The sequence below is a fragment of the Nocardia sp. NPDC003482 genome, from assembly GCF_053588115.1.
The window spans coordinates 1-41,759 of record NZ_JBSFPI010000038.1 but is presented as its reverse complement, the minus strand read 5'-3'; the positions used below and the strand labels follow the sequence as shown (position 1 = coordinate 41,759).

38 protein-coding genes and 1 pseudogene are annotated in these 41,759 nt (G+C 66.1%); 10 read left to right on the top strand and 29 right to left on the bottom strand.

Features of this window, described 5'->3' with window-relative positions:
- The 8 genes and pseudogenes from ACWDSJ_RS35695 to ACWDSJ_RS35660 form a co-directional block, all read right to left on the bottom strand.
- Positions 1–317: pseudogene (locus ACWDSJ_RS35695) on the bottom strand (AAA family ATPase); the annotation flags it as partial.
- A gap of 762 nt (positions 318–1,079) precedes the next feature.
- Entirely contained in the window at positions 1,080–2,861 is a 1,782-nt protein-coding gene (locus ACWDSJ_RS35690; RefSeq protein ID WP_064909922.1) for an AfsR/SARP family transcriptional regulator, read from the bottom strand.
- Positions 2,862–3,126: 265 nt separating this feature from the next.
- The gene (locus ACWDSJ_RS35685; protein ID WP_064909921.1) at positions 3,127–3,843 is read right to left on the bottom strand and encodes a hypothetical protein; all 717 of its coding nucleotides are present in this window, start codon (positions 3,841–3,843) and stop codon (positions 3,127–3,129) included.
- 97 nt (positions 3,844–3,940) lie between these two features.
- A complete protein-coding gene (locus ACWDSJ_RS35680) occupies positions 3,941–5,080 on the bottom strand; it encodes a lipase family protein (RefSeq protein WP_064909920.1) in 1,140 nt (379 codons plus the stop codon).
- Between the two features lie 132 nt (positions 5,081–5,212).
- The gene (locus ACWDSJ_RS35675; protein WP_064909919.1) at positions 5,213–6,313 is read right to left on the bottom strand and encodes a lipase family protein; all 1,101 of its coding nucleotides are present in this window, start codon (positions 6,311–6,313) and stop codon (positions 5,213–5,215) included.
- Positions 6,310–7,554: a cutinase family protein gene (locus ACWDSJ_RS35670; protein WP_082976732.1), complete on the bottom strand. Its 1,245-nt coding sequence runs from the start codon at positions 7,552–7,554 to the stop codon at positions 6,310–6,312. The genes ACWDSJ_RS35675 and ACWDSJ_RS35670 overlap by 4 nt, the downstream gene beginning before the upstream one ends.
- Entirely contained in the window at positions 7,551–8,462 is a 912-nt protein-coding gene (locus tag ACWDSJ_RS35665; RefSeq protein WP_143860464.1) for a hypothetical protein, read from the bottom strand. The genes ACWDSJ_RS35670 and ACWDSJ_RS35665 overlap by 4 nt, the downstream gene beginning before the upstream one ends.
- A 134-nt stretch (positions 8,463–8,596) precedes the next feature.
- A complete protein-coding gene (locus tag ACWDSJ_RS35660) occupies positions 8,597–8,743 on the bottom strand; it encodes a hypothetical protein (RefSeq protein WP_387368478.1) in 147 nt (48 codons plus the stop codon).
- A 380-nt stretch (positions 8,744–9,123) separates the two neighbouring features.
- On the opposite strand from ACWDSJ_RS35660, the gene ACWDSJ_RS35655 reads away from it, so the two are divergent.
- Positions 9,124–10,689 (top strand): flavin-containing monooxygenase, encoded by a 1,566-nt coding sequence (locus tag ACWDSJ_RS35655; protein WP_369829552.1) that lies wholly within the window; start codon positions 9,124–9,126, stop codon positions 10,687–10,689.
- 46 nt (positions 10,690–10,735) lie between these two features.
- Here ACWDSJ_RS35655 and ACWDSJ_RS35650 read toward each other — a convergent pair whose 3' ends face one another.
- On the bottom strand, positions 10,736–11,422 hold the full coding sequence (locus tag ACWDSJ_RS35650) for an ArsR/SmtB family transcription factor (RefSeq protein WP_064909916.1): 687 nt from the start codon (positions 11,420–11,422) through the stop codon (positions 10,736–10,738).
- Between the two features lie 126 nt (positions 11,423–11,548).
- Here ACWDSJ_RS35650 and ACWDSJ_RS35645 point away from each other — a divergent pair, with 126 nt between their 5' ends.
- From ACWDSJ_RS35645 to ACWDSJ_RS35635, 3 genes are all read left to right on the top strand, one after another.
- A complete protein-coding gene (locus tag ACWDSJ_RS35645; RefSeq protein ID WP_064909915.1) occupies positions 11,549–11,896 on the top strand; it encodes a DsrE/DsrF/TusD sulfur relay family protein in 348 nt (115 codons plus the stop codon).
- A gap of 31 nt (positions 11,897–11,927) precedes the next feature.
- On the top strand, positions 11,928–13,103 hold the full coding sequence (locus ACWDSJ_RS35640; RefSeq protein ID WP_064909914.1) for an NAD(P)/FAD-dependent oxidoreductase: 1,176 nt from the start codon (positions 11,928–11,930) through the stop codon (positions 13,101–13,103).
- 72 nt (positions 13,104–13,175) lie between these two features.
- Positions 13,176–14,435 carry an MFS transporter gene (locus tag ACWDSJ_RS35635; protein WP_064909913.1) on the top strand — a complete coding sequence of 420 codons (1,260 nt, stop codon included), beginning with the start codon at positions 13,176–13,178 and terminating at the stop codon, positions 14,433–14,435.
- Here ACWDSJ_RS35635 and ACWDSJ_RS35630 read toward each other — a convergent pair whose 3' ends face one another.
- The 4 genes from ACWDSJ_RS35630 to ACWDSJ_RS35615 form a co-directional block, all read right to left on the bottom strand.
- Complete coding sequence (locus ACWDSJ_RS35630; RefSeq protein ID WP_064909912.1) at positions 14,436–14,921, bottom strand: SRPBCC family protein; 486 nt, start codon at positions 14,919–14,921, stop codon at positions 14,436–14,438.
- A complete protein-coding gene (locus ACWDSJ_RS35625) occupies positions 14,918–15,253 on the bottom strand; it encodes an ArsR/SmtB family transcription factor (RefSeq protein ID WP_082976731.1) in 336 nt (111 codons plus the stop codon). The genes ACWDSJ_RS35630 and ACWDSJ_RS35625 overlap by 4 nt, the downstream gene beginning before the upstream one ends.
- 498 nt (positions 15,254–15,751) lie before the next feature.
- On the bottom strand, positions 15,752–16,576 hold the full coding sequence (locus ACWDSJ_RS35620; protein WP_064909911.1) for a class I SAM-dependent methyltransferase: 825 nt from the start codon (positions 16,574–16,576) through the stop codon (positions 15,752–15,754).
- A 6-nt stretch (positions 16,577–16,582) separates the two neighbouring features.
- Positions 16,583–17,812 (bottom strand): cytochrome P450 family protein, encoded by a 1,230-nt coding sequence (locus ACWDSJ_RS35615; protein WP_064909910.1) that lies wholly within the window; start codon positions 17,810–17,812, stop codon positions 16,583–16,585.
- Positions 17,813–18,294: 482 nt separating this feature from the next.
- Between ACWDSJ_RS35615 and ACWDSJ_RS35610 the strand changes: the two genes are divergently transcribed.
- The 4 genes from ACWDSJ_RS35610 (at position 18,295) to ACWDSJ_RS35595 (ending at position 24,697) form a co-directional block, all read left to right on the top strand.
- Positions 18,295–20,832: a helix-turn-helix transcriptional regulator gene (locus ACWDSJ_RS35610; RefSeq protein ID WP_082976730.1), complete on the top strand. Its 2,538-nt coding sequence runs from the start codon at positions 18,295–18,297 to the stop codon at positions 20,830–20,832.
- Between the two features lie 380 nt (positions 20,833–21,212).
- Complete coding sequence (locus tag ACWDSJ_RS35605) at positions 21,213–22,817, top strand: FAD-dependent monooxygenase (protein ID WP_064909908.1); 1,605 nt, start codon at positions 21,213–21,215, stop codon at positions 22,815–22,817.
- Positions 22,814–23,311, top strand: a complete 498-nt coding sequence (locus ACWDSJ_RS35600; RefSeq protein WP_064909907.1) for a hypothetical protein — start codon at positions 22,814–22,816, stop codon at positions 23,309–23,311. The genes ACWDSJ_RS35605 and ACWDSJ_RS35600 overlap by 4 nt, the downstream gene beginning before the upstream one ends.
- Positions 23,312–23,989: 678 nt before the next feature.
- Entirely contained in the window at positions 23,990–24,697 is a 708-nt protein-coding gene (locus ACWDSJ_RS35595; protein WP_450037190.1) for a helix-turn-helix domain-containing protein, read from the top strand.
- 144 nt (positions 24,698–24,841) lie between these two features.
- Here the strand turns inward: ACWDSJ_RS35595 and ACWDSJ_RS35590 are convergent, their stop codons facing one another.
- The 16 genes from ACWDSJ_RS35590 to ACWDSJ_RS35515 all read right to left on the bottom strand — a co-directional run bounded on the left by ACWDSJ_RS35590 (position 24,842) and on the right by ACWDSJ_RS35515 (position 37,537).
- Positions 24,842–25,144 (bottom strand): hypothetical protein, encoded by a 303-nt coding sequence (locus tag ACWDSJ_RS35590; protein WP_143860466.1) that lies wholly within the window; start codon positions 25,142–25,144, stop codon positions 24,842–24,844.
- Between the two features lie 278 nt (positions 25,145–25,422).
- Entirely contained in the window at positions 25,423–25,821 is a 399-nt protein-coding gene (locus tag ACWDSJ_RS35585) for a hypothetical protein (RefSeq protein WP_143860468.1), read from the bottom strand.
- Between the two features lie 324 nt (positions 25,822–26,145).
- Positions 26,146–26,460 (bottom strand): DUF6968 family protein, encoded by a 315-nt coding sequence (locus ACWDSJ_RS35580; RefSeq protein ID WP_064909904.1) that lies wholly within the window; start codon positions 26,458–26,460, stop codon positions 26,146–26,148.
- A 346-nt stretch (positions 26,461–26,806) separates the two neighbouring features.
- Positions 26,807–27,664: a nucleoside hydrolase gene (locus ACWDSJ_RS35575; protein ID WP_064909903.1), complete on the bottom strand. Its 858-nt coding sequence runs from the start codon at positions 27,662–27,664 to the stop codon at positions 26,807–26,809.
- A 43-nt stretch (positions 27,665–27,707) separates the two neighbouring features.
- Positions 27,708–28,028, bottom strand: a complete 321-nt coding sequence (locus ACWDSJ_RS35570; protein ID WP_143860470.1) for a hypothetical protein — start codon at positions 28,026–28,028, stop codon at positions 27,708–27,710.
- A gap of 300 nt (positions 28,029–28,328) precedes the next feature.
- Positions 28,329–28,499, bottom strand: a complete 171-nt coding sequence (locus tag ACWDSJ_RS35565; RefSeq protein WP_181064885.1) for a hypothetical protein — start codon at positions 28,497–28,499, stop codon at positions 28,329–28,331.
- 249 nt (positions 28,500–28,748) lie between these two features.
- A complete protein-coding gene (locus tag ACWDSJ_RS35560) occupies positions 28,749–29,642 on the bottom strand; it encodes an aminoglycoside phosphotransferase family protein (RefSeq protein WP_082976728.1) in 894 nt (297 codons plus the stop codon).
- Between the two features lie 42 nt (positions 29,643–29,684).
- Positions 29,685–31,076: a helix-turn-helix domain-containing protein gene (locus tag ACWDSJ_RS35555; RefSeq protein ID WP_143860473.1), complete on the bottom strand. Its 1,392-nt coding sequence runs from the start codon at positions 31,074–31,076 to the stop codon at positions 29,685–29,687.
- A 17-nt stretch (positions 31,077–31,093) separates the two neighbouring features.
- Entirely contained in the window at positions 31,094–31,894 is an 801-nt protein-coding gene (locus tag ACWDSJ_RS35550; protein ID WP_143860475.1) for an aKG-HExxH-type peptide beta-hydroxylase, read from the bottom strand.
- 203 nt (positions 31,895–32,097) lie between these two features.
- Entirely contained in the window at positions 32,098–32,235 is a 138-nt protein-coding gene (locus ACWDSJ_RS35545) for a hypothetical protein (RefSeq protein ID WP_156769660.1), read from the bottom strand.
- A gap of 87 nt (positions 32,236–32,322) precedes the next feature.
- Positions 32,323–33,195: a protein kinase domain-containing protein gene (locus tag ACWDSJ_RS35540; protein ID WP_064909899.1), complete on the bottom strand. Its 873-nt coding sequence runs from the start codon at positions 33,193–33,195 to the stop codon at positions 32,323–32,325.
- The gene (locus tag ACWDSJ_RS35535) at positions 33,192–33,815 is read right to left on the bottom strand and encodes a nucleoside/nucleotide kinase family protein (RefSeq protein ID WP_064909898.1); all 624 of its coding nucleotides are present in this window, start codon (positions 33,813–33,815) and stop codon (positions 33,192–33,194) included. The genes ACWDSJ_RS35540 and ACWDSJ_RS35535 overlap by 4 nt, the downstream gene beginning before the upstream one ends.
- A gap of 22 nt (positions 33,816–33,837) precedes the next feature.
- On the bottom strand, positions 33,838–34,587 hold the full coding sequence (locus ACWDSJ_RS35530) for a hypothetical protein (RefSeq protein ID WP_064909897.1): 750 nt from the start codon (positions 34,585–34,587) through the stop codon (positions 33,838–33,840).
- Positions 34,584–35,198 (bottom strand): hypothetical protein, encoded by a 615-nt coding sequence (locus ACWDSJ_RS35525; RefSeq protein WP_143860477.1) that lies wholly within the window; start codon positions 35,196–35,198, stop codon positions 34,584–34,586. Before ACWDSJ_RS35525 ends, ACWDSJ_RS35530 begins: the two co-directional genes overlap by 4 nt.
- The gene (locus ACWDSJ_RS35520; protein WP_064909896.1) at positions 35,182–37,068 is read right to left on the bottom strand and encodes a radical SAM/SPASM domain-containing protein; all 1,887 of its coding nucleotides are present in this window, start codon (positions 37,066–37,068) and stop codon (positions 35,182–35,184) included. The genes ACWDSJ_RS35525 and ACWDSJ_RS35520 overlap by 17 nt, the downstream gene beginning before the upstream one ends.
- A 34-nt stretch (positions 37,069–37,102) precedes the next feature.
- Positions 37,103–37,537, bottom strand: a complete 435-nt coding sequence (locus tag ACWDSJ_RS35515; RefSeq protein ID WP_064909895.1) for an NUDIX hydrolase — start codon at positions 37,535–37,537, stop codon at positions 37,103–37,105.
- A 536-nt stretch (positions 37,538–38,073) separates the two neighbouring features.
- Between ACWDSJ_RS35515 and ACWDSJ_RS35510 the strand changes: the two genes are divergently transcribed.
- Together ACWDSJ_RS35510 and ACWDSJ_RS35505 are read left to right on the top strand one after the other, a co-directional pair.
- Positions 38,074–41,130 carry an orotidine 5'-phosphate decarboxylase / HUMPS family protein gene (locus ACWDSJ_RS35510; RefSeq protein ID WP_064909926.1) on the top strand — a complete coding sequence of 1,019 codons (3,057 nt, stop codon included), beginning with the start codon at positions 38,074–38,076 and terminating at the stop codon, positions 41,128–41,130.
- On the top strand, positions 41,127–41,606 hold the full coding sequence (locus ACWDSJ_RS35505; protein ID WP_064909894.1) for a GNAT family N-acetyltransferase: 480 nt from the start codon (positions 41,127–41,129) through the stop codon (positions 41,604–41,606). Before ACWDSJ_RS35510 ends, ACWDSJ_RS35505 begins: the two co-directional genes overlap by 4 nt.
- The last annotated feature ends 153 nt before the right edge of the window (positions 41,607–41,759 follow it).

Genomic DNA, 41,759 nt, shown 5'->3' with positions numbered 1-41,759 from the left:
GCGGGCCGGGGTCGGCGCGGGGTCCGGTCGGGGCGCGGGGTCCGGGCGGGGGCCGCGCCGATGGCGGCGGTGGCTGTGGTGCGGGTGGCGCGGTAGCGGCGGGGCTGGGTGTTGGTTTGTTCGGCCTGTCCGGCACCGGTCAGCCTGTCCAGGGCGTTGCCGATGGCACCGGACGACCGGCCCAGCACGAGCGAGATCTGGCGCGGCCCGAATTCGGTGCCGGGGTTGTCAGCCAGCACCCGCGCGACCATCGCGCGCAATTCACCGTTCGCCAGCCGGGCCGCGCCGGTCGCCGTTGCGGGGGTATAGGTGGTCATGTCGGTAACTCCTGTCGGAAATTGGTTGCGTCATCCTGTCGGCGAATTGCCGAATTCGACGCGGGGGTCCGGGAATCGGAATTCTGTTGTTCCTGCCCGGTCGGTACCGGTCGAAAGTAGCTCGCGAAATGGTGCGAATTCAAGACAACCACCGGAAAAATATTGGAAAATTCCGGCCGCGACACCGGACTCGCGGCAATTGTCGACACAGCAAGCGGCGCGGAGTTTCATTTCCCGGAAATGAATTCGGTCCGCCGCGCGGCCCGGCAGCAGCGCGGCCCGGCAGCGAGGTCGCCGGTCGTCCGACCGGAGCGACACGAAGCGGGAACCGAAGCCGGGAGGGGGCCGGGACTGTCGTTCCGGTGGGGTGAGGGGCCACCCCCGACGTGTTGACCCTGTTGTATCTCCATACAGCCTGGACGTGTGGCTCGGCGCGAAATAGGCCGTGACCTGTGTGTATGCGGTCGATGGGGTGGGCCGATCTCAAGCGGCCCACCTAAAGGCCCGTCTATCGGCCCACCTATCGGCCCCCGTATCGGCACCCACCGAGCCGGCAAGATCACCTCGATAGAGGGTGAGCACCGTCAGGCGACTCGACAGCGCCTGACACGCATCGAGCCCGATGCATCGCCGGAGTCTGTTCGATAATCAATTCTCGGCGATGAGATATCGGGTCCGCTATTCCATCGCGAGTACCGGGCCGTTGGTGACGCTATTATTTCTCCGGGGTTAGTAATTGTCGATATCGGGACTCTTAGGTGTTTATTGACCGGGGCCGGGTCCGGTGTCGTGGTGGCCGGGTTGTTGGTCGCGGAGTCGTTCGGCGATATCGAGGGTGCGTTGTGTGGGGGTGTCGCCGATGGATTCGAGGCGGCGTTTCAGCAGGGCAAGGGTGGGGTTGATGACGGTGCGTTCGCCGAGGCGGGCGTGCAGGCGGAGAATGTCTTGGTAAATCGGTTCGTTGGTGGGGTCGAGCGCGAGTGCGGTTTCCAGCATGGCCATGGTTTGATCGGGGTCGGTGTCGACCAGCATGGCGGCGAGCTTCCCGAGGGCTTTGAGGCGGTCGCGGCGGGCGTGCTCGCGGATCGGCGCGATCCAGTCGGCGGTCAGCTCTTCGGCGAGCACGCCGTCGGCCGCGGACAGCACCGCCCGGCACGCCCGTTCACGCTCGACCGGGTCGGTGGCGGCGCGCAGCGCGGTCACGGCGGAGTCGAAGACGCGGTAGTCCACGTCCCAGAGGCCGGGGTCCAGCCGGTAGCGGGAGTGGTCGTTGTCGATGAAGGTGCTGGCGGTGTCGCCGGTGGCGGTGGCCAGGGCGGTGCGCAGGCGGGACACGACGGTGTTGAGGGTGTTGGTCGGGCGGGGCGAGTTGTGCTCTGGCCACAGCGCTTCGATTACCGTCTCGCGGGTCGCGCCGGCCGGGTGGACCGCGAGCAGGATCAATAGCTCGCGCTCGCGAGGCCGCAAGTTCCGGGTGATCTCGACCGGGGCGTCGTGGCCGCTCGGCCGCCACAGCACCCGCAACGGCCCGAACACCGTGACCGACAACACCGGCGCTGGTTCCCTCGGCACCGCCGCGTCTGCCTCGGGCATACCAGTGCAGACCGTGGCAGAGGCCCCGGGGCCGTCGCGGGTCGGGGCCGGACCCGCGCTCGGTGATCTCGGCTCGGACCGGGCGTCGCGTCCGGCCGCGCCGGAGGGGGGCAGGGATGCGGTGGGCCGCTGCGGCACCTCGGTTCTGGCGTTGTCCGCGTCGTGGCGGTTGCGGTGACCGGTACCCGCGCGGCCGGTGCCCGTGTTGGCGGGTGCCTCGGGTGGTGACCGGCGAGAGGCCGGGCTGGTCCTGGTATCCGGTGCCGGTCGCCCGGCCGGTGGCGGGCGGTCAGGCAGGTCGATCCGGTAGACCGTCGGCCGTGCCGCCGGGCGGGCGAAGAGGTGGCGCCCCGTCGCTGGGCTGGTGCGCGGGGTTCTGGTGGTTCGGGGTGTCGGTCGGGACGGGCGGAGTTGGGTGTCGATGGCGGTGGCGATGACGCGGGCGGCGGGCAGCAGATGGTTGCGGCGAGCCCAGGGGCGGGGTCGGCGAAGCAGCGTGGCAGCGGACGCTGAGTCGGCGGGCAGGCGCGCCATGACCGGGATCCCGAGAGCGGTCGCGTAGTCGCTGCCGGGGTGGGGGTCGATGAGCAGGACCGCCCGGCGGCGGCCGTGGGCGGTCAGCGCGAGGATCCGGTGCCGGGCATGGACCGGGTCGTCGCGGTCGGCGTGCACGACGAGCAGGCGAGCGTCGGCGTGGGTGAGGATCGAGGCGGTGACCGAGCCCGGCTCGGGGGCTCCGCAGTCGGCGAACACAGTGACACCGCTGGGGTTCCAGTCCCGGGGGTGGCTGTTGTCGTCAGCGGTGAGTAGCGCGGTGGTCCATGCGGCGCGGGGGCCCGAGTCGGGTCCGGGCGGCGAAGCGAGGAACGCGACCCCGCCGGGGAGGAGCTGGGCGTGCTCGGTGAGCTCCAGGGCTTTGGCCGGTGCGCCGGCAGAGGCGGCGCGGGCCATGCTTGCCAGACCCCGGTATGGGTCTGCTCCGGTTAGGGCGGCCAGTTGTCCGCCTGTCGGGTCGGCTTCGACGATCACCGCCTGCTCGGGTCCGGGCCAGGTCCGTGCGAGCGCGACCGTGGTGGTCGTGACACCTGAGCCCGGCCCTACTCCGGCCACCGCGATGAGCAGCCCACGACCCGCACTACGGCGGAAAAGTGGTGCGCCCGAAGCCATCACAACCGCGGGCGAGCAGCGTCCGGGTCGCGCACCTGGGCGGGCGGCTTCATCCCTGCTCCTGAACGTGGCTGATCAGCAGGCCGCCACCGGGGGCGGGAGCTGAGACGGTGTTGATGACCTGGAGGTAGTCGACGCGGCGGCCGTCGGGGTGTAGCTCGGCGATGTGGGCGTTGGCGGTGTTGGTGGTGACAGGGGTGATCGCGACACAGTGCGTGGCGCCCAGCGGGATCGTGGCAATGCCTTCGGCCAGTCCCTGCTGGGTCATTCCGGCGTCCGGCGAAACGAGCGCCATGGCCTTCTCGGCATCCCGCGCGACGTAGTAGTCGAATTCGAAGGTGGCGATCACGCCCGCGATGGTGTCGGGTCTACCGGCACGACGGGTCACCACTGTTCCTGACAATCCCGCGCACGGGTCGCTGCTCGCCGCCGTGGTGGTGGTGGCTGGTGGGTGCGCGGTCGCCGAGATCCCGCTGGTACGCGGGCTGTTCTCGTGGCTGGTGTGGGTGGTGGCTGGCACGCCGACGGAGACCGCGGCGAGGGCCGCGAGGGCGGCCCACCCGCGCAGAGCACGTCCGCGCCGCCGGGCTGGTGGTTGTTCGAGGTCGACATCGGGGGACGGTGGGGTGAACCAGGCGGGTTGGGCTGTGGGAGCCGACTGTGCTGACGGGGTCGCAGCCTCGGCGGCGTCGAGGTCGAGTTCCGCCTCAGGCGCGGTGGCCGGTCGGTTCCATTCCTCGCCGGGGCTGTTGTCGTTGCGAGGCACCGTGTTTCACACCCCTTTCGGTCGGGTTCGGCTTCGGTGGCCTGCCCGCACTCGGCGGCAGGGGTGGCCGGGTGCGGGCAGGTGTCCCCGGTGGGGGTCAGGCGCGTGCCGCGTCGGTGCGACGCGCGGGCTGTTGGCGGTCGCCGGTGGGGTCGGTCAGGGTGTTGGCGAGGTAGGTGAAGGCGTCGCCGCAAGCCTGGCTGGCGGTGGCGAGGTGGCCGGTGTCGTACTCGCGCCAGCTCACGTCCGCGCCGCGCTGGAGGTAGGCGATCATCGCGTCCCGCCCAGCAGTTACGGGAACGACTTGATCTTCGACACCGTGGTAGAGCCGTATCGGTACGCCGGGTGCGGTGTGGCCCAGGGTTTCTCCGGCCAGCACCCACCGCCACACCGGGTCGTTCCACGGGTCGGGGCGGCGGCACCAGTGCGACAGCGGCTGGCGATACCAATCGAGTAGGTGCTCGACGGTCAGGGAGTCCGCGTGTGCGGCGAGCTGTTGTCCCTCGGCGTTGAGCACGTCCAGCAGCGGCAGATGCGGGTAGGCGCGTGCCAATCCGATCAGCCCGGCCACCGCGAGCGCCGAGTAGGCGCCGGTGCCGATGGTGTGGGCCACCGCGGCGAGATCGGAGACCACCGCGCCCGCGCACAGTCCTCGCAAGTCCAGGTCCGGTGCGTAGTCGGCGTGTAGTTCGCCTGCTTTGGCGACTGCGCGGCCTCCATCGGCGTATCCCCATGCCAGCACCGGCAGCTGGGCTGCCTCGCCGTCGTCGGCTTCGAGGTCGGGAACCAGGCGCGCGGCGCGAGCCAGATCGAGCACGATCTGCCCGCCGGCGCGAGCGGCGAGGAAGCTGTGCGGGCCCGCGCCGGTCACACCGAGCCCTTCGCCGTCGGGCACCGCGACCACCCATCCCCGCGCCAGCGCCTCGGCGAGCACCGCGATGTCGGGGGTGTCGGGGCCGGACCCGACAACCAGCGACCGCGACGGCGCGCACGGCCCACCCAGCCCTCGAAATGCCGGGTAGTACACCAGCATTGCCTCCGGGCTGGTGGCGGTGTCGGGGAGGATGACGATTCCCGAGGCGGGTGTCAGCGCGCCGTGGGAATCGCGCGAGACGAACAGGATCTGCCAGGCCGCCGCCGCGCCGGGCAGCTGGGGAACGAACGCGGGGCGCATTCGCACGAATTCACCGGGGGAATGGTCGCCGTGGAGGATCGGGGCAGCGTAGAACTCGGACATGGACACCTCTATCGGTCAGTGGATTGTCATGTGGCGCAAGGGAGTTGGAATACCCGGTGCCACCTGCCTCGCCCCGTCGAGAGGGCACCCGACAGGGCAGGGCATCTCAGGCAGGTGTGCCCGGTGTGCGGGTCACGAGCGTGTCGGGCGGGTCAGGTACTCGGTGAGCTGGTCGAACACGTCGTCGATGGCGGTGCGGGCGGTGCGGCAGTGATCGCCGTCGTATTCGCGCCAGCCGACCGGCGCACCGCGAGTACGGAACTCGTGCGCGAGGCGGCGGCCGAAAGTGACCGGCACGATGCCATCGGTCGAGCCGTGATACAGGTATATCGGCGCCGCCGGGAGCAGGCTCGCGTTGATCAGCTCGAGAGCGAATACGTGCTGCCAGAGCGGGTCGTTCCAGACGTCGGTCCGCTCGCACCAGACCCCGACCGGGTGCCGATACCGCTCGAAGAACCGCCCCCGGTTCGACACTTCCGCCTCGCCCACCACGCTCTGGCGCGATTCCTCGGTGAAGATGTGGCGCAGCGGCAGACGCCGATGCGCGTGGGAGAGCCCGATCAGCGCCGCGAGCCCGAGACCCGCCCACGCGCCCCGATTCACGCTGCGCAGGGCCTGTCCCGGATCGGTGACCACCGCCCCGGCAGCGATCCCGCGCACATCCAGCTCCGGCGCACAGACCAGCTGCAGGCCCCCTGCCCACACCGCCGACCTGCCGCCATCGCCGTAACCCCAGAACACCACCGGGGACTCCGCAGCGTTCAGAGCGGGAACACGGGTCGCGGCGCGGGCCAGGTCGAGCATCACCTGCCCGCCCGCACGACCGGCGAGAAAAGTGTGCGGACCATAACCGATCACCCCGAGCCCCTCCCCATCGGCCACCGCGACCACGAATCCGCGTGCCAGCGCCGCCCGGATCTGGGCGCCGTCGGGCTCGGCCCCCATGGCCAACAGCTGAGAGGCCGAAGGCCCACCGAGGCCATGGAAGCTGGGGTAGTAGACCAGCACCGCGCCACCGAGATCGGGTGCGGAGGCATCGGGGGTGATCACGGTTGCCGACACCGGGATCGGCTGATCACACGAATCGCGAGACACATACAGGATCTGCCACGCCTGATCCGCGCCGGACAACGCCGGTGCCGGACGCAGCCGCAGAATGTCTCCGGGCCGGTGCAGCCCGTCCAGAGCGGGCGGGGTGTAGAAATCGACGTCGGGCCTTGTCATGTCGGTCATCGCGACCCCTTGTCGGCGAGGTCATGGGCCACCGCGACAAGCCACGCGATCCCGGACGCAAGCTGACCGGCCACCGCGTACCCCTCGTGGATCGGTGCTGTGCCGAGGATGCGAACCCACACCTCGGGATTCGCCAGATCGCCGTTGTCGGCGGCCACCTGGCCGACCGCACCCGCCAACTGTCCGGCCAGCCTCGGCAATTCGCCCGGATGAGAGACGACGGTGGCAGTCACCTGGTTCCAGCGATCGGCCGCCGCACGCACCCGGTCCCGGCCCGGGGCGGGGACTCGTGGATCAGCGGCATCGATGAGCCGCTGCGACAACGACTTTTGCGGACGATAATCCACGGTGTCCGCATCGACGACGACGTCGTCGAGCACCACGGTCGTCCACGCCGACCCCAACGCCTGCGACATCGCTGCTTGCAGGCTGTCGGTGGCGGCGATCGGGTTGGACAGATCGGCTTGCGCAGCGAGCAGCGCACCGAACCGCAACGCCGCCGCGTGCTGGGGCGCCGAACACGCCAGGTCCCCGTCGGCACAGACGTCGAGAACCCGGCCGGTGAGCGACCCGTATTCGGCTCCGTCGTCAGCGATCCCGCCCCCGGACGCCGACGGCGCGGCCAGGTGCACGGTGGACACGGCCGCGCCGCTGGTCCCCGGAGCGGGATCCGGTGTGCTCTGTCCGGGCCGCCCCGCCAATACCGGCCCGCCCGCCCTGCGTTCGGGGTTGGCGTAGAGCGCGACCGCCGCGACCTTGTCCGGCGCCACCGGCCCGTTCCCGGCGCCGATCGCGCGCGCGACCTGCGAGACAGCTTGCGCCCCTTGAGAAAACCCGACCAGCGCCAGCTCGGTGTCGGGGCATTGGTCCACGATGCGCTGAGCCTCGACACCGAGATCTGTAATCACGTCGGTGACCGAGTCGGCGTAGGGTTCCTCGCCTCCTCCGGCACCGACGACGCCGCCGAATCCCGCCGCGTACGGGATGTAGGTGTGTTGCACCGATGTACCGGCCGCCGCAGTGACCGGCCCGAGCAGTGCGCCGAGCATCCCGGTGTCGTCGGTGCGGCTCGCGTCCGGCGACGACTGGCCGGTGCCTTGGACTCCGAGCACCCACAAGACCGGACATCCGGGGCCGGCCGGGTCGGGTGCGGCCCCGGCCGGTCCCGGTACCGCGAGGACGGTGGCTGCCACCGGGGCCAGCAGAGCGGCGATACGAGTTCGCGTCTGCACGGTTCTCATCGTTGGTCCACCCCGACCGCGGCACCGAATCCCGCGCCGACGGTGCCACCAACCAGCGCACCGGCCACAGCAGCGGGCGCTCCGGCGATGATGGCTCCGGCCGCCGCTCCGGCGGCCGCTCCGATGGCGGTACCGGCGACGCCGGAGGTGACGGTCCCGATGACCGGCACCGTGACCAGCGTGCCCACCGCAGCCCCGGCGATCCCGCCGATCGTCCCGCCCACCAGGCCACCGACCACCGCTCCGGCCGCTGCGGCCGGGGCGGCGGTGATCGTGGCACCGATCGCGCCGCCGATCCCCGCACCGGCGAGGGTGGCCCCGCTGACCCGGTCCGAGCGGCCCGGCGGGATCCCGATCGAGTCCAAAGCCGTGGCGACCTGAGCCTCTGCTGTCGCCGCGGTGTCGTTGATCGCGTCGCGGACCTCGCCGGGAACCCACGGCGGCGACGGCACCGCGAATTGGCCCACCCTGATCTCGTCCACCGGCGGCGCGATAGGCGCGACCGGTGCGACTGGGACGGGGGGATGCAACTCCTCCACTTTCACCGGCTCGACCGGATCCGGGGATGGCGCGGGCCGGGGCACGGGTCCGTTGCGTACCGCAGCCGGTTGCTCGGTATACGACGGCGCGACCGGTGGCGCAGGAGGCGGTGGCGGCGGCGGTGGTGTGGCCGTTCCGGGCTGTACCGGAGTGGTCACGCCGGGCTGGTCGACGATCGGCGCGATCGTCGCGGCGGCGGCGTCCGGCGTGGTCAGCAGGACCAGCGCGTGCACCGCGCCGACGACCAACGCCTGACTACCCAGCGCGACACCTCGTCGGCGGACGGCTCGATGCACGAACCCGCCGAGTCGAGCATTGCGCTCGGAGCAGGCCGTGATGTCGGCGGGATTGCTTCTGTTTCTGGGCATGACGAATAACCCCTTATGAGGAAGGAAGAACGAGGAGAACCGATTCGACAATTGCGCTCGACAGCGCATGCGCGGTGTGGGCGCTCCCGGTGGCGTCGATGCGACCGGGAGCGCCCATCACCGCATGTCGAGGGTCAGAGGAAAAACAGGACGAAGCTCAATGCCTGGGCGGCGACAGACAGCAGGTTCGATGCGAGAATCGCACCGGAATTGAGCAGGTTGAGGACATCGTTCGGATCCATATTTATTCCTTTCTCGAGCAGGATGAGGAGTTGCGTCACGATCACAGCTCCCCGGAATGAAGGCGCACGCGATGCCGAAAAATGGTGAGAGAGTTCGGATTCGGCATCGCTGTTTGCCTTCTATTACTTCACTCGAAGGTCAGGTCGGTGTCAAAGGGTTGCGGGTGCCCAGTTCAGGCACCTTTTGCGGAATTAATTGCCCAGTCTGGGCAATTACCAGTCCATCGCGCACAAATTGGGCAATTTACGGTTGTTGACTCGGCTGACACGAGCCTGAATTCTGGGCATCACGCAGAGCGGTTCCCGGGAAGCCCGCATAGGCGGAGTGACCGAATAGTCCGCCCCGGCTGAATCTGACCGATCGTCACGGCACTATGCGCAGGCTCCTTGTGCTGCCGTTATTTGATTCGAGGTTTCTGATGACAAGCACAAAGCCACCCGCAAGGATGCGGTCGGCTGTTTCAGGTCCCGGGCGGACCGTCGAGGTCGTCATTGTCGGCGCAGGGTTCGGTGGGCTCACCATGGCTGCGGAACTGCGTTCGTCGGGTATCGACAACTTCGTCGTGCTGGAGGGCGGCGAGGATGTCGGCGGGGTCTGGCGCGAGAACACCTACCCGGGTTGTGCCTGCGATGTGCCCTCGCATCTGTATTCATTCGCTTTCGACCCGTACCGAGGCACCGACATCCGGTTTCCGGGGCAGGCAGACATCCTCGACTACATGCGGCAGGTGGCCGACCGTCACGGCTTGCGCACGCATCTACAGTGCGGCACAACCGTCCTCGGCGCGGACTTCGACTCTGCGACAAGCACATGGACGCTGACCACCACCGCCGGCCAGAAGATCCGAGCGAGGTCAGTGGTATGGGCGGTCGGGCAACTGCACCGCCCCGCCTACCCGACCCTTCCCGGCGCGCACAGCTTCCGAGGCCGCGCCTTCCACTCCGCGCGCTGGGACCACGAGGCCGACCTGACCGGGCACATCGCAGTCATCGGCACCGGATCATCTGCGGCGCAGATGATCCCGGAGCTGGCACGCACCGCCGCATCCGTGACGGTGTACCAACGCTCGTCGGCATGGATCTTGCCCAAACCCGGAAAACGATTCGGGCCGGTGTCTCGCTGGGTTCTGGGGCGTGTCCCGGGAGCACACCAGCTCTACCGTGCGGGTCTGTATCACGGGGCCGACGCGGTTCTGGCCCCGATCATGCGCGGCGGCTGGTCGGCGCGGCCCGCGACCTGGATCGCTCACGCGCACCTGCGGCGCCAGGTCCCCGATCCTGCACTGCGGCAGGCACTCACACCGCGATACCGGATCGGCGAGAAGAGAATTCTGCTCGACAACATGTTTTATCCCACGCTGATGCGGCCAAACGTCGAGCTGGTGACCGATCGGATCGACCGCATCGTCGCCGACGGCATCTACTCGGCGGACAGCACTCACCGGCGCGCCGACGTGATCGTCTACGCCACCGGGTACCGGGCAACAGAACTGCTGGGCGGGATCAGAATTCGAGGCCGCGGTGGCGTGGACTTGCACGACCGATGGAACTCCGCACGACCCGAGGCGTTCCTCGGGCTCGCGGTACCGGGCTTCCCCAACATGTACCTCATCGCCGGACCCAACAGCTTCACCGCGGCCAACAGCAATCCATCCCTCAAAGCCGATCAAGCACGCTACATCGCCCGCTGTATCGCGCTCTCCGACCGATGGGATGCCCCGATCGAGGTCACCACGGCAGCGATGTCGCAATACCGGGTCTGGCTCGACGCGCAGCTGGCGCGCACCGTATGGCCCACGGGCGTGCGGGCCTGGTTCAAACGCCCGTCCGGCGAGGTCACCAACGCATGGCCCACCACCGCGCGCGCCTTCCGCCAGATGACCCGCACCGACGCCGCACGGGCCTTCTACCCGGTCCCCGGAACCTCAGCAGCTTCTGCCGCCACCTCATCGAGCAAGACCACCACGGCCCACACCGGGAGGTAGTGGTTGTTCTGGTGAATGTTGTCGTCGGTATCGGCGAATTCGACCGTCACTCAGTGACAGATCGGGCCCGGCTCCATCGGCGGTCCACCGGCAGCCCGGCCAGGGCCCATTCGAGCATGCCTTCGTCGAGGCGTTTGACCTGCCGCCCCGAGGACTGCGCGATGCGGACCGCGTCCGGTGCCATGACGCAGTAGGTCCCGCGGCAGTAGGCGACTATGTCGCGATCGGTGGGCAGTTCGGCCAGGCGCGCCGCCAGCTCGGCGAGGGGGACGCTGATCGCCCCGGGGATATGACCGGCGTCGTATTCCTCGTGGGGACGCACGTCGATCAGGGTGATCTCACCGGCGTCGTGGCGGCGGAGGAGTTCCTCGCGGGTGATCGCGTCCTCAGGAGAGCCGAGCACCGCGGCGGCGGCAACGGCGACATCGGCCAGGTGTGCCTCGGCCACGGTCTGCACCAGGGCGAACAGGCGGGCGACATCGGTGCCGGCGAGGCGGTAGATCTGGCGGGTGCCCTCGCGGCGGGCTTCGACCAGGCCGCCGGACTTGAGCGATTGCAGGTTCGCCGAGGCGGTGGTCACGTTCTGGCCGGTGGCGTGCGCGATGGCCTCGACGGTGCGCTCGCCTTGGGCGAGCAGGTCCAGGATCTGCAGGCGGCGGCCGTTGCCCAGGGCTTTGCCGACGCGGGCGATCTCGTCGAACAGGGCGGCTTTGCGGCCGGTGGGCTCACTCACGCTTGCTTCTCCAATACTCTTTGGAATAGCTTATTCCATAGTTCTTTGGAACAACATCAGACATGGCGATTGTATTCGCACCCCCGCCACCCTTTCGGGTGGGAGCCACCTGACCTGGGAGAACACGTGAACTACCTCTTCGTGCTGCACGACCCGCCCTACGGCACCGAACGCACCTACAACGGCATCCGCTGGGCCCGGCAGATGCTCGACGCCGGACACCAGGTGCGGGTGTTCAACTTCGCTGACGCGGTCATCTCGGTCACTGCCGGGCAGAAGGTTCCCAACGGGTTCTACAACCTGGCCAAGATGACCAGCGCCTTCACCGGCAAGGGCGGACAGATCGGCAACTGCGGTGCCTGCATGGACGCGCGCGGCATGGGCGAGGACCAGCTCGTCGACGGCGCGCACCGTTCCTCGATGGCCGAGCTGGCCGACTGGACGGCCTGGGCCGACCAGGTCATCAACGTCTGACATCCCTTCCGCTGCAAAGGAACCCGAAGCCATGAGCAAAACCGTTGTCGTGCTCGGTGCGGGCGTGGGCGGACTGACCGCCGCGACCGAACTCCGCAAAACCCTGCCCGCCCAGGACCGAATCGTGCTGATCGACCGCGGCTTCGACGGCACCCTGGGCCTGTCGCTGCTGTGGGTGCTGCGCGGCTGGCGCAGCACCGAGCAGGTCGCGGTGCGCCCGAGCGCCGCCGCGCTGCCGGGGGTCGACCGGGTGACCGGACAGATCGAGCGCATCGACCTGGACTCGCGGACCATCGACTGCGGCCCGGCCGGGACGATCGGCTACGACGCGCTGGTCATCGCGCTGGGCGCGAGCCTGGACCTCGATCGCCTGACCGGATTGTCGGCTGCGCTCGAGGCCGGGGTCGCGGGCCAGTTCTACACCGCCGACGGCGCCGCGGACCTGCACAACAAGGTCGAAGCGCTGGAGACGGGCCGGGTGATGGTGCTCGTTGCCTCGACGCCGTTCAAATGCCCCGCGGCCCCGTTCGAGGCCGCGTTCCTGCTCGCTGATCAGCTCGGCGAGAAATTCACCAGCACCCAGGTTCGGGTGGACGTGTTCACCCCGGATCCGCTGCCGATGCCGGTCGCCGGGCCCGCGGTCGGCAACGCGCTGGTGGACATGATGGCCGCCAAGGGCATCGGCTTCCACGGCGGCACCTCGGCCACCCGCGTCGACCCGTCCACGCGCAGTGTCGAGTTCGCCGACGGCAGCACCGAAACCTTCGACCTGCTCGCTGTCGTTCCCCCGCACGCGCCCGGCGCGGCGGTCGCCTCCACCGGACTGGGCCCCAACGGCTGGATCCCGGTCGATGCGGGCACCCTGGCCACCGCCACGGCGGGGGTGTACGCGGTCGGTGACAGCACCGCGCTGCTACTGCCCAACGGCAAGCCCCTGCCCAAAGCCGCGATCTTCGCCGAGGCCCAAGCCCTGGTCGCCGCCCACCAGGTCGCCCGGCATCTGGGTTATGACGCCCCCGATACCCGGTTCACCGGGAAAGGAGCCTGCTACGTCGAGCTCGGAGACGGCCTGGCGGCCAAGGGCGAAGGCGAGTTCCTGGCCTCGCCCGCTCCGCAGGTGAGTCTGCGTGAACCGTCAGCGGCCTACCATCACGAGAAGGAGCAGCAGGAGCGAGACTGGCTGGCGCGCTGGAACATTCGCGCCTGACCTCGAACCGGGCCACCGCCGGCGAACAGCGGTGGCCCGGGCCTGCCTGCACCTTCGGCGAAAGAACCTCTCGTGTCCCTCCCCGCCACCACCGCCGGTACTCCTGTCCCCGAGACCGCGCGAGCGCAACGTCGCGTGCTGAACGTTCTGGTCGCCGCGCAGATCCTCAGCGGTGCCGGGCTGGCCGCCGGCATCACCGTCGGCGCCCTCCTAGCTCAGGACATGCTCGGCTCCACCGGACTGGCCGGACTGCCCAGCGCCCTGTTCACCGCGGGCTCGGCCCTCGCGGCGATCGCCGTCGGACGACTCTCCCAAGCCTGCGGCCGACGTCCCGGACTGGCCGCCGGATACCTCACCGGCGCGCTCGGCAGCCTCGGCGTCATCGCCGCAGCCGTGCTCGACAACCCGGTCGTGCTGTTCGTGGCGTTGTTCGTCTACGGCGCGGGCACCGCCACCAACCTGCAAGCCCGCTACGCCGGAGCCGATCTCGCCGAGCCCGCCCACCGCGGACGCGCGGTATCGACGGTGCTGGTGGCGACCACCCTCGGTGGTGTGGTCGGCCCGAATCTCGCCGCCCCGACCGGGGATCTGGCCGACACCCTCGGCATTCCCTATCTGGCCGGGCCGTTCCTGCTCGCCGCCCTCGCGTACAGCCTGGCCGCGCTCGTGCTGGGGCTGTGGCTGCGTCCGGACCCGCTGCTGCTGGCACGTGAACTCGGTGCCGCGCACCCCGTCGACACCGCGCAAGCCGCGAATACGGTGTCGGCCCGCGGTATCGAGAGAGGCATCGCGACAGGCGGTTTCGTGATGGCGGTGACCCAGTTGGTGATGGTCGCGATCATGACCATGACCCCGGTCCACATGCTCGCCCACGGCCACGGAACCGCCGCAGCCGGAGTGGTGATCGCCGTCCACGTCGGCGCGATGTACCTACCCTCACCGGTAACCGGCTGGCTGGTCGACCGCTACGGCCGCCTGCCCGTCGCCGCCGCCTCCGGCATCACCCTGCTGGGTGCCGGACTGCTGGCCGCCCTCGCCCCCGGAGATTCGATCGTGCTGCTCGCTCTGGCCCTGGCGCTGCTCGGATTGGGTTGGAACCTGGGCCTGGTCGCGGGGACCGCCATCATCACCGACACGGTGCCGCTGGCGACCCGCGCCAAAACCCAAGGCACGGTCGATGTCTCGATCGCCATCGCGGGAGCCACCGGCGGCATGGGATCGGGACTGATGGTCGCCGCCACCAGCTACCCCGCCCTGGCACTGGCCGGTGGCGTCCTCGCCTTGGCGGTGGTGCCGGTCGCCGCGTTCAGCGGCAACCGGCGACCGGCATAGTCAGGCTTGGGCTTCGGCGGTCTTGGCGAAGGCTTCCAGCACCGAATTCCAGCCCCCGCCGCCCTCGACGATGGTCTTGGCCATCGCCGCGCCCTCGACCAGCCGGTCGATATGGCGATGTTCGAGAGTGACCGTGGTCTGCGCCGGGCCCTCGGCGGTGAAACGCACCTCGATCTCACTCGCACGCTCGGGATCCGGGTCGTACTGCCAGTGCCCGGTGATCTGCCAGGTCACCACCAGCCGGTGCGGGGGCTCCCACACCAGCACCCGCCCCCAATCGCATTCGCTGCCATCGACCCCGCGCTCGTACCAGCGCCCGCCCACCTGAGGCTCCAGGATCGCATCGGCCATCTCCGACGCACCGATGTGGTAGGCCGACGGCCACCAACTACCGAAGGACTCGGTGAAGAACGCGAACGCCCGCTCCATCGGCAGCGCCACCGACGCTTTCCCTTGCAACGCAGCAACATCCGGGGTCGTGCTCATAACGGTTTCTCCTGTCCGAAATCGTCGGCCGCCGCCTCGGCGGCCTTCTGAAAAGCAGCGAGCGCGTTGTCCCAGATCTGCTGGAAATACGCCTGAATCGCCTCCAGCCCTTCCGGATTGATCCGATAGATCCGCCGCGTGCCCTGCGGAGAGACCACCACCAGACCGCCCTGCTTGAGGACCTGCAAATGCTGCGAGACCGCCTGACGAGTGATCGGCAACTCCTGCGCCAGCTCACCCACCGAACACGGCCGGCGCGCCAGCCGCTCGAAGATCGCCTTGCGCATCGGGTCGCCCAGAATCGCCAGATCCACATCTCTGAAAGCGCTCACTTTCGTAAGTCTGCACTTTCAGAAGCGGCGAAGCAAGAGGCAGCAGCCACCGATCTGCCACCAACTCCCGAGCGACAACCTCCATGGCACACCCGGATCCCCAGTGCGAACCCGCAGTGCGCGGAAGCCGACTTCGAGTTCAGGTGAGAAGTCGATTCGCACATCGACACGAGCTACGCCATAACCGCCCGATTTTCGGCGAATGCTACGACTACCCTTATCTCGGCGCTCGAGCCACTTCTCTCGTAGAGCAGGCCGGGTCCGCGGTGCACCTCCGCAGCCTCGTCCGAGGCACGGTGGTGCGCACGGTATCCCTGCAACGGGTGCGTCGAGGGCGAAGCACACGCCCCCTTTCCACCACCATCAAGATCACGACGTCAAAATTCCCGATATGAACATCACCGGTTCGGAAGGCGACGTCAGAGTTCACAGATCGGCGACGTCACAGATCGCCGATAGAACCAGAGGTCGCGGGCGCGCCCTGGCCCTGGACCGGTGTCAGCGGCCCGAGCAGTGGACGACATGCGTTCCCGCCGCCGTGGAGGGTATCTCTGTCCGGCCGGCATAGGCGGCCACAAGCTCGGACGCGCAGTGGTCTTCGAGGAGCTGGCCCCCGAAAGACTGGATGAGGTGGTGGAATTCGTCGGCGGTGAAGCAGGAGCGCCATGGCTCTCCCAGTCGTGCGGTGCTTTCGGCGCGCGTGTGGAGGTGGTCGGCGCTGGCGTGGTGGGGTGGGTAGAAGTAGTCGAGGACGCCTTCGCCGCCGTGGTGGTCGAGGATGTAGCCGAGCATGTCCTCGAGCGCTGGCCGGGTGAGGTACACGGTGACACCGAGCGCGATGTAGACCGCCGGGCGGCTGCGGTCCAGACCTGCTGTCGCCAGTTCTGCTGCCAGCGTGGTGTGTTCGAAGTCGATCGGTACGAAGGTCACGGTGTCGGGGACGGGGATGGTGGCCTCGGCGAGCAGGCGCTGTTTCCAGGTCTGGGTGTCGGGGTGGTCGACTTCGAAAAATCGCACGTGGTGGCTGCTGCGGTAGGCGGTGGTGTCGAGTCCGGCGCCGAGGATGACGATTTGGTCGACTCCTCTGGCGACAGCCGCGGCGAGGCGGTCGTCGGCGAATCGGGAGCGCGCGAGGATGTATTGGCCCCGGCGGTGCGCCACGTCCGGTGCCAGCCCTCGATCGAGCACTGTGTGGTCGAGGACCGGCTCGCAGAGGATTCGGTCGGCGAGCGGATCGGCGAGTATCTCTGGATGGAGTTTGGAGTACTTGGCTCTGATGTGCGCGATGGCGGCGGCGGTGTCGCTGGGGCGTCCGGTGTGCATGTGTGTTCACCCTTTCTTCGGTGGGAGATGTCGGGGGTCGGTCCGGTGTGGGGTGGGTGCGCCTGATCGCTGGGCGCGGGGGAACACGACGGGAAGCGCGGTGAGTGCGCGGTGGAACGGGCCCGGCCGGTACTCGAGCCGGTCGGCGGGCACGGCCAGGACGATGTCGGGGATGAGGTCGAGGAGGTAGTCGATCGCGTCCTGCGCGATCTGATACGCCACGGTCCGAGCGGGGCAGGCATGCGGGCCGGTGCTGAACGCCAAATGCGATCGATTGCCCGACCGGGCTGTGTCATTGCTGGCTATTTCGGGGTCGTTGTTGCAGGCGGCGATGCTGATGACGACCGGCTGGACCGCGGGCAGCCACATGTTGCCGACCAGGATCGGCTGGCGTGGGTAGGTGGTGCAGAAGTTGGCCATGGGCGGGTCGTTGAACAGCACCGCGTCGAGGGCGTCGCGGGTGTGCAGGCTGCCGCTGAGCAGGCTGCCGCCGAATCGATCGTCGCTGAGCATCAAACGCAGCGCGTTGCAGACGAGGTCGGGCACCGCTTGCAAGCCCGCTCCGGCGAAGCTCATCAGCTGGGCGGCCACTTCCCGGTCATCGAGCCGGGCGGGATGCTGGATCAGCCGTGTGGTGATGTCGTCGCCTGGGTGAGCGCGCTTGAACGGGACGAGGTCGGTCAACGCGGCGGTGAGGGTGTCCATGCCGGGTGCCGCGGTGCCGTCGCTGTCGAAGCGCTCCTTCGTGCCGGCCGCGACCTGGCCCACGATGTCCTCGGAGCCACCGTATACCTCTGTGAGCACGGCCAGCACCAGAGGGAAGGCGTACTGGGATGCCAGGTCGGCTCGGCCCGCGGGGAGGATAGCGTCGACCAGCGCGGTCGCGATCCGTTCGACGCGCGCGTGCATCGCGTGCAGGTCGACACCCTCGATGGCGGCGACCGACGGTGCCCGGTAGCGAGCGTGCTCGGCTCCGCTGGAGTACCGCGCGGCCGGACGCCATTCCATCATCGGCCGCAGCGAGCAGTCACCGGCAATGCTCTGCTGCCACGGCCTCGGATCGGCGGGAAAGTGCTCCGGATCGTGCAGGATCCGCACGGCCGTGTAATAGCCGAGCACCAGCGTAGCCGGGACGCCCGGCGCCAGCTCCACCGGCGCCAACGTCCCATACCGCCGCCGCAGCGCCCGATACACCGCGTGCGGATCGCGGCGGAAGCTCTCCCCGTGGATCGCCACGCGGGCCTCGCCGGTATCGATGGGAGAGCCATGGACAACAGGACAGGTCAACGTCACTCCATTGGAAAAGTGGTCTGGAATCAATCTCATCGCCTGCGAGGAATTGCTCGAATTACCCGGCAGCCAATCAATACGGTGCCACCCTTATCAGCGTCATCGAAATGGATACGCATACCCAAAAACCCACCTACCCATAACGACAACACGTCCGGAATACACCTATTCGGCGGCACTGACAGAGACGGACCGGACCCGGTATCGAATCGTTGGCTACCGCGAAAGATGCAGCATGGCGAGGCTTTTCGAGCTTCAGCCTCCGAATCGCAGTGCAGCGAAACGATGCTGTGCGGCGTGGCCCGTATTCCGTTGCGCTCTCAGCGTTTTCGTCGGTATGGGTATATACCTAAAAACCTACCTACCCATAGTGCGCGCGGCTCGCTCATGGAGACCGTGCGGCCCTTTTCCGGGATATAGTCGTCGGCATGACCAACCCTGGGGGGAATGCTCGCGGTGCGGTTCCGGCACCGACTCATGGCTTCGTGGGCCGCAAGGACGAACTGTCGCTCATCAGCGCCCTGCTGATATCGGGGCCGGATCGACTGATCACCTTGATCGGGCCGGGGGGTATCGGCAAGACCCGGCTTGCCGACGAAGCCGCCCGCAGCGCGAAGGCTCAAGGGGTGCGGGTGTATTGGGTGCCGCTGGCACGGCTACCGGTGGATGCGGAGTTCAAACAGGTGGAGCAGGCCACCGCCTCGGCAGTGATCTCCGCGGACTTCTCCAACAGGCGCGCGGGCGAAGCCTTGGAAGCCGCCCTGCGCGGCACCGACTCGGCGGGCCCGAGTCGCCGTGCGGTCCTGGTTCTCGATAACGGGGAGCATGTTCTGCCCGCTCTGCGGCATCTGATCGCCCAGCTGCTCAACACACTGCCGAATCTGACCATCCTGGCCACCAGCCGCAGCCCGATCGCGTGGGTCGACGAACGCCTGATCCCGGTTCCCGTGCTTTCGCCCGCCGAATCGCTGACCTTGTTCCGGCAGCGCTGCACCCTGATCGGACGCTCGCTGGAATGGAACGCCGACGACATCGCTGCCGCGACCGAAATCTGCGAGCACATCACCCACCACCCCCTCCACATCCGGCTCGCGGTCGGCCGGTTGCGCTACCAAGGTCTGGCGGACCTGTGTGCCGAGCTGACCGGCCGCGCGGACGACAAACGGCTCGGATGGTCGACCGGAGCCCGCTCGGGCGCCGATCCGCGACACCTCGCGATCACCAACGTCATCGCGTGGAGCTACCAACTGTGCAGCGACAAGGAAAAACTGCTGTTCACCAGGCTGTCTGCCTTCGCACCCGGCGGCAGAAATCCCGACGACACCGGTGACACGGCAGATGTGGGCGCGGACCTCGACGCGATCATCGCCGTATGCAGCGACGAACACGCCAGCACTGACCCGGATCAGGTGAGTGTGTCTCCACACGAGATCGCAGGGCTGCTGGAAAGCCTTGCCGACAAGTCGCTGGTCTCGATCCACATCACCCCTTGCGGGTCGCGGTACTCGATGCTCGAGTCCCTGCGGGTGTATGCATGGGACCGGTTGCGCGACAACGACCCTGGCGAACCCGCACGGTTGGCCAAACGTCACCTCGCCTACTACCGCGACCGGGTGGTCGACGACGCGCGCAATTGGTTCAGTCCGCGCGAGCGGGCGCTGGTCATGTGGGCACGGTCGTCGTGGAGCAATATCGTCGCCGCGATCGAGACCAGCATCACCATGCGCGGTGAAGCCGAGGCCGGCCTGCAGATCTGCGGTGGACTGATCACCTTGCGCGTGCCCTTCGTACGCGGGTCGATACGCGAAATCCGCGGCTTGGCCGAAAGGTGCCTCGACGCTAGCGAAACCGTGTCGCCGCAACCGGTCGACCTTCAGCTCGAGCTGCGAGCAGCGCTGGCGTGGCTGGCGATCCGATCGGGTCAAAGCCACGAGGCCCGGCGTTTCCTCGACGAAGTGATCCCGTGCTATCTGTCGGAGCCCGACCGCGCCGAATGGGCCGAGCACCCTGACCGGGATTTCGGCCTGCCCGCCGTCATCGAGATCACGGTGGGTACCGCCCTGTTCCTGGGCGCCGAGGACGCCCGCGCCATTGCGATCATCGAGCGAGCGCGCGAGAAGTACCACGCCGCCGACAACCCGGCCGAGGTGTTCGCCCACATGTTCGGAGCGCTGGCCGCCGCATTGCTCGGGTCGGCCCCGCAGGCCCACACCATCGCCCGCCGCGCCGTGGGCATCGCCGAAGCCTCCGGAGCGAGCTGGGCCACCAGCTGGGTGAAACTGAGCTGGGCCGTCACCTTGACCATGCACGGCGACCCACACGAAGCCACCCGCGTCCTGCGCGAAACACTGTCCTACCAAATGGCTTTCGATGACCAGTGGGGGGCGATGTGGAGCGTCGTGCTACGCACCTGGGCACTCGAACGCATGATCACCGGCAACGATCGCGACCGCGACTGGCAACTCGCCCACGAGATCGCCCAAACCCTGGGCGGGGCCGAAACCCTGCAAGCCCACCTCGGCGTCGACATCACCGTCATGGGATCGTTCGCCAAGATGTGCCGCAAGGCCCAGGTAACAGCGCGAGGCATCCTCGGCGACGAACACTTCGCAGCCGAAACGGCCCGCGGCAAGCAACTGAATCCACACAACAACGACGTCCATCGCCTCGCGCTCGGAGAACTCACCCTCTCCGTCGCCCCCACGCCGGAGGAATTCGCCCAGCGAGGCGGGCGCACGACTCAAAACACACCCCTCAAGTTCGCGGCAACACCATGGGACAGACTCAGTGAATCGGAGAAAGCGGTCGCTCGCCTGGCCGCAGCGGGACTCTCGAATTCAGCGATAGCCCGCCGTCGCGGCACCTCCACCAAAACCGTCGACGGACAGATTGCCGCCACCCTGGCAAAACTCGGCATTCCGAACCGCCACCACATCGCGAAACACGTCCCCGAGAACCACCACTAACAGGCGAAGCTCCCGCCGGAAAACCCATTCAGGAGTATCCGGCGCACCTACGCGCCGTCTTCAGGCCCCGTACGCCACTGGCCACATGACGACCCGGCGAGCCGGTCAGACGGATTACTCCTCGGGCGAAGCACCGTACCGTCGGCGAGACATAACGCCTGATGAACACACATTTTTATGGCACCCCCCAGGTTCGTGAGTAGATAGCTTTCCAGGCGCAGCATGGGTATTTACCGATTCGAATTCCTCGCGGACATGTGACGCTCGCCTTATCGACCTCCACTGCCCTGCGCCCCAGTAAACGCCTCACCAAAACCACATTCGCTCTCCCGCCTACTCGCACCATTGCCGAGATCCCGGCATCGGACGAAGGGATTCCCATGTCTGCACATCATTCGCGTGATCCGGTTCTCGTCGTGGGGGCCGGTCCCACGGGCCTGACGATCGCCGCTGAATTGTTGGCTCGTGGGGTGGACTGCCGTGTCATCGACAAGCGGCCCGGTCCGCTGGTCACGTCGCGGGCGTTCACGCTGCATGCGCGCACGCTGGAGGGGTTCGCCAGGGCAGGGTGTGTCGACCGGTTCCTCGAGCGCGGTCTGCGCCATCGAGGGATGGCCTTCCACTTCCGTGGCGGCGCTGTCGAGCGCTTGGACTTCACGGTGCTCGACACCCCGTACCCCTACATCCTCGTCATCGAGCAGCAGGACACCGAGGCCGCGCTGCGCGAGCACCTGGCGTCCCTGGGCGGCTCGATCGAGTGGAATACCCGGCTGGATTCGGTCACCACCGACAGCGACGGCCGGATCACCGCCGTTCTCGACCACACCAGCCGGGGTGGTCGTGGCCGGACCCGGATGCATCCGGACTGGCTGGTGGGTTGCGACGGACTCCACAGCACAGTGCGCGCCCACATGGGAATCGACTTTCCCGGCGACGAGTACGCCGGCCTGCAATTCCGGATGATGGACGCGCGCATCGCTCGGTATCCGGTCAGCACCGACGAGATCCACTACTTCATCGACGCCGACCACATGCTGCTCACCACGACCCTGGCCACCGGTCACCGTGTGCTGATCAGCGATATGCGCGCCACTCCCGTGGCCAACCCGGCCCCCGACCCTCACGCGGCGCGAAACGCGTTCCAGCCCGTCGTCGACGACTGGCTACCCGGTGCGCGGCTCAGCGTTCCGCAGTGGACCACCGAGTTCCCGATCTGGCGCCGCCAGGCCACCCAGTACCGGCGCGGGCGTCTGCTGCTGGCTGGCGACGCGGTCCATGTGGGCAGCCCCGCCGCTGGACTCGGCATGAACAACTGCATCCAGGACGCGCACAACCTCGGATGGAAACTCGCCGCGGCCGCTACCGGCCGCGCACCCGAGGGACTCCTCGACACCTACCAGGCCGAGCGGTTGCCGATCGCGGTCCAAGTCGGCGACGCGAGCAGCATGCTGCATCAGATCATGATGGCGCACGGCTCCTCGATCCAGGACCGGCTCGACATCATCCGTCAGCAGCCCGACTTCCCCTATCAGGCAGCTGCCAGGATCGCGGGCCTGACGCACCACTACCGCGACGTCCTCACCCAGCCACCGGGGCTGCCGCGACTCGACGGCCTCACCGTCGGCGACCGCGCCCCTGACATCCCCGTCACCTCGACAACCGGCGTGCATGATCTGTTGTCTCATCCGTACTACACGCTGCTGATGCTGCATCGGCAAGCGCACTCACCCGTGGCCGGCGGCCTCGCCGAAATCACCGCGCCCTACCACGACCTCGTGCGAACCGTCGTGATCACCTCACCCGACATCCCGGCCGACGCGCCCACCGGGGCACTCGTCGCCCACGACGCCCGCGTGCACGACCTCTACGGTCAGCCCACCGACGACACCGCGTGCCTGGTCCGCCCCGACGGGCACATCGCGCTGCGGATTCCCGCCGACCCCGGCACACTCCACACCGCACTCAAAGAAACCGTCCTGACATGACCACATTCACCCCGGTTCTGAGCGCGAGCGCACCCTACCCGCGAGCGGCCGACCCGATCCCCTGCGCGGCAGAGCACCCGCTGCCGCCAGACGCTCTCGTCGGACGCGGTCCACAAGCCGTCGTCGTCGGGCTGATCCGTCCCGATCTGCACTCCTGCCGGACTCAAGCGATCGCCAGCGCGATCACGCCAGCCGAAGACCACGCGATCCGCACGACCGCTGCCCGCCACCGGTGGCGAGTCGCCGACATCGCGCACTTCCCACCGGAGGGCGACGACACAACCACCGATCCCGTCGACTACCTCCTGCACCGGGTGCGCAAGTGGCGCGCCGACGCGGTCATGGTCCCCGCCCGCACCTACCTCACCGACCGGTGGGGACGCGACTGCCTCGAAATCGTGCGCACGGTCTGTGCCGTCGTCACGCTATCCCCGACACGGCTGTGGCCCCGCACTGCCGAAGGTGCACCGCTATCGGCAGGTGCGGTGCTGTGAGAACCACATCCGGCCCCTGTCGGCCACTGCTCAACACGCAGCGGTGGTCGGCAGGGTGGCGTTCGGGTCGCCGGGATCGAGCCGGTCCTTGCTCCTGGTGTCGTCTGTGTCCGTGCGGGCGCGGGCCGGGCCGCGCTCGTACGCATGCTGGTGAGAATCCGGTACGGACAACTGGAGCTGTTGCGAGCCACCCAGTTCGCCGAACCGTTCGACATCGCCAGCAGCACAACAACTCCCACCGCTGCCAAGGAGGGAGATCCCGGCGTGACTCCGCACATGGAGCCGAACGAAAACACGAGGAGTCTGGCGATGGCCAGAACAAGGGCACACTCGGCCGATCCACGCATCCATCCACACCGCCCACAGACGGGTCCCGACCGGGGCATGGCGGTCTACCAGAGCCTCGTCACCGCCGACGACGACAGCGACGAGGGCGGCCCCACGGCACGAGCCCGGTCGCCGTGGGCGGACGATGGGCCGTGGCGGGGCAGAGGGCAACCACCGACACGGGACGGCATCAACCCCTATCTCCCCAGCAGTGGCTTGCAGATCTCACCGCACCAGCCTCCCGTATCCGGCGGCCCGCCGACGCCGGAGAGCAGAGACGAGGGCACGAGCAGCCGGCCCGAGGAGGCCGAACTGGATCGAATCATCGCCGCCGAACTCGAGGAGCACAGGGTGTTCGAGGGTTTCGCGACCGTGGGACGTCAGATCACGCACTCGGAGCTGGCGGAGCAGACATCGCTGTCCAAGGAGCACATCGGCAAAATACTGCGCGGGCAACGGCGCGTGAATGTGCGCACGCTACAGACTTTCGCCGCCCCACTCGGGCTTCCCCACGAGGTCCGCGACCACCTGGCCGAACTGATCCTGCGCAACGAAACCTCCGCACGGGCCGCGCCCGAGCCGGGCCCCGCCCCGGCCGACATGAAACAACAGCTCACCGCCACGCGGTTCCCCGCGATACTGCTCACTGCCGGGCTCTTCGACATCGCAGCCGCCAATGATGCTGCCGTGCAAAAACTTCCGCGGCTACTCGAGGCCGGAAACTTCCTCCGGTGGCTGGTCTATGATCCGATGGCACGACTGGTGTTCGCGGGCAGTGCTTGGCACGAGGTGACGACGGTGTTCACCTACGCTCTGCACTACCTGTCGCGCGGCACTGTGCCCGAGCAGGCCCGTGCGGCACTGATCGCGGAATTGTCGACACAGCCGGAGTTCCCGCGGATGTGGACCGCGCGGATCGACGGTCAGCTGTTCCCGCTGCACACCACCATCGCCGACCCGACCCACTCGTCCCAGGCCACACCGATTGCCCTCACCGTTTCTACCCCGTGGCGAGCACCAGCACGACACCTGAACATCTCCCTGGTCCCGAGCACGTGATGCCGCGCAACGACAGCGGCAATCCGCCGGATGACCCGTACGGCCCCCGCGCGTGCTCTTGCTCCGACCGGTACACACGGGATCAGCGGCCTCTATCTCGACAACACCGAGCGCGTCCGCACCCGCGAGTCCCTACCGCGCCTCCTACTGCGCTGTACCGCCGGTCAGGTCGACGAACTCCGACACCAGGCGCAGCGCGAGAGCGACGGGGACCGGGCCCTGCATCGTCGTTGCCGCCGTGCCAGCCAGTGACTCGAAAGCGCTGCCGCTCAGTTGAATCGGCGCCATGACCCATACATCAGCAGCCCGCTCCCAGTCGATACCCTCGTCGGTCCGTGGCACGCTCACCCCGCAGTCGCGTTCGAGCGCCGCCGCGATCATGTCCATGCCAGCGGGAGTGATCGTGCGCTCGGTGGTGACTACACACATGGCCAGCAGCGGTCGCATCCACGCAGCGGGCTGCGATCGATCCGCGGCTCTGCTGGCGCGTCGTTCGGTGGCATCGCAGGCCAGCCAACTGCTGACCGCCTCCTCGCTCGGGCCGTCGGACCATTGCACCAGCACAGACGAGCGTCGTGTCACCGATCGAGGCCGAAGCCGACTCACGGTGAACGATGTAGTCGGCCACCGCCCCGCCAGCTCCCGGCCCGCCAGCCGCGCCAGGATCGGAGTGCACAACACCCAGCTCACTCGCGCCGACCTCCGTGCGGGTTTGTCGGCACGTTTCATGTGACGCTACCTCCGGTGGGTCGTCGGATTGTCGTGTTGGAGATGCCCTCTCCCGGGCGGGCTTCGACCGGACCAGCATGGCCGGGCGCGGGAGGCTCTTGTGACGTTTCTTCCGGATTCGTCAGCCGCAGTTCCTCACGCACCGCATTCCACAGCGCTGACAACCGCGGCCACAGTTCTTCGGCCTGCCCCAAATCCGGGTAGTCCGGGCCTCGATAGGACATCAATATCCGGCCGGCCACCTCACGGATGGACCGAACGCGCACGCCATGATCGACCACTCGCCACGACACTTCGATCCCATCGACACTGGTGTGCCGGCATTCGCGGCTGGACCGCACCTCGCCGGACTGTGAATCAACGGCGGGGCCCTTGGAAGTCGAGAAATGTTCCATCACGGTCGCCGGTAACTTCTAGCGGGATGCCGCGAGGGCTTGCCGGGCAAACATTGCGGCGTCCACACCAGGCGTTGCCTGCCTGGTGAGGGCGTCGAACCTCGCCCCCCAATCGCTGATGCTGGTGTCGTGGTGGCCCCGCCGCGTGACGCACTCAGAGCGAGAGGGCGCTGCACCGACTGGCATGATTTCCTCCAATAGCGTTGCGAATGAACAGTTTCAAGACCGCAGGTAAACGTGACGGAGGCGATCGACCTCGGCGCTTGGAATGAAGCCGTGGCTCGAGGCTCGGCGGCAGCCCGGAATCGGCAACGGTGACTATCGCTATGGCGAGAACCCCAGGTCGGTCCGGCCGTTCCACGTGATCGAGTGGTCGGCGTTCCACGAGTCGATCACCGCCGCGATCGTCCTCAGGGCGGAAATCAATGCCTCGGCGGAGTCGGCACCCCTCACAGTCTCCTCGAGCGGCTCCTCTTCGATGCCCTCGATCCGGAAGGACACGGCCCACGTGCGCGGGCCCTCCTTGTATGGCAGGCCGATCGAGACCAATATCGGCGCACCGGACCTTCGCAGCTCGCGCTGCGCGATGACCAAATGATCCCAAGCTGACATCGGCAGTTCCTGCTCCCTGTTCATCATGACTGGACGATGGTGCTGATCAAGATCCGCCGCCGACCGTCATGATGGTGATGAGTTGACTTGTGACAGAGTTGATTTCGTTGCCGTCCGGCTCGGTGAAATCCACGCCCTCGACCGGGTTCCTTCTGCACGCAGTGCCGTGCAACGTATGGAGCTTGCGCCTTCCGCGACCCGATGAGATGCACCTTGTACCGCTCGCCCGGCCGACCTGCTCGCGCTGAGCGAGGACTGCTCGTCGCGGCTGGCTATTCGGTTGCTTGCGAGCTGGTGATCGGCAGGGGCGCTATCACAACAGGCTTTCGGCATATTCGGGTGAAGGATGTCCGATGACCTGCGCCGCCCTCGGTCATTGGGGCACGTCCCGGAAGATCTGCTCCATCCACGCCATGAAGAGTGTGTAGTCGACCCCGTCGGACAGCCACGCCCGTGTGCCGGGGCCTTCGCGCATACGGCCGTCACGCCGCAGTTCGAACTCACCCACGCCTCGGCACGAACCCCTGCCCCAGCACGAGGCTCGCGGCGACGGCGTCGTGGAGCTTGCTCGAATCGTAGAAGCGACCGAAGAACTGGTCGTAATGCTGCCGCAGCAGCTGCGCCGACGCTCCCGGCAACGAGTCCAGCAGCCGATACAGCGGCGAGGACGCAGATACCGCGATCTCGTCGACGGTGTATGGTCCGACAGCACCAATGCGACATGCTCGGTCTCTGCCAGAACCGTCTGCACCGAAGCCGGGTTCATCCGCCAGTTATGTCCGGCCCGTTCAGGATTCCGGTAGTTGAGTGCGCCGCCCATCGCCGTGACGCGCAGCAGGCGTTCGGAGTCCAGCGGCGCGGACCGATGGGCGTCGGTGACCAGCAATCGCGCGATATCGGTCAGCGGCCCCAGACTGAGGCAGCGCACCGATTTCGAACCGGCCTCGCACAGTTCGCTCATGACGTCGTAAAGGTCGCCGGGCGGGACCTCGATATCAGCAGGGACCAGGCCATCAGCGGCCCAATATCCCGACGCGCCGAGCGAGAGCCCCGCGACCACGCGAACATCACTGCGGGCCAGTACGTCCAGCAGATGACGAGCCGACCGTGCACGCCGGTGATCCGGGTACTCGTCGACGGTGTCCACCAGAGCCAGCTGCGGGTCGGTGATCGCCATCAACACCAGCGCTGCGGCGTCGTCGACGTCACCACCGATATCGGTGAACACCACACTCGGCGTGTCCAGGGACGCAGGTAGTGGCGGCCAGGTGGGGTTACACGTCATGGGTGAGCGCTTCGATCACCTCGGCGTAGGCCGGGAAGTCACCGACAATGGTGGCGGCGGTCGGCACGGGCCCGCGCCACCGGCGCCGCGATACTCCAGCGGTCGGCAACGCAAGCTCGGCTCCTGGCCCGACCATGACGATCGACCTGGTCTTGGCACGCCTGGCCAACGCGAGCAGGTCGTCTCCGGAGGCCGGCGGGCGCGTGAGCAGCACCCACACCCCGGGGCCGGAGCGGTGGACCAGGGTGACGATCGGCAGATACCCGTGCATCCGCCCCGCCGCGACCTCCGCGAGATCTTCTGGGGCCATGATCGCCCGCACCCTGTGGGTACGGATCGTCAGGGCGCGAGTACGCGGCTCGTAGAAGCAACCACCGAACAACCCCTCATACAGGCATCTCTCGTACTCCCGCGTCGTTCGAAAACCACTGGGAGAAGGCTGCACCGGCAGAGTGCTCGGGTCGGTGAGAACGGTAGACATGATGAGGTCCTCGATCCGGAAGTATGGCGAATGAGAGACGCGTCGCGGGGTTCCGCGCGCATAGACGAGGGCACGAATTTCTAGACGGCCGGAGGAGGGCAGGACTTCGAACCTGTTCGATCAACCGGATCACATCCGATTACTGTCCGGGACAAGGCGATTAGCCTCGATCAGCCGCTGTTTCGCCTGTTGCTTGACCGGACAGATCGACAACGCACAGTCGATATGCACCTGCATAATCGCGTGCGCGAAATCCACAGTCATCACCGGAACGCGCTCGTGATTCATCACCCCGTACATTTCATCTCCTCTGGGCGGCTATCAGCCAACATTCGAATCCACAGCGCGCGGCCGAGGGGTTTGGTGGGCGAAGTTCCATGCCGCTAAGCCCTGTTGCGTTGCGCGTTGCCATACTTCGAGTCAAGCCCGGGAACCACTGATACTCAACGGCGCGGAAATACGTCGGATACAGCGCGCTAATGCGGCCTCGAATACGGCGCGTAAGTACCAGGGCGCCACCGGTGCGGAATCCCTGGGAGCAGAAACTCTCTACTGGTACGGATGCCAAACGGCTGCGGCGTCACCGGAGCGGAGCGAGGCCAGCCGGTGCGCTTGTTCGGCTGCGATACCGGGGCGCTGCCCGAGGTCCGGCAGGACGCTGGTGACCATGATCAGCTCGCGAATTCTGGCCAGGACAGGCCATTCCGGGAGGTCGCGAACATCGACGCCGTATTCCGCTGCAAAATCCCGGTAGAAGTTGGCACGATTGAAGCGCGTGGCTCCGACTGCCTGCGGCACCAGATCCCATGCCATTGGCCCGACCGCCGACTCATCGAGGTCACAAAGCACTATCCGGTCGCGGTGGTCTATCAGTAGATTGCCGACGTGTGGGTCACCATGGAGGAGGACGAAGGGCATCGAGAACTCAGCGGTCCGATAATTCTGCTCGACTTCCAGCCATGCATCTTGAAGCCACTGGAGGTCGTCCGCCGAAAGTCCATCGTCGGCTGCGGCCAGGCGATGTCGCGCAGTCTCGAACGGATCCCAGTGAGGTAGGTCGGCGTCGTCGGTGGGGAGGAGATGGAGGGCGCGCAGCGGGTGGGCGAGGTCGGAGGCGGTCCACCGCTCACGATGATGGGCTTTGTGCCAGAACGTTATTGTGAAGTCGCCGATGAACACTGGCTGCTGCGCGTCGACCAGGCGGATCGTCGGTGCGTCATGTCGTGTCAACCAGTTGGCGGTCTCGATCAGCCGCGTCCCACGGTAATGACCGACATCACCGGAGCCGACTCTGACGACGATCGGCGCGCCAAGGGCGTAGACGGCATTAACGGTGTATTTGATCAGCTCGGCCCCGGAGGGATCGACGTCTATGTGATTACATGCCTCGACTACCGCAGCGTGCAGTTCCGCAGCACGGTCCGGCGATATGCTCGTCGCCACCCCGTCATCTTAAGTTCCGAACCCGGAGCGTGACAGCACGGGCTAGAACAACGTTTTCGGCGCAGGCGGGGCGAGTTGCCTTATCTGGTGCACAATTTCGCTGACGTGGGACTTCTTCCGGAACGGATCAGCCGCACCGGCCATAGAGCTAAGACGAGAGAGGGCTCGAGCGCTGATCACCTCCTGGGTGAGGTCCAGCGCGGCGCCTGCGGCGGCAACCGCTGAATCAGTGTCTCCCAGTCGGAACCGGCAAGCCGCGATAGTTGTCTGGTCGAAGAGCACGCTTCGGGTAGGACGAGCGCTCGTAGACCTAGACAGCGATTCCACTGCCCGATCCAAGGCCAGCGCAGTGTACTGCTCGCGCAAGTTCCGGTCGGCTGTCAAGGCGAACTCGTTGTAGATCACAGACGTCAGCCCGGCATGTTCGCCGGCCGCGAAGAAGACCTCGGTCCACGGATCTGGATCGGCGTTCACGCGGGAGATCTCGTGTTCGGCACGACCGAGAGCGTCGTGCATTTGCCGACGATTGCCCATCATTGCGTGGGCCCACGCCTCGTTCGAATATAAGCGGGCCGACTCGCCGATGTTGGAGGCGTCTTGGGCGCTCATTTGTCCGAGTTGGAACATTCGAAGTGCCTCACGTGGCTGGCATTCGATCAGACTGATGCGGCCGAGTACGTACAGGATGGATGCGGCCAGACTGTCAGCACCCGCGCTACGTGCGTAGGTCAACGCCAACGTCAGATAGCTTCGTGCACGAGCCTGGTCGCCGGTGTCGTAGTACGCCCAGCCGGTCAACCGGGAGAGATCGGCCAGCGCAACCGACATCGCCGTCGTCGTTTCATGATCACCACACCGGTGCAATAGCTCGCTGCTCCACCGCAACAGACCTGTTGCTGAATCAAGCACAGCGAATCCGCCATGCCGTTGGTCGAGCCCGCGCAATCCAGCCGTCACCTCACGGACGCATTGCACATCGGCCGGACCTGCCCGCCCGGGGGTCGGGCCGGGCTGAGGATAAAACGATGGAAGCCAAGGCGCGAGTTCGGCGACAGATCCGGCGGTCGCCGCAGCAGCTACGGCGGCGAGAAATCTGCGACGCTCCACGACTCCGGTCGTAGCACCTGCGACCTGCGAGGAATACGGCGAGACGTCGCTGGGAGGCAGGGCTCGGTCGTCGGCAGCCGGGGCATTCGGAACGGGGCCACCGATCCGTTGCAGGGCCAGAACGTACTCGGCGTCCGGCCGTCGGATGACCTCGCGTTCCCAACGGGACACATGCTGCTGATCGCAGGATAGTTTTAGGCCCAAGGCAGCGCCTGCTTCGTTAAGCGTCTCGGCAAACTGCTGTTGGTTCAACCCAAGCCCACGACGAAAAGCACGGAGGGCGCCCGCCCAACCATGGCCGGCTACGGCGTTCGGTGCCGTGGTCATTCATTACTTCCCATCACTTATGTGACCAGAGGCGGTTGATCGGGGCATGCACGGAGAGCCAGTGCGTGAACTGTACGGAGTCGCTCGCGAAGATCTGTGTCGGTGACTGCGGCGAGCGCGTGCTGATGGTCCGCAGCGGTCGATGCCAGCTTTCGACGGTGCTGGGCGAGGTAAGTCGCCAGGACCTGGGGGACTCGACGGACCGCGCGGGCGGCGAACAACATGGTGAGAGGAAATGCCCAGCAGGAGTGGAGGAATCCAAAAGTGGGCCTGCGCGTGTTCTTCCAGGGAGAATTCCACGTTTTTCCGTCATCGAGCTCGACGTCGGCCGCAGCGAGGGCGGTGTTGAGCCAATTGTGGGCTGCTTCGTGGATCAGGTCACGCGCGAGGATCGTCGGATCGCCGACGTGGTCGAGGAACACCGTGCCGGGTAGCCGTGTGATGGCCCAGCTGTTGAGGGGCTCACCGAGTTTTCGCTCGATGAGCAGGCAGACGATCGGCGCGTGATCGGCGATCAGATCGCCGAACCCGTATTCGGCCCCGATGTCGAAGGCTGCGGCAACCAGCTCGGTTGCCAAGGGCGGCGCGGGCTCAGTGTTAGGGCCGAGCAAGTGGTAGGGCGTATCGGCAATGGGGGACTGACGCAGTGTCCGAGGATCGGGACATTGCACGATCGTGGGGCCGATAGGAGTCGTGGTGAACCAGTGAGGGGGAAAGGTTCTCGAATGGGTGCGGTACCAGCTCAAGGTGTCTCGATCACCGCTGCGAGCGGCTAGTTCCGCCCCTTCGAGGTAATGGTGGGCCAGCGCGTAGTCCATTGCACTAGGACTCGTTTCACACCCATTAGGCAACTCATCGCCGGACAGGACCGTGTAGATCGAGCGTGTCCGATGCCGGTAGAGGTCGGTCGTCCGGTGGAATCGAAATAATCCGGTGAGTGGGTCCACAACGGCGCCTTTCGTGCGTTTGACGGTAGGGCTGAGGTGGGCTGCGACGGCATCGGCACAGCCCACGCTGGCGACTACAGGTCGGAGCTCGGCCAGCCCGCAGCGATGATGCTCGACGTGTGTGCTGTCGTGCGGACAGCACCCTCGTCGTCGCGCAACTTCTCGACCGCGGCAAGGAAGTCGGTGATCTCTTCGGTTGTGCCGATCATCATGGAAACCCTTCTCGTGTAATTACGTTCGCTATTCATCTCGAATCTGATGTGTGCGTGGTGTGGTTGCGTTCCCTCCTGTCGAGTGATTCATGGAGTGGCGGTCGCACCCTCGAGGAAACTCGTGTGCAACTCCGTCATAGTGGGGCGAGCATCGGGATTGTTGGCCAGTGCAGCGGTGATGTGATCAGTCACCGTGGTGGGTAGGCCGTCGAGATGTCGTGGCCCGTCGAGTCGTGGTAGGTCAGCGAAGAGGATCCGATAGGCGAGCACGGCGAGGCTGTATACGTCCGCTCCTGGGGTCGCCTCGGCATAGGAGTGGGCGTATTCGGGTGGCCAGTGGACTTCTGGTCCGCGGCGGCGTGGACCGCGGGCCTCGCCGATCCGGCAGGCGGCTCCAAGGTCGGTGATCACTCCGCGCCCGTTTTTCAGGAGTACGTTCTCCTGGTAGAGGTCACGGTGCACGATGCCCCGTCGGTGCAGCTCGTCCAGGCCGGCGGCGACATCGGCAAGGATCGTCATGCTCGCTCCGAGTCCGGCGGGTGAGGCGTTTTGGGTGGTGAAGGCGCGTAGGTTGCCGTCTGGGTAGTGCGGCATGGTGTACCAGTCGAATCCGCCGCACTCGCCTTCGTCGATGAGGTAAACAACTCGGGTGGCTCCGCGACAGTCGCGGGCCAACTCGCGTTCGTGGCGGAAGTCCTCGCGTGAAAGAACTCGCTCGGCTGGCGTCATTTGCTGGTACCAATAGAATCCGTATGCCGCCGGTCGGTCCTGCTCGTCCATTTCGGCCAGCACATGGTTACTGCCGAACCCGGCCTTGATCACGACCGGCTCGTTGTCATCCTGGGACGCGAGAATCAAAGTGCTGGAACGGGTGAATGCCAGAAGTTCGATGATTCTCCAGCCGGAGTCAGCGAGTCCGTCCGTCACTGAGGTGGCCGGGTGCAGCGGATGCAGATTCACTGGGTGCCTACCTTTTCGAGTTCATCGAGAAGCTGCCGCGCCAGCTGCTCCGTGTCTTCGAAGGTGTTGAGGGGTTGTCGGAGGAGCGGTCTTCCAGTGCCGTGTGGCCAGAGGTCAGCGCATCGCTGGTAGAGCTCATGCAATCGGGTCGCTGTGCCGGAGTCGTCGCCGACGCGCTGCGCAGTTGGGCGGGCCGCGAGACGGGCTGCGCAAACCTCCACAGGGGTGGTCACCAGCACGGTCAAGTCGGGAAGTGCGTTGGTGACGCGAACCAACGGTTCGAGGTGACGTGCGACTGTGCCGGGGTAGTTAAGTCCGAGCAGGCATGCCGATGACAGGATTAGCCGATCGGCGAGGACGTGTCCATCGCGAGCTGCCGCTGCGATGTTGTGGTGCGCGTGCAGGGTGAGGTCGTCGAGCACGGCAGCCACTGCATCCAGCTCGTCGACAATCGCCCTGCCGGTGCGCATCGCGACCAAGGTGCGGGTCGCAGCTGGCGAAAGCCAGGAGAACTGGCCGATATGGCGGACCGGGATGCCGGAGTGTTCGGCCAGGTGGAGAATCCGGTCGCGCAGGGTGGTCTTGCCCGATCCTGCGATGCCTTCAAGAGCGATCAACATGTGCGCGTAGTCCCTCGGCCGGTCAATGTTTGTCGGCGAAGAGCCAGGAGATGAATTTGCGCGCGCGACCCACCTGGACCGGGGTGGTGCCGTGTGCGAGTTGTGATCCGTACAGCAGCGCTGTGCCCGGTGCGGGGGCGGCACTCCAGCGTGTGCGCGCCGTGGCGGCGAACCAGGGCGAGGAGTTGTCAGCACCGTCGCGTGCGAAGGCCATCCCAGGGTCGTAGCCGGGTACTTGGCCGACACCACCGGACTTCCACAGTTGTTCGGCCGAGGTGGTCTCGACAAAGAAATCCCCTCCCTGACAACGTGTCCCGATGACGACGCTGATCCCTGCGATCTGGCGAGGCCAGTCATGCGGGTCCGGAGCTATGCCGTCCAAGTGCGGGGTGATGTGCTGGCCAGGACCGTATTCCACGTAGGTCCACGGGCGACACGAACTCACCGAGGGCAGCGACCGCTGCAGAGCGCGTCGGGAGCGGGTAAACGCTTGTTGGAGAATGTCTTCCGCGGCGCCGGGGATGTTGGTGATCTCAACTCGACCGGCGGGCTCGTAGGTTGCCATCGCAACGGCGGTGTCGTGGCCGGGGATTTCGTGGATGGAGGTGGTGCGACGCTGGTCGTAGGTGCTGCGGATATCTTCGCCATCGATGTCACGCAGGAACTGGTCCATACAGCCTTCTAGAATGGCGATCTCGGAGGCACTGAGGAACTCCTCGATGCTGCCCACCGTCAATGTCTCGTTGAACCCGATCGGACGGCGCCCGGTCATGTTTTTCTCCCTTGGCAAAGACGCTCGGCTATGTCATCGAGTCGAGTGCAGTGGTTGAGCCAGCTGACCACTGGGTCCGGGCAGGTCGGATCTCGCCACAATCGGGCCAGCTCAAACGTCAGTGGAAACCTGTCGGGCGGTGGTGTGCTCGTGGTGTCGACGTTCGACCGAACGGCGCATTGGAGGCCGTGCTGATGCGCGAACGCCCTGACCATCAGCTCGGCGATGGCGGTCGACCACCGCCGCCGCGTATCGTCGGGCACAGGCAGGTCGCCCCCAAAGGCGCGTTGTTCAGTGGTGGCCCAGCAGTCGACGATGACCACGGCGCAAGATCGAATACGGCATGCCGGACAACACCTTTGGCTGTCTTCGCACCAAGTCGTCCAGGCGCCGAGATCTGCGGCTATCTGTATCAGCGCCGTCCAAGGTGTCGTGTTCGTGTAGAGCCTCGAGACGTGGGTAGCACCCAGGTCGATGTGGCGACAGCAGAGGCTCCGCTGCGCCTGCATCGTGTGTCGCGGCTGCCAAGATGGCTCGATGAACAGGACGTGAAAGTAGACCAGTCTTCCCAGTAGCTGGTTGACCGCGAGGGTGTCAGACGTGTTGTTCATCGTGCCTACCCGATGTATAAGGCTCAGAACACCCGCACGTAGTTCTCCCGGCGGGACTCGGCGCATCGAACTGCCCCGCGAGGATGGCCGTGGCGGTGTCGAGGTCGGCGAAATAGGCTTCCCAGGCCTGTTTTTCGGGACATTCAAATCGCAGGTCAAGGACGGGGAATCGGCTACCCGTAGTAGAGCAGGTCAGCTCCGCACGGCCGACGACGATCCGGATCGACGGAGGTAATTCGGCTTCCACTGCGGCGACAAGCCGGCACAGCGCGGCGGCAGTGGAGGCGTACTCGCGGCGGTCGCGGGGCAAAATTCCCACGCGTCGTTCGACCGGTGCCAATTCCAAGCCGCCGTAGTGGTGGCCTTGGCAGCTGTCATATGTCACCAATCCCCACTCGCGCGTGATCGGGTCGACCAGAGGCCAGACGCCCGGTTCGATCGCATCCCGCCACAACGGGTGTAGCGGGTCGAGGTCGTCGGCCTCGTGAATGCCTGGCCGGCCGAGGGTGTTTATATTGCCGTGGTCGCTGACCTCGAGCCGGACCGAACCCCTAGCAGCTTCCGGGTCTCGCCAGCGACGCATGAACCCTGGCACATCTGCCATCAAATTCGGCTGGTGCGGGCGGGCTTTGACGCGATGGCACCAGACTGCAGAGGGAATCTCTGGTTGGATGGTGAGCGCGGCGAGCCCATCGATCAACCGGGACCGATAGCGGCAGTAGTCGTCGTCGGATCCGGCAGCCTGTGCCGCGCGCAGCCGGGTGGCGATACAGCCCCCGCCGCAGGTGTCGCGGTAGCGGCACGCCGCACATTTTGCCGCCAAGGACCGGCCCTCGGCCAGCAGCGGTAGCCGGTATTGTGCCTCAGCGATCCCATTCGCGTCGCTCAGTTCACTTAGGTGGCCGAGTTGCGCTGCGGGCCAGGGCAGTTCGTCGCAGCTGCCGAACCTGCTGTCCGGGTAGAGGGTGAACACGTGGTCGCATTTGAGGTTGGAGAAGTGACAGAACCCGACCTCCAAACCCTTAAGGGCCCGGATCGTGGATACGACCGGCTCCAGCTTGATCCGGGAGAACAAGCCAGCCGTAACCCAATGAACGGCCGCGGCCAGAACGAACTGTGCGTACTCGTCGCCGGTGATAGACCAGGCTGGACTGCCTCCGCTCAATGCGTCGCGTTGTAACAGGCGCGAAGCTGAGACTCGCGAGGTGCTTGCCGCAGTCGGCGCTATCACGCTCGAGTCGAAGCAGGGGACGAGGCTGATCGCGTTGACGGCGGCGAATCCGGCAAGGTGATCGAGCACCTCTGCGGCCCGCCCAAGTACCCGCGGGGTAACCACCGTGATGATTCCAGTCCTGCGGCCCCGACGTTCGAGCAGTCTCAGGGACTGCGCGACCTTGGTGTAGGTTTCGCGACCGTCATAGCCAACACGCCACGAGTTGCCTTCTGGATCGCCATCGAGCGAGATGCCGATATGCAGATCCGGGTAGACCTCGTCGAAGAGGTCCAACCACTCACCGTCCAAGCGGATCCCGTTGGTTTGCATCGTCACCCGCGTCACCGACTCCTGCGCGGCCAGCGCAGCGAGGATCTCGCGCATCTGGCGTTTCCCTACTGTGAGCGGTTCACCGCCATGCAACTCGATCGCCACCGGCCGGTCGCCGAACAGCTCGGCGAGGCGACCGATGTCATCCGCGCCGATCCTCGCCCCGCCGGGAGCTTCCTTGCGTTTCTCATAACAGAAGACGCAGTCGATATCGCAGGTCTCCCCACGAAGTTTCAAGATCACCGACACCGCGGCCGTATCCTCGGTATCAGGCAACGTCAGGTACACCCGACGTGACAGATCAGCAGCAGGTGTTGCGGCCTCCATGGAGAACCCCTCCTATCGAACCGGTCTCACCAGCTCAGTCGTAAAGTCGGCCCAGCAGCGCACCTTGGCCGGATTGAAGGATGTGGGCGGCCTCCAACGGAATCCAGAAGCACTCGAAGCGGGTCGGCTCCCCCTGGCCGTCGTGGTCTTCCTGACTGGCCCACCGCTCCGGCGCAGGTTCGCACAGCTCCAGTTCGAACACGTGACGCTGTTGCACCTCCCACCGATACGGCGAGATGTCGTAACTGAATTCGCCCAACTTACGGACGACCTTGAACTCGTTCAGCCCCGTCTCCTCGCGCGCCTCCCTCAGCGCTGCGTCCTGCGGGGACTCTCCGGGACGGATACTTCCGGCCGGGACCTGGATACCGACCTGCTCATACGAATAATCGGTGTGGCGGAATACCAGCAGTTTGTCGTCGCGTACGACGTAGACCAGCACCTTCTCCTTGACGACCTTCTGAGGCATTAGGCGCGACCCTTCCTGGGATTTATCGAATCCAAACCGCGTGAAGCGAATGAGTTGCCGGTACTGGGGAACCCACAAACGATGGATAGAGCGGGTGCCGGCGAGGCAGTCTAACCTCCAGCCGAACGCGGAAGTTGCAGCCGTAGGTACATCGTCATTCCATCAAACGCTCTGTGTTCCAACCAGTTTCGTTATCCGTCAGCTGATTCGGTAAAAATTCCATCGCAGCATCGCGCGCTAACAACCCAACCCACCTTCCTTCAGGACGACCTGTGTCCCACCGTCATTCGCGCCACCTTGGGCATCTAGCTCCGAACGGTCGAACACACCGGCCGTTCGAAGCGACCAGATTTACGCTGTCACGCTGCGCCAACCACGGACACCCGGTGCTGCCCTAGTCTTGCCCTAGGCTCACGGCCGATTGGCTAGTGTTGGGCCAGCGCAGCGAACACGGGATGGGGGTTGATCCGCTCATGGGTTCGGTCGTGGCCCGGTGGACCGGGCGAGAGGCACGGGCTCTCCGTGAGGCGAAGCGTATGAGCGTTCGAGAGTTCGCTGCCCACCTCGGAGTCAACGACGCAGCCGTCTCGAATTGGGAACAGCGAGGCATCGCGGCGCGACTGCGCTACGAGACGCAGCAAATCCTCGATAGCGACCTCACGCGGTCCGGCGCCGAGGTCAGCGACCGATTCGAACTCATCCTGCGGTCTGACCCATCGCATGCGAAGGCCCGAACCGACGGACCACAAGCGAACCTTGCCAGCGCGTCTGGATCGCGGACCATGGTCCTACTCGACACCGTCGGCCCAAGCCTCGCAGATGTGGATTACCGGCCAGATCAGACGGCGGTCCACCGTTTCCAACAGTTCCTCGACTCGCCGGCCAGAACCTTCGTCCTCGCTGGGCGCGCTGGCACGGGAAAGACCCGGCTCACACGGCACCTGGCCCAACAATGGGCGACCCGAGTGGACTTCCAACTCCACTCCTGCGCGAACTGGATCTCAACCAGCACCGACGTAGCGACCGAGATACTCAGGTACGCATCTCTGCCCAGCGGCAACGACGCATTACTCAGTGTGGAGCAAGCCTCGAATCTGCTGAATCGACCGCTGGTCGTCATCATCGACGACGTCGACACGGACGATCGGCTTGCCCTCGTCGGTCGACAGGTCGACAGCATCCTGCGGCAAGCGAACTCGAAGGATCTCCGCTTCATCCTCGCTGTGCGCACCCCACCGGAACTCGACCTTTCGGCTTACCCCGTCCTCGCTGCCACCGCCTACGCACCGCCCGGCACCACACATACTGAGTCGTGCTCGTTGTCGGCGTGGACGCGCACCGAAGCTCGCGAGATCTGGGAGGCGCATCGCAACAGTAGCCGCGCTCCGTTCACTGCTCTACCGGAATCCCTGCAATCGCTTGCCACACTTCCTCTGTACATGCAGATGCTCTGTAGCGCAGACGGTTCCGACGCCCGAAGTCTTCAAGAGAATGGCGCTTTCCATCTCGTCGACCGTTGTGTACGAACACTTCTAGCGCGCGGTGGCCCGTCGACCGACATGGTGATAGGGCAGATGGCACAGCTCGCCTCTACGTTGATGCCCGATGTCATTCCCTCATTCCTGACCAAGGCAGAGTCAGAATCATGGGCCGATTCCGTCAGCAATGCCGCGCTGGCCGCAGGGCTGATCATCGAGCAGACATCCGGAGACGGAATTCGGTTCAGTCACGACGTCTTTCGTGAGTACTTCCTGGCTATCCGGATTGTCGAGGAGATGACGATCCGGGGCCGGTCCATGGCAACGGTCAGCGCGTTCAATGAACTCGCCGCCTTCGCTTCCCGTGCTGCAACGGTGCACGGGGTTTTCGATTTTGCCGTGTGCGCCCTCAGTACCTCCGCGCCGAGCCTGATCGACATGATCGCTCTGGCGCCGTCGACCAGCACGGATACCGCACTGCCCATGCTGATCGAAACAGCCGCGGTTCAAGGCATAACCCTGTCCGTCGAGGTCCTACGATCGTGCGCGAACCGCTGTACCCAGACTTCTGGTCGCCAACTCGCCCGCGCGCTACTCGCGACTCCGGCTCTGCCGGACAGCCTGGCTGAGCATTACGCACCCTGGGTGGTCAAGCAACTGCGGATCCATGGTTCACAGATTTGGGCCGATATCGCGGGCCACATCGAACACGCTTTTGACGTCCGAGTTAGCACACGCGTCCTCGACGGCATAGATCTCGACAACACGGCCGAAGCCGTCTTTGTCGCCCGCTACTTCGACCTTTTCACCGCATACGACCACAATGGGGGAGACTTGCTCGCGCAGCTGCTGCTGCATCTCGATTGGCGAGTGCGCGCCGGACTCGCCGACGCATTGCTCGAACGTCGCACAATTGCGCGGCAGCATACCGACAGGATCGTCCACCACCTCGTCCGCGACGACGACTACAAGGTCCGCGCAGCAATAGCTCGCGTCGTCGGAACACTCGATCACGCAGCAGGGCTCAGTTGTCTCGAAACACTGCTCAGTGACCGCAACTGGCACGTCCGTGAACTCGCGCTTCAGGGAGTTCTCCCCGGCGGGCCTGCACCACTTCCAGACCTCATGGTCGCTGACTCAGTGATCGCCACCGTCGCAGCAGACACCACCTGGGCTGCGCCACCGGCCTCGACAGCGAAACTCCTGACGAGAATCCGTCTGCTGAGTTCGGACAGCTGCCTCGAACCGTCCCCGGCGATGGACGAAGCTTTGTTCGGATTGCTTCGTGAAGTGCAAACCGGCTGGGTCCAACTACCAGCCGAACTCGAAAAATCTATTGTCGCACTGGCCGAATCGTCGCAACGCTGGCTCACCGCCAGAGAAGCGCGAGCAACTCGCGGACGGAACGAACGCTCACCTGCTGTAGTCAGCATCCGCGAACGCTATCGGCGGACTCGCGGCCAGCGATCGCTCCAAATTGCCCTCGATGTTCATTCGCTTGATCGTGCCGTCGACATCGCTACAGCGGCGGTCGACGCCGGAGCCGACTTCATCGAAGTCGGCGACCCGTTGATCAAACGCTCGGGCGTGGAAGCCATCGCCACGATCAAGCGCACAGCACCACAGGCAGCAGTCGTCGCCGAAATGATGTCCGCCGACTGGGGGCGCGACCAAGTCGAACTCGCCGCAGAAGCTGGCGCGGACATCGTGGCCCTCATCGGGCCGGCGTCCATCGCAAGCGTTTCCGCCGCCGTAGCCGCTGGACGTCGGCTCGGAGTAGCGCTCGTCCTTGATACCCAGCGTTCGCATGTCGATGCCACATGGCTCCGTGATATGGAACGCACCGGGATCGATGGCTTCGTCGTCACCACCAACATCGATCTCGGTGTTGGAAGCAACCACCCCCTCGACACAGCCCGAACAATTCGCAGCCGCAGCCAACTTCCCGTCGCCGTCTCCGGCGGATTCAGCGCCACCGACGACGAACTCACCAGCAGCCCCGACTGGGATATCGCGATCATCGGCCGAAGTATCGCCGATGCAGTCGCCCCGGCCGACCTCACATATCAACTGACCAGCATCGTACGAAAGATTCACACGCAGGAGCGTCCATGAACGTCACTTCCCTCAGCGTCGAGTACATCAACGAAGTTCACGACCTCATGGAACTCGGCGAACCCTTCATTCGCGCCCGCGGGATGTCCGACTACTGGCTGTACGCCGAACTGTTCTCCTCAACCTGCCCCATCATGATCGACGAAACCAACACCCTCACCGGCGTGGTGATCGCGTTCCGCAGCCAGGACAACCCAGCAGAGGTGTATATCCAAGACGTCATGATCCATCCGGACCATCGGCAGCAAGGCATCGCTCGCGCGTTGCTGAAAAGCGTGCACGCTCAAGCCGAAAAATGGGGTTGCGAACGGATTTACCTGACATCTGAACCGGGAAATCGAGCGGCGCACGCTACTTGGATCACCCTCGGCTATGTCAACGTCCCCGGCGACCACGAGATCGACGGTGTTTCGGTCACCACCGATTACAAGGGGCCGGGTCGTAGCCGCGCGGTCTACGAATTCAACGTGGGCTAAAGCCGTCAGACCGCAGGTCACAGGCAACCCTCGGGTCGCCGTTGCATTGTTGTGGGCCACTAGGTGTACTGACCTGAGAGGTTAGGAACGCGGCTGGCTGGTGGGTGTCCACCGAGTGCTGTGTGGCCGCGGTGGTGATTGTAGGTGTGGAGC

Bases quoted from the DNA above. Each gene is read 5' to 3' on its own strand.
- ACWDSJ_RS35690 (WP_064909922.1), bottom strand. From the start codon at position 2,861: ATGGCCCGCGCCGCCTCTGCCGGCGCACCGGCCAAAGCCCTGGAGCTC.
- ACWDSJ_RS35680 (WP_064909920.1), bottom strand. From the start codon at position 5,080: ATGTCCGAGTTCTACGCTGCCCCGATCCTCCACGGCGACCATTCCCCC.
- ACWDSJ_RS35675 (WP_064909919.1), bottom strand. From the start codon at position 6,313: ATGACCGACATGACAAGGCCCGACGTCGATTTCTACACCCCGCCCGCT.
- ACWDSJ_RS35670 (WP_082976732.1), bottom strand. From the start codon at position 7,554: ATGAGAACCGTGCAGACGCGAACTCGTATCGCCGCTCTGCTGGCCCCG.
- ACWDSJ_RS35665 (WP_143860464.1), bottom strand. From the start codon at position 8,462: ATGCCCAGAAACAGAAGCAATCCCGCCGACATCACGGCCTGCTCCGAG.
- ACWDSJ_RS35655 (WP_369829552.1), top strand. From the start codon at position 9,124: ATGACAAGCACAAAGCCACCCGCAAGGATGCGGTCGGCTGTTTCAGGT.
- ACWDSJ_RS35640 (WP_064909914.1), top strand. From the start codon at position 11,928: ATGAGCAAAACCGTTGTCGTGCTCGGTGCGGGCGTGGGCGGACTGACC.
- ACWDSJ_RS35630 (WP_064909912.1), bottom strand. From the start codon at position 14,921: ATGAGCACGACCCCGGATGTTGCTGCGTTGCAAGGGAAAGCGTCGGTG.
- ACWDSJ_RS35620 (WP_064909911.1), bottom strand. From the start codon at position 16,576: ATGCACACCGGACGCCCCAGCGACACCGCCGCCGCCATCGCGCACATC.
- ACWDSJ_RS35610 (WP_082976730.1), top strand. From the start codon at position 18,295: ATGACCAACCCTGGGGGGAATGCTCGCGGTGCGGTTCCGGCACCGACT.
- ACWDSJ_RS35605 (WP_064909908.1), top strand. From the start codon at position 21,213: ATGTCTGCACATCATTCGCGTGATCCGGTTCTCGTCGTGGGGGCCGGT.
- ACWDSJ_RS35600 (WP_064909907.1), top strand. From the start codon at position 22,814: ATGACCACATTCACCCCGGTTCTGAGCGCGAGCGCACCCTACCCGCGA.
- ACWDSJ_RS35590 (WP_143860466.1), bottom strand. From the start codon at position 25,144: ATGCGACCGCTGCTGGCCATGTGTGTAGTCACCACCGAGCGCACGATC.
- ACWDSJ_RS35585 (WP_143860468.1), bottom strand. From the start codon at position 25,821: ATGGAACATTTCTCGACTTCCAAGGGCCCCGCCGTTGATTCACAGTCC.
- ACWDSJ_RS35580 (WP_064909904.1), bottom strand. From the start codon at position 26,460: ATGATGAACAGGGAGCAGGAACTGCCGATGTCAGCTTGGGATCATTTG.
- ACWDSJ_RS35570 (WP_143860470.1), bottom strand. From the start codon at position 28,028: ATGGCCCCAGAAGATCTCGCGGAGGTCGCGGCGGGGCGGATGCACGGG.
- ACWDSJ_RS35565 (WP_181064885.1), bottom strand. From the start codon at position 28,499: ATGTACGGGGTGATGAATCACGAGCGCGTTCCGGTGATGACTGTGGAT.
- ACWDSJ_RS35555 (WP_143860473.1), bottom strand. From the start codon at position 31,076: ATGACCACGGCACCGAACGCCGTAGCCGGCCATGGTTGGGCGGGCGCC.
- ACWDSJ_RS35550 (WP_143860475.1), bottom strand. From the start codon at position 31,894: ATGGACTACGCGCTGGCCCACCATTACCTCGAAGGGGCGGAACTAGCC.
- ACWDSJ_RS35545 (WP_156769660.1), bottom strand. From the start codon at position 32,235: ATGATGATCGGCACAACCGAAGAGATCACCGACTTCCTTGCCGCGGTC.
- ACWDSJ_RS35535 (WP_064909898.1), bottom strand. From the start codon at position 33,815: ATGTTGATCGCTCTTGAAGGCATCGCAGGATCGGGCAAGACCACCCTG.
- ACWDSJ_RS35530 (WP_064909897.1), bottom strand. From the start codon at position 34,587: ATGACCGGGCGCCGTCCGATCGGGTTCAACGAGACATTGACGGTGGGC.
- ACWDSJ_RS35525 (WP_143860477.1), bottom strand. From the start codon at position 35,198: ATGAACAACACGTCTGACACCCTCGCGGTCAACCAGCTACTGGGAAGA.
- ACWDSJ_RS35520 (WP_064909896.1), bottom strand. From the start codon at position 37,068: ATGGAGGCCGCAACACCTGCTGCTGATCTGTCACGTCGGGTGTACCTG.
- ACWDSJ_RS35515 (WP_064909895.1), bottom strand. From the start codon at position 37,537: ATGCCTCAGAAGGTCGTCAAGGAGAAGGTGCTGGTCTACGTCGTACGC.
- ACWDSJ_RS35510 (WP_064909926.1), top strand. From the start codon at position 38,074: ATGAGCGTTCGAGAGTTCGCTGCCCACCTCGGAGTCAACGACGCAGCC.
- ACWDSJ_RS35505 (WP_064909894.1), top strand. From the start codon at position 41,127: ATGAACGTCACTTCCCTCAGCGTCGAGTACATCAACGAAGTTCACGAC.